This window comes from Phocaeicola abscessus CCUG 55929, assembly GCF_000312445.1.
Classification (GTDB): domain Bacteria; phylum Bacteroidota; class Bacteroidia; order Bacteroidales; family Bacteroidaceae; genus Phocaeicola; species Phocaeicola abscessus.
Genome location: NZ_HE997186.1, coordinates 207,435 through 252,144, shown reverse-complemented (window position 1 = coordinate 252,144; position 44,710 = coordinate 207,435). Strand labels below are relative to the sequence as shown.

Below are 44,710 nucleotides of genomic sequence, written 5' to 3'. Positions count from 1 at the left end.
ACTTTGTCTATGCTTGATTGTGTATTATCTTTGCCGATAGGAATCATTAATTGTAGTTGTATATGAAGAAAATTTTGTTATTGTTGTTGTTTGCTTTGCCTTTGTCGGGTTGTTCGAAGAGGGAACAAAAAATTTCTGTTCGTTGGGCGACGTTCAATATCCGCATGGATACTCCTATGGACAGTCTCAATGGTTGGCCGTATCGTCGAGACAGAGCTTGTCAGTGGATTAAAGACAATGCGATCGATGTGTTTGGAGCTCAAGAGGTCCTTAATAACCAATTTGAAGATATAAAAGACCGTTTGGAAGGCTATGCCGGTGTCGGTGTTGGTCGGGATGACGGTCAAAAGAGAGGCGAATATGCCGCTATATTTTATCGTACGGACAAATTCGATCTCTTGGATTCCGGTACTTTTTGGTTGTCGGAGTACCCCGATAGCGTAGGAAGGAAAGGTTGGGATGCCGCCTGTGTCCGTATCGCCACCTGGGCCAAGTTGCAGGATAAGGCGACCGGTAAACAGTTTATGGCGATGAATACCCATTTCGATCATGTCGGCACGGAAGCTCGTAAGCAGAGCGCTTTGCTTATTATTAGAAAAATCAAGGAGCTTGTCGGCGATTGCCCCGCTATCCTGACCGGCGATTTCAATGTGACGGATGAGAGTGAAGCCTACCGGACCATTACCACCGATGAATTTGTGTTGAGGGATGCTTATAAAATCGCCGAAACAGTCGAAGGGGTCGATTATACTTTTCACAATTATGGCAGGATCCCCGCTGGCGAGCGTCAGAAAATTGATTTTATTTTTGTGACTCCCTCTGTCTATGTGATTAAGGCTGGTGTGCCTCAAGAGGTTGAGGGCTCGTTCTTATCGGATCATAATCCTCATTATGTCGAAATCAGATTTTGACTTTTAAAGTAGTACCGAGCCTCTCCTCACGGATATTCTGAAGAGAAGTTTTTTAAAACTTTCGTCTATGAGGAGAGCTGTGCTAAAAATGGAGGGAGATTTCCTGGTCGATAGGTATAAAAGCGGCCGCATTTCGTTCGCCTTGCGAAATAAATGCTTATATTTGCTCGGTACAAATATCTAAAAGGTAGAAATGATTCATTACGATCTGACCAAGATAAAAGCCGTCGTATTCGATGTGGACGGGGTGTTGAGTTGCGAAATCATCAGCATGGATGCCTACGGGCAACCGGCCAGAACAATTCATATCAAAGACGGTTATGCCATTCAGTTGGCCATAAAATCGGGGTTGATTGTGGCGATTATTTCCGGAGGAAGTTCGGAGGCGGTTCGACTTCGTTATAAAGGTTTGGGAGTAGAAGATATCTTCATGGGAGCGACTTATAAAACCAAAGAATACGTATTGTTGAAAGAGAAATACGCCTTGAAAGACGAAGAGATCCTCTATATGGGAGACGATATTCCGGATTATGAAGTGATGGAGCGTTGCGGTTTGCCGTGCTGTCCGGCCGACGCCGCTCCCGAAATTAAAGAAATAGCGCGGTACATCTCACACAAAACGGGGGGGCACGGTTGCGGTCGAGATGTCATTGAACAGGTGCTCAAAGCGCAGGGTAAATGGATGTCGCATGCGAAAGCGTTTGGTTGGTAATAAAAAGCGATGTGGAATCAATGCAAATATAAGATTATCCTCGCTTCGAACTCTCCACGACGCAAGGAACTGTTGGCAGGATTGGGCATCCGCTTTGAAGTGAAGATATTGCCCGATATTGAAGAAAGTTATCCGGAGGCCTTACCTCCGTCGAAGGTCGCCGAATACATCTCTCGGAAAAAGGCAGCTGAATATATGGACGAGATGCGCCGTGGCGAATTGCTGATCACCGCCGATACGATAGTAGTCCTCGAGGGTGAAATCATGGGGAAACCTGGCGATATCGACGAGGCTCGGCAGATGCTCCGGAAGCTTTCGGGGAAGACTCATCAAGTGTATACCGGCGTTACGTTGACCATGGTCGCATCTGGGAACCGGCATGAGGGAGCAACGGGGCGACCGACAGCCTCTTGTCGGTTCCGTAGTTTCACGGCCCGTACAGATGTCAAAATGGCAGACCTTTCGACTGAGGAGATCGATTATTATGTAACGACCTTCCGACCTTACGATAAGGCTGGAGCTTATGGCATTCAGGAGTGGATCGGATCGATCGGAGTGGAGCGGATTCGCGGAAGTTATTTCAATGTGATGGGGCTTCCGGTTCAACGACTTTACAGGGAATTGAAGAAAATAATTAAAACACGTGAGTTATGAATGTGAAAGTAGCGTTTTACGATGCGAAGCCTTATGATCAGGAATCGTTTGACGAGGCTAATCGGCATTTCGGTTTTGATATTCGTTATTACAAGGGGCATCTGCACCTGAATAATATCGAGTTGACAAAGGGTGCGGATGTCGTTTGTATCTTTGTGAACGATGAGGCGAATGCCGAAGTGATTGACGCTCTGGTTGCCAACGGAGTGAAATTATTGGCTCTTCGTTGTGCCGGTTACAATAATGTCGACCTCAAAGCGGCGGATGGAAAGCTCCGGGTGGTGAGGGTTCCCGCCTATTCGCCGTATGCCGTCGCCGAATATACGATGGCTTTGATGCTGTCGCTCAATCGGCATGTGCCGCGTGCGACGTGGCGTACCAAAGACGGAAACTTCGCTTTGCACGGATTGATGGGATTCGATATGTACGGGAAAACGGTCGGCATTATCGGTACCGGCCGTATCGCTAAGATATTGATTCGCATCGTTCGCGGCTTCGGCATGAACGTGATTGCTTACGATGCTTACCCGGATCTGGAGTTTGCGGAAGCACATCAGATAAAATATGTCTCTTTAGACGAGCTTTATCGGGATTCGGACATCATCTCCTTGCATTGTCCGCTGACCGATCAGACCCGCCATATCATCGACGAAGAAGCGATCGGCAAGATGAAGGACGGAGTGATGATTATCAACACCGGTCGCGGAAAACTGATTCAGACGGAGGCTCTGATAGAGGGCTTGAAATCGAAGAAAGTAAGCAGTGCGGGACTGGATGTTTACGAGGAAGAGGCTAAGTACTTTTATGAAGATCGGTCGGATTATGTGATGGACGACGATACGCTGGCCCGTCTGCTTTCGTTCCACAATGTGATCCTGACTTCCCATCAGGCGTTCTTCACGAAAGAGGCGTTGACCAACATCGCAACTACAACTTTACAGAACATTTGCGATTATAAGAACGGACACGCATTGACGAACGAAGTGAAGTTTCAATCCCCGCGATAATAAGGCAGTAAAGTATGGCGAGCGACGAAACCGCTATGTTGCACAATCATCTTTTAATAAAATGAGGAGACGGAATGTTTAAATGTGTTAATTATAATTATCCGATGCAGTATTTCGGTTAACTTCACATTTATTCAACGTAATGCATAGAAATATTTACAAAAAGAAATCAATTAAATATCAATAATCATGAGAAAGATGAATTTTTTAATGTTTACTGCGGTGTTGGCTGCTGCATTCGTATTTACTTCCTGTCTGAAAAGCGATAACAGTCCATCAGAATACGTAAGTCTGGTAACGGTCGAGCATGGGATGATGGGCGTAATGTTTATTCCTGACGAAAGTCCGAAGCAGGTTCTGATACCTACTAACGCAACATCCACATTCGATGCCGCTAAGCGAGCGTTGATCTATTATACGATTCCTGAGGGACAGGATGTAAAAGCTACTCAGATAAAGATCGCGTTGACTGCTAACAGCGGAGTGCTTAAAATGTCGGAAATATCGAACAGAAAGGATACGATTGCCGATTATACGAATGCTTTCAGCGGGTTTGTGAATTACAATGTGGGATTTTTCCAGTTCCCGGCGGTAAATGTCGTTCGGGATTATTATTTAAATGTGGGCTACGGTTATACGGCCGATAAGGTCGGGAAAGTGGCGATGATTCCCGACCGTATCAGTAACGATACTATTTACCTCGACCTTTTGCTTAAGAAAGAAGGAACGTCGCGTTCTTCGGGTCCCATACTGAACTGCTATGATTTACGGTCTATGGCGACGAATGGGTTATTGGATCTAAGCCAACTTCAACCGAGTCATGATTCTATTTGCGTCACCGTTTCGATGAAAGTTTCCGAATACGGAGATTCGAACGTCAAACTCCAGTCTAAGACTGCTAAATTCCATTCGCTTTTCAGGTAAGTTGCATGGATTTGAAGGAAAAAGAGGAGGGTGTATCAAATTCCGCATCCTTCTCTCTGTTTTTTCAGTCTTTATAGGCTGCGTCTTCTCGCAGTTATTTGAATGCGTTCTCACTGATCCCTTTGCCGCCGAGGACAAGTCGGTTCATGTATTCGGGAACGGCTTTTCCACAAGCTTTGTCCACATATAATTTTGCGAGATATTGTGAAAGCATGAACCCATGTCCTTGCAACCCCACGAAGAGACCGTGTTCCGGATCGATAATGTAATGCGGTTCCAGATAAGTACCGGCCCAACATGCCTGCAACGGGACGGCAGATAAAGAAGGAATCCAATTGCAGAATACTTCGCTGACTATATGTAGGAATTCGCGCGTATTGAATTTCATCTGGTCATAGTTTTCTATGCTCGCTTTCGCATCGACAGCAGGAGAAGCGCAAGCGATGATTTGTCCCGTGTGGGCTAATTGTTGACCGTAAACGGCGGTAAAGTCGTTACGATGCTGGCGATCGATGAGCATGTCGAGGACATCGCCGTCTTTACCTAACATCGGAAGTCGGGAAGTGATGAAAGCCTGGTGCTTAACCGGATAAACCCCTGTATCGTATCCTAACATCTGACAGAATTTCTCGGCATTGTATCCCAAAGCATTGACGAAGTGATCGCAGATATATTCCACATACCGATGATCGTGCGTGTAAACCAATGCACGGTATTTCCCACCGTCTCGATGTACTTCGATCAGAGACGTATCTTCCAACAGCGTACCGCCTCGGGTCGTACCTTTGTTGCGCAAGAAATCGATCGTGCGTCCGGGAGAAGCCTGCCAACAATGCTGGCTGATTTGTGCTGCGAAATACGTATTCTGATTCGGGTTCAGATATGGAGAAATCTCTTTGACAAAATCCTTTTTATCGATCAAATAAGCGTTAGACCATGCGCAGCTATTTTCCAACGACCGATAGGTGGCGTCGTCATGGGCGAAAGAGATATAGCGTATTTCACGATAATTGATATCGTATTCCCGTTGACTCTTTTCGAAGATTCGTTGATTGTGCTTGGCGATATCGGCTAATTCGGGAACGGAGAAGGCTGGTCGTCCGCCGGCGATGCAACGCCATGAAGAACCGCGATCGGCATTGATGAGTACCGTTTGCTTATTCGCTTCGCAGAAATAGCGGAACAGCGAACTGCCTCCGATGCCTCCGCCGGCAATGAGTATTTCGACGTAGCGGATTTCTTTATTGTTCACGATGTAGCGATCAGCCAATTCGCGATTGGGATAAACTTCGCCTAAGGTATAACGGTTGGATAAGGGAGCTCTCGGAGTGGCGTCGCCCACTAATTCGATACCGTATTCGCGCAGCTTTCCTCGCAGACGAGGGATGCAACGTTTTCCCCGACAGGGGCCCATTCCCAATCGGGTAATGTGTTTGATCTCATCGATGGATATGTATTTACGTTCGCCGATCGCTTCTAACAGCGTTTCGAGCGATACATCTTCGCAATGGCATACGTACGTTTTTGAACGACATGCTATCACCGGTTTGAAGACAACAGGATCCGGATAATGCGCCTTAGCAATGAAGCCCGTTACTTTTAATAATGTGTCGGTATCGATGTTCGTCGCTTTCACGCGAGCCACATTTGTCTTTGTCGGTTTCTTCAAGATTTTTTCGATCGTGCCTTCGCCGATGCGCTGTCCCAGATTGTCGACCAAATAGACTTCGGTGTTCGGATTGATTTCGTATTCGACGGGTAAATAGAGTACGTTTTTTTGTGTGTCGTAGCCGAAAATAGCTAACCCGGGGCATTGAGAGATGCACTGCATGCAACCGATACATTTGTCGTAGTCGATAGAGGGAGTAACGGAGGTGGAATTCTTGGTGATCGCTCCGTGCGGACAAGCGAAGGAACAGGGATTACAAGCAAATCCGTAGAGGCAGTCTAAACGGACGAAAGGTTGCTTGTCTTGGCGTTCGGGCGTGGGGCGATCGGCCTCTTCTTTTAGACGTACGGGACGTTGCTGCGAATCGATATATTGTTTTGAGATTTGCAGGTAGGTTGAGTAGTCGTAGCGTTTGTCGAGTTCCTGTGCGATTTCGTAAGCCGCCTGTTTGCCGCGAAGCACTGCACTGGTGCCTTCACCGATGCGAACGGCGTCGCCGGCTCCCAGACAACGCTTGCCGAAGGCTAATTCCCCCTTGCTTAACAATTGGTTGTCGGGAATAAGTCCCGTACAGATATTGATGACGTCGATGTCGTCGATGACCTTTTCCGTGCCGGGTATCGGCTTGAAATGCTTGCATTCGGCCACGACTGCGCCGATGATGCCTGTTTCGTCGGCATTGGGAATGGCTTTCAGCAAGATATGCGACGTGTAGATCGGAATGCCTAAACGACGGATGCGATTGGCCTGTACCGGGAAACCTCCTTCGCGATCCATCCCTTCTATGATTGCTTTGACACGAGCTCCGGCCTGTATCAGCTGATAGGAAGTCAGGTAACCGATATTTCCGGCGCCGACGGTAAGGACATTTTTTCCTAATAATGTGAACTCTGCATTCATCATTTTCTGGACCACAGCGGCGGTATATACGCCGGGAATATCGTCGTTCTCGAAAGTCGGCAGGAAAGGAACGGCGCCGGTTGCTACGACTAAAGCTTGGGCGTCGACATAGCATGTTTCGTCCGAGAGCGTATCCTTTATCATCAAGCGTCGGTCTTGCAGAATATCGCATACGGTGGAATGCAGTAAAATACCTTCCAGACCATCTCCTGCCAAGTTTTCTGCAATATCGAATCCCCGCATGTCGCCGAAACGTTTTTCTTGTTCGAAAAAGAAGAAAGCATGCGTTTGCATGACAAATTGTCCGCCGATTTTCTCGTTGCTGTCAACGACGATGGAGCTGATACCCAATTCTTTCAATGTCTCGCGACAGGCTAATCCGGCCGGACCGGCGCCGATGATGGCCACATCGGTCATGTAAACCTTGGGGGCTTCTTGCGGTTTCTGGGGAGTCTTCGTGGCGTCGTACGCTTTCGGATCGATTTCTTCCACCATTTTTACGCCGTCCACCTTTGTGATGCAAATCCGTTTTACTTCCCCATCCACCAGCATTTGGCAAGCGCCGCATTTGCCGATACCGCAATTCATGGTGCGATGGCGGCCTTGAACGCTATGGCTATGGACGGGAAACCCTGCCTGATGCAAAGCGGCGGCAATGGTTTGTCCTTCGATGCCTTTTACCTGCATGCCTTTATATAGGAAGGCGCATTCCGCTTTATCTGGGACCTGAAGGATGGGATGTTTCGTAATTCTGTTTATCATATAGTACGTTTATAAAGTTAATGTTGACGGTCGGTGTGATATACAGTTCAAGCACCGTATGTCTGATGTCTCTACGAAACCGATGCTACAAAAATAAAAACTTTTTTATCAACGTATTTAAATGTGACATAAATTTTCGCTCGAGTCGTATTTTTGAGTAAGTTTGCAACCGTAAGAGAAAAGCTATAAATAGAATACGAAATTGAATTATAAGGACTTATTTAAAAGGATAGGGCTATTGATTTCGGATCCGGAAAAAGCGTGGATCGAGATTTATAAAGAGCATGCTTATCGAGATGTTTCGGTGAGTTTTGTCTATCCGCTTATCGGGTTGTGCGGACTTTCCGTCTTTATCGGTACTTTTTTCGGCAATACGTCCGGGCCGCTGGTTTTCCAGATCGCCTTGATGAAATGCGGCGGCGTATTCATTTCTTTGTTCGCCGGTTTCTTTTTAGCGGCTTACATCGTTCAGCTCCTCAATAAAAAGATCCTGTGCAGGGAAGAAAGTCCGGCATTGTCGCAATGTTATGTGGGGTATTCGATGGTAGTCGTATTTATTTTGCTTTTTGTCAGCGGGTTGTTAAATATTTCCATCCTGTATTGGATCTTGATGTTTTATACGGTTTATGTAGCGTATGTTGGAGCGCGCGTGTTGCTCAGGGTGGAGGATTCGAAAATTACGGTATATTCCTTAGCCGTTTCGTTTACGATTATCTGCTGTCCCATTGTCATTTCTTTCCTGTTCGATAAGTTGTCGGTCATTTTAAATTGATGAAATCGCAAGATATTAATATAAAGAACAAGAAAGCGTCGTTCGATTACGAGTTTATCGATATCTATACGGCGGGAATCGTGCTTACCGGTACTGAAATCAAATCGATTCGGCTCGGCAAGGCGAGTCTGGTGGATACGTATTGTTATTTCGTCAACGGAGAGTTATGGGTGAAGAATATGCATATCGCCGAATATTTCTACGGCTCGTACAATAATCATGCTGCTCGTCGAGACAGGAAGTTATTATTGACGAAGAAAGAACTCCGCAAATTGAAAGAAGCGGATCAGCATCCGGGATACACCATTGTTCCCGTACGAATGTTTATCAATGAGAAAGGGTTGGCTAAAATGATCATTGCCTTGGCGAAGGGAAAGAAAGAATACGATAAGCGGCAAGCCCTCAGAGAACAGGACGATAAACGGGAGATAGCGAGGATGTTCAAGCATTGACGATGGCTACGCTGCAAGATTCGGTTGAAAGGCAAGTGCTTATTCTCGACGGAGCCATGGGGACGATGATTCAACAATACGAGCTGTCGGAACAGGATTTTCGCGGGGAACGCTTTCGAAAGCTGCCAGGATTGATGAAAGGACACAACGATTTGTTGTGCCTGACCCGTCCTGACATCATCCGGGATATTCATCGCAAGTATTTGACGGCGGGAGCGGATATTATCGAGACGAATTCCTTCAATGCGCAACGGATTTCGATGGCGGATTACCATACGGAACATTTGGTTCGGGAAATCAATTTGGCTGCTGCGCACTTGGCGCGGGAAGCGGCCGATGCGTTCGCTACGAATGAGAAACCGCGATTTGTCGCAGGCGCTGTCGGGCCGACGAACAAGACTTGTTCGATGAGTCCCGACGTGAACAATCCGGCTTTCCGATCGCTTACCTACGACGAGGCGGTCTCCGCCTATCGAGAACAGATAGAGGCGCTCTTGGAAGGGGGCGTAGACGCGTTGCTGATCGAAACCGTTTTCGATACGCTGAATGCGAAGGCTGCTATTTTTGCAGCGGAAGATTCGATGGAAGCTGTCGGGCGCAAGGTGCCGCTGATGCTTTCTCTGACGGTCTCCGATACGGGCGGAAGAACTCTTTCCGGCCAGACGTTGGATGCGTTTCTGGCTGCCGTCATGCATGCGGATTTGTTCTCCGTAGGTTTGAATTGTTCGTTCGGCGCCAAACAGCTGAAACCTTTCCTCGCACAGCTGGCCGAAAAGGCGCCTTATTATATCAGTGTGTATCCGAATGCCGGGCTTCCGAACAGTCTTGGCCGGTACGACGAAACTCCCGAGCAGATGGCTCGGGAAATAAAAGAGTTCTTGGACGAACGGCTGGTCAATATCGTGGGCGGATGCTGCGGTACGACCGAGAAGTTTATCGCCTGCTACGTACCGCTGGTGGAACAGGCCGAGCCGCATGTTCCCGTTCCCAAACCCGACGCTCTGCGCCTGTCGGGACTTGAATTGCTGGAGCAGAACCGGGAGATCGGGTTCATCAATGTCGGCGAGCGTTGCAATGTGGCCGGCTCGCGCAGATTCCTTCGTCTGATCAGGGAGAAGAACTACGAGGAAGCTCTGAGCATTGCCCGCAAACAGGTGGATGACGGCGCTTTGGTCATCGACATTAACATGGACGAGGGCTTGCTCGATGCTCCCGAAGAGATGGCCCATTTCCTCCATCTGATCATGTCGGAACCCGAGATCGCCAAAGTTCCGATCATGCTCGACTCCTCGAAATGGGAGGTCATCGAGGCGGGCTTGAAGTGCTTGCAGGGAAAATCTATCGTCAATTCCATCTCTTTGAAAGAAGGCGAAAAATTGTTCGTCGAGCATGCCCGGATGATCAAACGTTTGGGGGCGGCCGTCGTCGTGATGGCCTTCGACGAACGGGGGCAGGCTGCCCGGTACGAGCGGAAAATAGAAGTTTGTGCACGAGCCTATCGGATCTTGACGGAGCAGGTGCGTTTCGACCCTCACGATATTATTTTCGATCCCAACATCCTTTCGGTCGCAACGGGCATGGAAGAGCACGATGCTTATGCGGTCGACTTCATACGGGCTACCGAATGGATCCGGAAAAACCTGCCGGGAGCTCATGTGAGTGGGGGCGTCAGCAATCTCTCGTTTGCGTTTCGCGGGAACAATTACATCCGCGAGGCCATGCACGCCGTGTTCCTGTACCATGCCGTACGGAAAGGGATGGATATGGCCATTCTAAATCCCGCCGCATCGGTGATGTACGAGGAGCTACCGGCGGAGGTGCTCGAGCGGATAGAAGATGTCATCTTGAATCGCCGGCCCGATGCGGCCGAACGGCTGATCGAACTGGCAGAACGGCTCAAGGGTGAGTCGACCGATGTGCGTTCGGAACAGCCTTCGAAAGAGGCATGGCGGGCAGAGGAAGTGGATAAACGTCTGCAGTATGCATTGATAAAAGGCATCGGCGATTATTTGGAAGAGGATCTGGCTGAAGCCGTGAAGCGATATGCGAAGGCCGTCGACATCATCGAAGGGCCGTTGATGGACGGCATGAATACGGTGGGAATTCTTTTCGGAGATGGGAAGATGTTCCTGCCTCAGGTAGTCAAGACGGCGAGGACCATGAAGAAGGCTGTGGCCGTGCTGCAACCGCTCATCGAATCGGACAGACGAGGAGGGGCGAAGCGTAACGGGAAAGTCTTGTTGGCCACCGTTAAGGGTGATGTGCACGACATCGGGAAGAACATCGTGGCGGTGGTAATGGCCTGCAACAATTACGAAATCGTCGACCTCGGCGTGATGGTTCCGGCCGAAACCATCGTGCAGCGGGCGAAGGAACTGAAGGTCGATCTCATCGGCCTGAGCGGACTGATCACCCCTTCGTTGGAAGAAATGGCTCACGTGGCGGCCGAACTCCAGAAGGCCGGTCTCGACATACCGATCATGATCGGCGGTGCCACCACCTCCAAACTCCACACGGCCTTGAAAATCGCACCGCTTTACGGCGGGGCGGTGGTATACGTGAAGGACGCTTCGCAAAATGCCTTGATCGCACAGCAGTTGTTGAATCCGAAACAGAAACCCGACTTTGTCGCAAAATTGAATGCCGAATATGCCGAGCTTCGCCGAACGAACGAACGGAAGCCTGTTCGAATCGTCTCTCTCGACGAAGCCAGAAAAAAGAAATTAGATCTGTGGAAATAGTTTTCCGTACGGAGCATCGTTTTTTACATTGTCGCAACCTGCGGCGCAAGCAAAAACTTCGAGTTTAGCGTTGTTGATCCGCTCGGCGGGAGCTAAAATCCGTTTTAGGCGTTGTTGATTCGCTCGGCGGAAGCTAAAATCTGTTTTAGGCGTTGCCGATCCGCTCAGCAGGGGCTAAAATCCGTTTTAGGCGTTGCCGATCCACTCAGCAGGAGCTAAAATCCATTTTAGGCGCTGTCGATCCGCTCGGCGGGAGCTAAAATCCGTTTTAGGCGTTGCCGATCCGCTCGGCGGGAGCTAAAATCCGTTTTAGGCGTTGCCGATCCGCTCGGCGGGAACTAAAATCCGTTTTAGGCGTTGCCGATCCGCTCGGCGGGAACTAAACTTCGGTTTTAGTGTCGCAGTCCGGCGGAATGGTTTCATCTTTCGTTCCCTCTTGCCGAGGTCAGAACAGTTCGCCCTGCCTGTAATTTGTTTCGGTCGCCGCGGCGGTCGTTTCCAATTCCTCTTGCCGCCGTTCTTTTTCCCGGCGGACGGTATCGCGGAACTTCTCGTCCTTCCTGTAGAGCAAGCCTTTTTGGTAATTCATCGGTTTGAGCATCTTCTCGATCTCGTTGGCCGCTTGAAGAATGAAGTCCAGACTGACGGGCGGAATCCGTGTGTGATGTCGGAGGTAGGTCTCCAACGATTCGGCTACAGGGTTTTCGACGCCTTGCCGTTCGCACACCAACCACGTGACGGTGCGAGCTTCGAAAGTGATCGCATCGAGGTCGAGCGTGCTGTTTCGGGGAGTCCACCATCCGTAGCCCGGTATGTGGTGGCAGAACAGGTGCGAGAGTTCCTGACAGATGGCGGCGAAGAGGCGGCATTCTCCTTGCCGATTGTTGACGCTTAAGAGGAAATAGCTGTCCCAGCGCAGGCTTGATTTCTTCCCTAAGGTCGTACAGATATTCTTTTTCTGTTTGGTCAGTTCGATTTGCGCACCGAGTTCGTCGCCCCCTAAAAGGTTCGATTCGAAAGCCACGCCATGGAGGGCGAGGTTCGTAATCAGTCTGTGCAGTTTATGGGCGCATGCGGGTTGTTGCTCCTCGTCCGTCTTTCTGATCAACCGCTTCAAAGCGTCCGGATCGTCGGGGAAAATCTTTTCTACAGGTTCCGTATCGTCGATATCGAACACGAAATCGACCGGCCCGAACGGGACGAGAATGATCAGGGGGTGAGCATGAGGCTTGATAACCCGGTTGTATTTCCGTTTCCACTCCTCGGCGCTCAGCACGTAAGTGGCCTGGGGACGCTGCATTTGCACCAGCATCGCATTGTAAGGAGAGAGGTGCCGCTGCTCGGCGCAGAATTGCAGCAACGACATGAATTCCTGACTTTTGCTGTACGAAGTGACCGTCTGAAAAAGCAAATCGACTTGCTTCTTTGCCTCGAGTTCTCTGGATTTCTGTTTGGGTACTTGTTGCGTCATGATATCTATTTGAAACTGTTTTCGTTCTTTTGGGGGTGTTGCAAATTTGGCAAATTCCGTTTAATATTTCCAAGGGGGAGCGTCTTTTTTCTTAAAATAGGCAATGCAGGGCATTTTTACATGCCTTTTATCCCCTCGAGGATGTAATCTCGTTTCATATCTTCTTTTTTCAGGATCCGACGGTCGTATTTCAGCAGGTCGATGTCTAATTTCACGATCCCCGTTCGTTTGTCTTCCCTGCTTCGCCCTTCCTCCCTTTCGATTTTCTTGCATCGCCGATGAATGTATTCCGGAGGAAGGTCGGTAGAAAATACGGCGAGTTGATTGTAGAAAGGCGAGCGATACGTCGAACCGACGGCATCGGTGATCATCAGCATACCGAAGTGTATGCCGGGGAAAGCATCCGTCAACGCCTCGCGTGCATGTCGGAGGTGCAAGTCGCCGTCTGAGTTCGATCCCATGCAAAGCAAACAACGATGTGTATCCATGGCTCCGTTTCTTGAAGATGATGTCACAAATATACGATAAATCGGTCGATTCTTTTACAGGATCGAAATGTTTTTATAATTTTGTTCTTTCGAAAAAGAACAGTATATGAAATTTATCGGAATTATACCGGCCAGGTATGCTTCTACCCGTTTCCCTGCCAAGCCTTTGGCACTTTTGGGCGGAAAAACCGTGATACAGCGGGTTTACGAACAGGTGATCGGCGCGCTCGACGAGGCTTGGGTAGCTACTGACGACGAACGGATCGAAGCCCAGGTGAAAGCCTTCGGGGGAAAAGCGGTGATGACCTCGGTGCATCATAAGAGCGGGACCGACCGCTGTTACGAAGCCTTTGCGAAAGTAGGCTCGGGATACGATATCATCGTGAATGTGCAGGGAGACGAACCTTTTATTCAACGTTCCCAGCTTGAAACGATAAAAACTTGTTTCGAGGAACCTTCCACCCAGATCGCTACCTTGGTGAAACCTTTTACTTCCTCCATGGGAATGGAGGCGTTGGAGAATATAAATTCACCGAAAGTGGTCGTCGACAAGGACAACTATGCCTTGTACTTCAGTCGTTCCGTCATTCCTTTTCAACGAAATCGGGAGAAGAAGGACTGGATCGGCAGTCATTGCTACTATAAACATATCGGACTCTATGCCTATCGGGCGGACGTATTGCGGGCGATTACGTCTTTACCGCAATCATCCCTGGAACTGGCGGAATCGTTGGAACAGCTACGCTGGTTGGAGAATGGCTTCCGGATAAAAGTCGGCGTGACCGACGTAGAGACGATCGGTATCGATACGCCGGCGGATTTGCAACGAGCCGAAGAGTTTCTCAAAAACCGATAATCATGGTCTTGGATCGTATCACTCCGCCGAAAGTTCGGCCTATAGCTACATTCGACATCCCTTTTCCCGAAGAACGGGTGCTGAGGAACGGGATGCCGCTTCGGATAATCGAGGCCGGAACGGAAGAGGTCGTGCGCCTCGATGTGGTGGTCCGAGGAGGGCGCATGTCGGTATTGCAACCTTTTGTGGCCTTGCTTGCGAATCGCATGCTGCGCGAAGGCTCCCTGCATTACGCTCCGTCTGCCATCGCAGAGAAGTTAGACTATTACGGCGCCTCCGTAGAACTGTCCGTATCGTTGAAGCACGAATACGTTACCCTCTATGCGCTGAATAAGTATTTTCCACAGAGCTTGGCGATCGTCGCCGATTTTCTCCGACATCCCACCTTTCCGGAAAGGGAGCTGCGGACGGTGATCGAAACCAATAAGCAATACTTCAGAATCATGGAGGAAAAGGTGAGCACGATTAGTCAGAAAAACATAAATCGCATGCTTTTCGGCGACAGACATCCGCTGGGATACAATGCCGAATTGGAGGATTTTGATCGTATTGATGTCGATCTGTTGAAAGATTACTACCAGAAGCATTATCATTCCGACAACTGTACCTTGTATGTTTCGGGCCGTGTTACGCCCCAGATCGTGTCTTGCATAGAGGAATATGTAGGGAACGAATCTTGGGGAGAGCGTTCCCTGAAATTCGTCGCACCCGCATATCCGATAGAAACAGCGAGGGGGAAACATTGCTTCATTGAACGGAAAGAGGCGGTACAGAGTGCTTTGAAGATGGGTTTTCTGACCATCCCTTGCCGTCATTCGGATTACGCTAAGTTTCGAGTGCTCGTCGTTTTACTCGGAGGTTATTTCGGCAGTCGCTTGATGAAAAACATTCGGGAGAAGAAAGGATATACCTACGGCATCGAGGCCATCCTTTCTCCCGTTTCCGATGAATCTGTCTTTCTCATCTCGACGGAAGCCGCTAACGAACATGTTCCTGCCATCCTTCGCGAAGTCGGGAGAGAAATCGATCGGCTTTGCGAAATGAACGTCGGACAGAAAGAATTGGAGATCGTGAAAAACTATATGTTAGGCGATTTTTCTCGGTCGTTCGAAGGGCCGTTTTCGTCGACGGATGCATGGATCTATGTCGAAACGAACGGATTGGATGCCGATTATTATCGGCGGATGATAGAAGAAATCCATTCTGTCGATAGATACGACATCTTGCGTTTAGCGCAGACTTATTTGTGTAAAGAAAACTTAATTGAAGTCGTCGCAGGTGAAAAATTGTAATAAGAGATTGCTATTTATAGGGCTTATAGCTATATTTGACAAACGAAAAAGCAACTGCTTTGTGACATCATAGCTTCGTAGATATATATATAATGAAACACGTATTCTTCTATATCATAATATTGCTGGTGGGACTGACGGTTGAAGCGAATGCCCAGATAAAAATAGGAAATTATAAATTCCCCGACGGCAGTGAATATACCGGTGAACTGAAGGGCAAAAAGCCGAACGGTAAAGGTAAAACCGTTTTCAAAAGCGGGGATGTATACGAAGGAGAGTATGTAAAAGGAAGACGGGAAGGAGAAGGAACATATCTCTTCTGCGATGGAGAGAAATATGTCGGACAATGGTTTCAGGATCAACAACATGGTAAGGGAACATTTTATTTCAAAAATAATAATCGGTATGAAGGTATGTGGGAAGCTGACTATCAACAGGGAGAAGGCATCATGTACTATTATAACGGGGATGTGTATGAAGGCGAATGGGTAAAAGATCAGCGGAGCGGTACGGGTACCTACCGGTGGAAAGCCGGTGCGAAGTATGTGGGTGCCTGGTTGAACGATAAGAAGAACGGAAAAGGAACGATGAACTGGCCGGATAAGTCGTCGTATGAGGGTGATTGGGTCAACGATATACGCTGCGGAAAAGGCACGTTCTATTATGTAAATGGAGATAAATATGTGGGCGACTGGAACAATGACGTTCAAGAAGGACAAGGCATCTATTATTTCAGCACGGGCGACCGCTATGAAGGAAATTATATCAATGGAGAACGTACCGGAAAAGGAATTTATTATTACAAGAACGGGGACAAGTATGTCGGCGAGTTTAAAAATGGCGAACAAAATGGACAGGGAACCTTTACCTGGACCAGCGGTGCGTTTTACGAGGGTCAATGGACACAAAACCAACGCAATGGAAAGGGCCGTTACGTATGGGCCAACGGTGATGAATACGAAGGCGAATGGAAAGATAATATGGCCGAAGGGAATGGTGTGCTTCGCGAAAAGAAGAACGGGAATACCTATACGGGGCATTTTCATAAAGGAAAACAAGACGGCGAAGGAGTATCTGTCGACAAAGACGGGAATCGCTACAAAGGAACGTTCAAACAAGGGCGAAAAGACGGAGCATTCGTCGAAACCGATAAGAACGGGGAGATCATTCGGAAAGGCGTTTATCGTTTCGGCGTATTGCAGGCTTCGCAAAAATGAGGGAGCTCGTCTTTTTCCCTTGGGATGAGGTGTTTTAGAATTATTTGTTGTACCTTTGTTCAAATTGCGTGAAAAGTAATAGGATGAATACCTCTTTTATTTACGATTTTCTGAAGAAGCTGGCGGCAAACAATAATAGGGAATGGTTTAACTCGCATCGGGCTGATTACGATAGGGCTGAAGCCGAATTTGAAGAATTGTTAACCGCCGTCATCGCTCGCATTTCAGTATTCGATCCGACTGTAGTTCATGTACAGGCGAAGAGTTGTATCTATCGCATCTATCGGGATTTACGTTTTACACAAGACAAAACTCCTTATAAAATACATTTTGGCGGGTTTATCAATGCGCGGGGGAAGAAAGCCCTGCATTGCGGATATTACATTCATTTGCAACCGGAAGAAAGCGGGCTTGCCGGCGGTGTCTGGTGCCCGGAACCGAAGTTGTTGAAAGCGATTCGAGAATCGGTCTACGACAATATCGACGAGTTCCGCGCCATTGTAGAAGATCCGGCATTCAAACGCTATTTCCCTGTTATTGGAGGAAGCAGATTAACTTCCGCTCCGAAGGGATTCCCCCAAGATTTTCCCTTTATGAATTATTTAAAGCCGAAAGATTATGCGTTTTATGGTGCGCTTCCCGACAAATTCTTTACAAGTTGCGACTTTGTGGAAAAATCGGCTGCTATTTTCAAACAAATGAAACGGCTGAATGATTTCTTCGATTATACCTTGGATGATTTCGAGGATTGATAAAAGTTGGAATTTAAAATAATTGGATATGGAAAAAACGTCCTCTCGATTGAATATGATTGCGAACGACCCTTGGCTTGAACCGTATACGGTGGCAATAGAAGGACGCCATCGGCATGCATTGGATAAAGAGAGGGAATTGACGGAGGGGAAACGCTCGTTGGCCGATTTTGCTACGGGGTATCTCTATTTCGGATTGCAAAAACTGAAGAAAGGATGGGCCTTTCGCGAGTGGGCGCCCAGTGCTGTTTCCATCTTCATGATCGGCGATTTTAACGGTTGGCGAGAAGAAGAGAAGTTCCGCCTGGATAAGATCGAAAGAGATCAGGGGATATGGGAACTGTATTTGGAGGAATCTGACATAAAGCATGGAGATCTGTATAAACTGAAAGTCTATTGGAAGGATGGAGAAGGAGAACGTATTCCCGCATGGGCCAAGAGAGTCGTCCAAGATGAAAATACGAAGATATTCAGTGCACAGGTATGGAATCCGTCGCAAGGATATCGATTCCATCGGAATGTTTTTCGTACTGCGGTGGATCCTTTGATGATTTATGAAGCGCATATTGGCATGGCGACTCGGGAAGAGAAAGTAGGTACCTATAACGAGTTTCGAGAACAAGTGCTTCCCCGCATCAAGAAAGGCGGATATAATTGCATCCAACTGATGGGAATCCAAGAGCATCCCTATTACGGAAGTTTCGGGTATCACGTATCTAATTTCTTCGCACCCTCTTCTCGTTTCGGAACACCGGACGAATTGAAAAGGCTGATCGATACGGCTCATTTGATGGGAATAGGCGTAATCATGGACATCGTTCATTCGCATGCCGTAAAGAATGAGTTGGAAGGTCTCGGAAATTTTGCCGGAGATCCGAACCAATACTTTTATCAAGGTGATCGGCACGAACATCCCGCATGGGATTCGCTCTGCTTCGATTACGGAAAAAACGAAGTGCTCCATTTCCTCTTGTCCAACTGTAAGTATTGGATGGATGAATACCATTTCGACGGTTTTCGCTTTGACGGCGTAACGTCGATGTTATACTATAACCACGGCTTGGGAGAGGCTTATACCAATTATGGCGATTATTACAATGGAGCGCAGGATGACAATGCCATCTGTTATCTTACCTTAGCCAATAAAATGATTCATCAGGTCAATTCGAAGGCGATAACCGTCGCTGAAGAAGTCTCGGGGATGCCAGGCTTGGCTGCGCCGTTCGAAAATGGTGGTTACGGATTCGATTACCGGATGGCCATGAACATTCCCGACTATTGGATTAAGCTGATTAAAGAAAAGGTAGATGAAGACTGGAAACCGAGCAGTATGTTCTGGGAAGTTACGAATCGCAGGAAAGATGAAAGAACCGTTTCGTATGCGGAAAGTCACGATCAGGCTTTGGTCGGCGATAAGACGATTATTTTCCGTTTAATCGATGCGGATATGTATTGGCATTTCCGGATAGGCGATGAGAATTACAATGTTCACCGGGGAATGGCTTTGCACAAGATGATCAGATTGTTGACGGCTTCTACGATGAATGGCGGATACCTTAACTTTATGGGTAATGAATTCGGTCATCCGGAATGGATCGATTTTCCCAGAGAAGGGAATGGATGGTCGTATAAATATGCTCGTCGACAATGGGATCTGGTGGATAATCCGAACTTGGATTATCATTACTTGGGCGATTTTGACAGTGCGATGATTCATCTACTCACGTCAGTCGACAATTTCGAGCGTTCGGAGATCATCGAGATTTGGCACGACGATAGCGATCAGATCCTGGCTTTCCGAAGGAAGAGAATGATCTTCGTCTTCAACTTTCACCCGGTAAGATCGTTCACCGACTATGGCTTTTTAGTCCCGGAAGGCGATTACGACGTCGTGTTGAATACGGATTCCAGAGCATTCGGAGGCTTTGGCTTTGCCGACGATACGGTGAGACATTTCACCGTTCCGGATCCTCTCTACAAGCATCAGAGGAAAGGTTGGCTGAAATTATATGTTCCTGCGCGTTCCGCAGTGGTTTTAAAAAAGAATCGTAAATAAAAAATGGAAATACGGCATAGAAATATCGGAGTATACAACAGGGTCACTCGTGTCATTTCGACGGGATGCGGAATGTTATTTGCCTTGTATAGCTTTCTATATCTCTATTTCTTGCAGGGAAATGTGACAGAAGCCCTGCATTTCTCACTCTCACACGGGCGGACAGCTTACTCTATCTTTTGGAGTGCGCTTGTCATCACCTTTTTTTTGATGCTTCTGCGTTGGGGGATCAATGCGGTGCTGAAACTTTCCGGGCCGTGGATAGCTTTGTCGTATTATCCGCCGGCCTTGTTGTTAGGCGTACTGACTGATGTGGATCGATCGGTTTTTCAGGGAGGAGGTTTTGCTCCGTACTGGTCATGGCTCTTGCCGTTATTGTCGGTCGTCTATGTAGGCCTTGCGCTGATTCTTCGACGGGTGGAAAGAAATAAGGAATGGAATAATGTACTCGATATGTATAGCTTGAATGCTGGCATATTCGCCGTGGGCTGTTTGGTCCCCGTACTCATTGGAAATACGGATATGTATTTTCACCATGAATTGGCGGTAGAACATGCTATCCGTCATGGCGAGTATGCCAAAGCATTGAATGTAGGGAAAAAATCGCTGAAGGCGACGAAAACGTTGACCGTTTTGCGGGCATATGCGATGGCTTCGTTCGACTCGTTGGGGGAGAAGTTATTCGAGTATCCCCAAACGTATAAGTCGGCAGGATTGTTGTTTGACGCAAACACGCCCCCTGAAGAACTCTTGCGCTTCAATGCCGACACCTTGTATTGCCGCATCGGAGCAAAACATGATGCCGGCGAAAAAAACATGGATTACCTGAGTCGAATCAGTAAGATAGACAGCATTCCCCAAACCGGAAAACAGTATTACCTCTGTGCATTGTTATTGGAAAAACGATTGATAGATTTCTGCCAGGCGATCCAAACGGTCTATCCCGAAGGAAGAGCGCTTCCGAAGCACTATCGGGAAGCCTTGCTGCTCTGTGAAAGAGAGCTGCCCGGCTATCGGAGTCACATTGACGACTTAACCTTGAGGCAGAAGTTGGACGAATTCTTTGAGAAGCGACGGTCGGAATATCCCTCCGAGCTCGCCGAACAGAACTTGATGCGAAGGGATTACGGCCGGACTTACTGGTGGTATTATTATTATCAGTAATATTTTTGATGACTTGTTTGGTTGTATCAGGCGCTTTTTAGTAATTTCGCAGCTTGTTAATAGAATCGTTAAACAAAAGGTAAAATGGCAGTAGAATTAAAAGGACTTACCAAAAGGAGTGAGAATTATTCGCAATGGTATAATGAATTGGTCGTAAAAGCCGATTTGGCGGAACAGTCAGCCGTGCGTGGATGTATGGTTATCAAACCTTACGGTTACGCGATATGGGAAAAGATGCAGCGACAGCTGGACGAGATGTTCAAGGCCACCGGCCATGTCAATGCCTACTTCCCCTTGCTGATTCCAAAGTCCTACTTCTCACGGGAGGCCGAACACGTGGAAGGCTTCGCCAAAGAGTGCGCTGTCGTTACCCATTATCGACTGAAGAATGCTGACGACGGATCCGGCGTGATGGTCGATCCGGAGGCGAAACTCGAGGAAGAGTACATTATCCGGCCGACATCCGAAACGATCATCTGGGGCACCTATAAGAACTGGATCAAATCGTACCGCGATCTGCCCATCCTGATCAACCAATGGGCGAATGTGATGCGCTGGGAAATGCGTACCCGTTTGTTCCTCCGTACTTCCGAATTCTTATGGCAGGAAGGACATACCGCCCATGCCACGCAGGAGGAAGCCGAAGCGGAAGCGAAGAAAATCCTGCGCGTTTACGCCGAATTCGCCGAAGATTACATGGCAGTCCCCGTAATACGCGGCGTGAAATCGACCAACGAACGTTTCGCAGGAGCGTTGGATACCTATACCATCGAAGGATTGATGCAGGACGGCAAAGCGTTGCAATGCGGGACATCCCACTTTCTGGGACAAAACTTCGCCAAATCGTTCGACGTGCAATTCCTCGACCGAGACAACCGGCTCGATTATGTATGGGCTACCTCGTGGGGAGTTTCTACCCGCTTGATGGGAGCCCTTATCATGACGCATTCCGACGACAACGGGCTGGTGCTCCCTCCCCGGCTGGCTCCCATCCAGGTGGTCGTCGTGCCCGTCTACAAGAATGCGGAAATGTTGAAAGCTATCGATACGCGGGTAGAAGGAATGGTCGACCACCTTCGCCGCATGGGCGTTTCGGTGAAATACGACAATAACGACAATCGTCGTCCGGGTTTCAAGTTCGCAGATTATGAGCTGAAAGGAGTCCCTGTTCGTCTGGTCGTCGGAGGACGAGACCTCGAGCAGGGGACTGTCGAAGTGATGCGTCGCGATACGCTGGAGAAAGAAACCCTTTCCCTGGAAGGTATCGAAACACGAGTAAAAGATTTGCTCGATGACATTCAGAAACAAATTTACCGAAAAGCTTTGAACTACCGAAACGAGCACACGGTGAAGGTAGATACTTACGAGGAGTTCAAAGAACAAATAGATAAAGGCGGTTTCATTCTCGCCCCTTGGGATGGGAGTACGGAAACAGAGCTCCGTATCAAAGAAGAGACGAAGGCGACCATCCGCTGCATCCCCTCGGAAGCCGACGCCGAGAGTTTGACTCCGGGAACGGATATGATTACCGGCCGCCCGTCGGCACGGCGCGTCCTCTTTGCTCGGGCCTATTGAAATACGATAAGAGTTGAGTGTGCGGTAAGTTAACCCCCCGTATTTTAATCTCTTTCGATTTATTTGGGAAAACCTGCCGATCGGTCTTCGAAAAGAACCAATCCGTAATTTGGGAAAATATGATGCCATATTCGGAAATAATCGCGCTGCCTTCTCTCTTTGACGGTCCTTTATTTCGACTTATATTCGCTGGGCGACATGCCCGTTTGGTGCTTGAAATATTTGCCGAAGAAGGAGGCGTTGCTGAAGTTCAGGGAGTAGGCCACCTCTTGGACGGAGAGGGTGGAATAGCGGAGTAACGTCTTGGCTTCGAGGATGACATAATCGTCGATCCATTGCCCGGCCGTTTTTCCGCTAAATCGTTTGATAACTGACGAGAAATGCTTCGCACTCAGGTAGAGTTTGGCGGCGTAGAAGTCGACTCGCCGTTCCCGGCAATGATGCTCTTTGACCAGTTTGATGAACTCGTTGAACAGTACTTCTTCCCGTTTGAGGGGTCTAGGGTCTTCCGTTTGCATTTCGGGCATCTTACGATACAGCATGTTTCCCAACTTATAGAGATAGGCCGCCAAGAGATTGCGAAGTACTTCTTTTTGATATTTTCCCTCGACTTTTACTTCCCGGTGTACGTATCGGAAGCAAGTGTCCAGTTCCTTCATCTCGTCATCCGAAAGGGAAAAGACTGGGTTTTCTTTTACCGACATGAAGAAGGGCAACAACGTGTTTAACGAGATGTACATCTCTTTTAAAAAATTGGCCGAGATCATGATGGCTTGAATGGCATGGTCGCCTTGGGGAGTAGAGGCTTGAATCAAGTCGTTGGGTGCACAGATGAACATGTCGTTCGCTTTCACCTCGTACTTCCTCAGGTTTATTTGAATCCATCCTTCGCCTTCTTTGCATAAACAAATAATGATACCATCTATGCGGATAGGGTAGTGCAGGATGAAATCGTCGTAGTTTACGATATAGTCTCTATTGTCGTTGATCAGGAAATCGTTATCGAACCCTTCTAACAACGGGTATTTTTTGCGGAGATCCGCGATGTTGATCGCATTGATAGGTTGTTCCATACGGATATTTTAATGTCCAAAGGTAGCTATATTTTCGATGAGAAGAAGATGATGAACATTAATTCTTTATAAATATCTTCGATTGGCAAGCGGTTTGTATGGAAAATCTTGTATATTTACATGTATTTAAAAGAGAGCATTATGACAGTTTATTGGATTTTATTTATTGGCATCGCTTTATTGAGCTATTTGGCTCAAGCCAATGTGAAAAGGAAATTTGAGAAATACGCAAAGCTGCCGTTGCAAAGCGGCTTAACAGGCAAGGAAGTGGCCGAACGGATGCTGCACGACAACGGTATCTACGATGTAGAGGTGACGAGCACTTCCGGTATGCTGACCGACTTTTATAATCCGGCGACCAAGACGGTCAATCTCAGCGAATCGGTTTATGCAAGCGATAGCGTTGCGGCGGCGGCTGTCGCTGCACACGAGTGCGGCCACGCTTTGCAACATGCACAGGCTTACGCTCCGTTGAGGATGCGCAGCGCACTGGTGCCTGTGGTTCAGTTCTCGTCGAGTATTATGACTTGGATCCTGCTGGCCGGTCTTTTGCTTCTGAAAACTTTTCCGCAGCTCTTGCTCATAGGGATTTGTCTGTTCGCTATGACCACCCTGTTCAGCCTTATTACACTGCCCGTTGAGATCAATGCTTCCCAACGCGCGTTGATATGGTTGAACCGTTCCGGCATTACGAACGTTTCCAACCATGGTGCGGCGGCCGACGCGCTTAAATCCGCCGCTTACACCTATGTGGTCGCCGCCTTGAGCTCATTGGCTACATTGGTGTATTATATATTGGTTTATTCGAGCCGCAGAAACTGATATTCTGTATGAAGAAAACGGCATCTACGCTTTTCCTGATGGCGGGGACTACGACCCTCGTTCCTCTGGGAGGAAAGTCTCAGCCCGCCGACCAAGTGGAGACGAACGATAAAAAGCCGATGAATATCGTATACATCATGTGCGACGATCATGCTTATCAAACTATCGGTGCGTACGACCGTCGGTTCGTCGAGACCCCTCACATTGATTGGATTGCCGATAATGGTGCACGTTTCACCAATAGTTTCGTGGCTAATTCGTTAAGCGGACCGAGTCGGGCTTGCATGTTGACCGGCAAGCACAGCCATGCGAACGGTTTCAAAGACAATTCGGATGTGTTTGACGGAAGTCAACAGACCTTTCCGAAGTTATTGCAACAATCCGGCTACCAGACGGCGATGATAGGGAAATGGCATCTGGTGTCTGATCCGACCGGCTTTGATTATTGGGATATATTGGTCGGACAAGGTAACTATTATAATCCGGATTTCATAAAAAAACGGGGAGAGAATCAAACGGGAAGGATATGCTATCAATTTGATCACGGAAGTAGCCATTCAGTGGTTGGATAGCATCCGCGACAAGACTAAACCCTTCTGTTTGTTCGGCCATCATAAGGCGCCGCATCGAACGTGGATGCCCGATACGTGCGACCTCTCCCTCTACGAGGATGTGACTTATCCGATGCCGACGAATTTCTATGACGATTATGAAGGCAGAGAAGCGGTGCAGGTTCAGAAGATGAGCATCGGTAAGGATATGGATATCGTATACGATTTGAAAATGGCCGATAAGGAAAACGAAATACATTCGAATGCCCGGTTGGAAAAATGGGGACGTCAATTGTACGCCCAGATGACTCCTGAACAGAGAGCTACGTGGGATGCCTATTACGATCCAATTATAGCGAAAATCAAAAAGGATCGACCGACAGGCAAGATGCTGGATGCATGGAAATATCAGCGATATATGCACGACTACTGTCGAGTGATTACTTCGATTGACCGTAACGTAGGGCGGGTGATCAGCTATCTGAAAACACAGGGTCTGCTGAACATACGATGATTGTTTATACTTCGGATCAAGGCTTTTATATGGGCGAGTACGGATGGTTTGATAAGCGTTTTATGTACGAAGAGTCTTTCCGTACCCCTTTGTTGATTTATTTACCCGGAGGAAAGCGCGGTAATGTGACGGAAATGGTACAGAATATTGATTACGCCCCGACCATGCTTGAATGGGCGGGAGTGAATGTTCCGGCCGACCTGCAAGGTATTTCGCTTCTCCCTTTGCTGAAAGGGGAGAAGACGCTTCAGTGGCGACATTCCCTCTATTACCACTATTATGAATATCCCGACGGACATGTCGTGAATAAACATTACGGTGTGAGGACGGAGAAGTATGCATTGGTGTATTTCTATGGAGATGTGAATGCTTGGGAACTCTACGATATAGAAAAAGACCCGATGAATATGCATAATCTATATGGCCTTCCGGAGTATGAAACTGTTGTGAAAGAACTGAAAACCGAATTACAACGCTTGCAAATCCGATACAACGATCCGATCCGGTTCGAAGAGGGAGTGTCGCAGTAAATGTTTCGGCACAATGAGGTGAGCAATTCTTGAAAGCAATCGGCCGCCCGTTTAAGGCGGAGAAGGTATATATCGATGGCCCCCAAAGCCCCCGACTGTATATAATTTGCGCTAATTTTAAAAAAAACGAAGTAAATTTTGTAGTTAATCGTCATCATTTCGTATCTTAGTGGGGTAAAAAAGCGAAGAGGATTACTTGATGTATCAAATCAACATATTAATTTTTTAAAGTTTACCACTATGTCAAAAATTTCGAGAAGGGACTTCCTCCAGCGAAGTGCGATGGCTGCGGCAGCATTTACGATTGCTCCCAACATCATCTTAGGTAAGAGTCACGGGCATGTTTCGCCCAGCGACAAGTTGAACATCGCCGCCGTAGGTATCGGCGGGATGGGGCATGCGAATATCAATGCGGTAAAGGCTACGGAAAACCTCGTCGCTCTATGTGATGTGGACTGGAAATACGCAGCGAAGGTATTCGAAGAATTCCCCAAGGCAAAGAAGTATTGGGATTGGCGTAAGATGTTTGACGAAATGCGCGATCAGATCGACGCTGTTATCGTGGCTACGGCCGACCATACCCACTGTATCATCGCTGCGCAGGCTATGACTTTGGGCAAACACGTGTACGTGCAGAAGCCGTTGACTCACTCCGTATACGAATCCCGCTTGCTCACCAAGCTGGCCGAGAAATATCAGGTGGCCACCCAGATGGGGAACCAGGGCTCTTCGGCGGCCGGCGTGCGTCAAACCTGCGACTGGATATGGAATGGCGAGATCGGTGAAGTAACCCGTGTCGACTGCGGGACGAATCGTCCGATCTGGCCGCAAGGACTTCCTACCCCGTCGGGACAATGGGTTCCCGACACGTTGAATTGGGACTTGTTTACCGGGCCGGCAAAAATGATTCCTTACAACGAGATTTATCATCCCTGGAATTGGCGAGGATGGTGGGCTTACGGAACGGGAGCTTTGGGCGATATGGCTTGCCACGTGATGCATCCGATCTTCAAAGCTTTGCAATTAGGTTATCCGACAAAGGTACAGGGTAGCTCGACCCTGTTGTTGACCGATTGCGCTCCGACGGCTCAAAGCATTCAGTTGACTTTCCCCGCTCGTCAGTCGAAGAACAAGAAGTGCAAGGTGAAACTTCCCGAAGTAGAAGTGCGTTGGACCGACGGCGGCATTACGCCGGATCTACCGAAGGGCTTCCCCAAGGACAAACAATTGGATATCGACGGCCCGGTGATTTTCTACGGAACCAAAGATACCTTGATTTGCGGATGCTACGGCCGCGACCCGTGGCTACTTTCGGGCCGAATGCCGAACGTGCCTAAAACTCAGCGTGAGATCACGTTCAGCCATGAAATGGATTGGGTACGCGCTTGCAAGGAAAGTCCGGAAAATCGGGTGAAACCCGCGTCCGACTTCTCGGAGGCAGGTCCGTTCAACGAAATGGTGGTAATGGGAGTTTTGGCTGTCAGGTTGCAAGGCTTGCACCGTATCTTGGATTGGGACGGTCCGAACATGAAGTTTACCAATATCTCGGATACGGATGAGATCGAAATCACGAAGAAAGATAACTTCACCGTGAAGGATGGGCACCCGACATTCGGTAGGGATACCGAGAAACTCAATGCGAAATCTTTCGCCGAAGAGTTGATCAAACATACCTATCGCGACGGTTGGGCATTACCTGCCATGCCGTGATCGGGAATTGACAAATAAATAAAGTGGCTGCGCCAAAACTTTCGTTTCGGCACAGCCACTTTTATTTTTGATCCTTGCGGAACCCATCCAGACCTTTTTATTTCCTTTTCTTTTTCTTTCTGCTTCGCTTGAGCCTTTTCAGGTTTTCCTGCTGTTTGTTCCTCTTCGGAGGAGCAGGAGTTTTTTTCTCGTCGGGGATGCGGTCGTCATAGTAATGGTATGTCTGATTATAGTCTTCCGGTTGATTTTCTGCTTCCCCGTCTCGCGCGACCGTTTCCGATTCTTGCGTCTGTCGTTCTTTAGCCTGCTGTCTAGCTCTCCAAGCTTCGTCTTCTTTGCGTTCTTCCTCTTCTTCCAATGCTTCCTGCGCTTTCTGAGCAGCCTTCGTACGCTGTACGATGAGGATGCTTGCTTCATAGAGAATCCACATCGGTAGCGCCACTACGGTAAGGGTGAAGATGTCGGCCGTAGGCGTGATGACCGCCGAGACGACCAGCAGGATGACTACTGCATGCTTACGGTATTTCTGCATGAATTCGGCGGTTAGGAAGCCGAATTTGGCAAACAGCCAGCAGAGGATGGGGATCTCGAATACGATACCCATCATCACGCAGAGCATCATCAAGGTATCCATGTACGATTCCAAAGAAATCATATTCACCACCTCTTCGCTCACCTGATAAGTGCCCAAGAAGCGGAACGTGAGTGGGAATATGAGGAAATAGCTGAGCAATACTCCGAATGCGAACATGATTCCCCCGCCACCCAATACTTTGACGGCATATTTGCGCTCGTTGGTATACAAAGCGGGCGAAACGAACCGGAAGAGTTGATAGAGCGTATAGGGGGCAGCAACTAAAAAGCCAGCGTAAATGGCGGCTTTCATGTGTATGACGAACTGCTTGGCCAATCCGGTATTGATCAGCTGTACGGCAAAGTGTCCGTCGTTCCCGTCGGAGGAGAAAATACGGCTTATAGATCGGAAGAATTTGTAAATAATGAAATCATCATTCTTAGGAGCTAAAATGATGTTGAACAAGGTCTCTTTGAAAGCGAATGCTATTGCTGCGAATAGAAGAGTAATAAGGGCAATCTTGAAAAGAATGCCCCTTAATACGTCTAAATGTTCCCAAAATGACATCGCGTCAGGATTCTGTCGAGCGGTCATGCGGGAAGGTTATTTCTGTTCTTTTCTATCTTCTTCGTTGGCTGCATCGGTGATCTCTTTCTCGATGCCGCTTACACCGTCTTTGAAACTTCTAACGCCCTTGCCGATACCTTTCATCAGCTCCGGAATCTTCTTTCCGCCAAAGAGGAGCAGGATGACGAAAGCGATCAGAATGATTTCCTGCATGCCTAAATTGCCTAAAAATAATAATTGATTCATCATCTTTTATGTTTTAAATTACCGTTCAAAATTATATAAAAACTTTAGACCGACCAAAAATCTGCGATGAATTCACGGTCTGTCGCTTACTTTATTTTGTTATCCATCGCTCATCATAAGCTATTGTTTTATGTGGATCGTAATACAGGCCTTCTTTCGTCGGTACATGCAAGATATAGGTTCGATGAGTTTTGTTCAATAATTTATCTTCCCTTAACCAGGGATTCATTTGTTTCAGAATGCTATAATTTATATTCTTGGTTTTAGCCCACGAAACTAAGTTCGGGATCTCGTGGGTTATGGCATATTCTTTACAAGGGATGACAGGATAGAGGTCGGCCGCCTTGAGGCGGAAGCCGAAGGTACCGGGGCGGTGGAACATGATTTTCGCTGCCAAGATACGGTATACGTATCGGGCGGTTTCCTCGATCAGGTGCAGGTCTAACGAGTTTGTCACCGCTTGTTTTTCCAACTGTTGCGAGATACGCGCTTGCCCTGCATTGTACGAAGCGGTCACGGCGACCCAGTCGCCGTATTTGTCGTAAGCCTCTTTCAAATATCTGCAAGCTGCCCGGGTCGCTTTCTCTACATGGTATCGCTCGTCTATGTTGTCATTCACTTCCAAGCCGTATGCTCTGCCCGTCGCAGGCATGAATTGCCATAGACCGGCCGCTCCGGCTTTCGATCTGGCCGTAGGGTTCACGTTGCTTTCGATGGTCATCAGGTACTTGAAGTCATCGGGTATACCGTTACTTTTCAGAATGGGTTCTATCGCGGGAAAGTATCTGTTGGCGCGTTTGATCATTTGCAACGAAGTACTGTGCATGTACATGAATGCGAGCAATTCTCTGTCCATTCGTTCTCGCCGGTCGAATCGGGTCAGATCTATCGTCTTTCCGCAGAATTCGACGGAGACCGGTATGTCCAAAACGCTGTATTCGACAGGCTTGTCTGCCGGATCCTGCTCGATGCGCGCCGTATCGTTTGTGGTTGCCTTCGGAGCCGTGCGACTGCTGCCATTCGCTAACGCCGGCGAGAGGAGAAGCGGCATCAGTACGATCGTCATCCAAGTTTTATTCAGCCTTGTCATTTGGGCAAGTGAAATGCGATGCTCATTGCTTTCAACTGGGAGTCGTTCATACCTTCCGGTTCGAACCCCATGCTTCTGGCGGCTATATAGATCTTCGCACTCTTGGAGAGTACGTCGATCTGATCGAAGGCATCCATGACATCCAACCCTTTGGCAAAAACGCCGTGTTTTTCCCAAAGAACCACGTCGTAATCTTCCAACTCCGCCAACGTACCGTTCGCCAACGCTTCGGATCCGGGAAGCTCGTAAGGGACGACGCCTAAGCCCAAGGGGCAGAATGCTTTCGTCTCGGGAATCATGCTCCACAATATCTGCGTCAGCACGTCTTTCTTCAGGAATTCCTTGGAATGGCTCATCGCCACCAATTCGATGGGATGGGTATGGACGGTGGCTTTGTAAGGTGACCCCGTTTCGATCAGACGACTGTGTATGGACAGGTGGGAGGGAAGCTCGCTCGTGGGATCGACGGGCTGGTCGGCTATGATCACGTAATGGGCACAGTCGTCCAGGATGCGGATGACAGCTCCGTTTTCCATCGGTCGCCGGGCGAGGTCACGCATCCGCTTTCCTGTGCCTTTGCAATAGAAATAGCAACCTTTCAACGACGGCAACCTGATACCGATGGGCTTGACTTTGCTGATGGCGGGCAACGCTCTGACACCATCGTCGGCATATTCGGTGATATTGACGGTGATATTGCCGCCGTTGCGTTCCGCCCAGCCGTTCTGCCAGAGGTAGCCCGCCACTTCGCTTATTTTTTCGATCTCGTTGGCGAGGATCGGTCTGTTGATTAAAATAGAATTCATGATGTTCAAAATATGTAGCTTATTTTAATAATTGCGGCAGGAAGGAGGATATAATCAATACGACCAATCCGGCAACCAGCCATGAGATGGTCTTCCTCTTGCATCCTTTCCATTCTTTCAGAAGAATCCCCCAGACATTGCTGAACGTGACGTTAAGTGCCATCAGGATACACCACGAGAAGGTAAGCAGGACGGCCGATGAAGCCAGAAAACCTTTCCCCAAGCTTAAACCGAAGAATTGACTGTACCAGAGGATGCCCGCCAGGGCACAGAAGAGAAGGTTGTTCAGGTATAGCGAAGTATTGCCGTAATCGCTCCAGGTCTGATGCTTCGAGTTCTGATAAAAACAATAAACGGCATTGGTGATAAATCCTCCCAAAGTAACCATAAAGGTGGCGGGCAGCGTTTGGAAGATCTCCTTGCTTTCTGCGAAATGCAAAGGTTCTCCGAATCCGAGTCCGATGCTGAAACAGGCGCTCATGAATCCGGCGAGCAAAGCGACGAAGATGCCTTTCGGGAAGTTGAAGTCCTTGACGGCTTTCTTCTTCTCTTCGTCGCTCAATTCGGCCGATTTCAAACGCCCCGCATACCCAATGATGCCGATACCGATCAAGGTTACAGCCACCCCTACGATGACGGGGGTGGTCAGATCGTCCGTGTTACCGGTAAAAACGGGGGTGAGGATGGTGCCTAAACCAGCGCAGGTGCCCAAGGCGATGGATTGTCCTAAGGCTACTCCCAAGTATCGCATGGATAAGCCGAAAGTCAATCCGCCGATACCCCATAAAATGCCGAAGAAGATCGCCCATAAGGTCGAGGAGGGATTAGCCCCATATACGTCGAATAAGGAATAGCCGGAAGGAACCGCCAATAAGGCGCCTAAGAAAGGAAATATCAGCCACGCGAAGATCCCTTGCACCATCCAATAACTTTCCCAGCTCCAATCTTTTATTTTATTGATGGGAACATAACTGCTCGACTGACAAAAGGCGCCGATAGCGATGATAATTAATCCGATGACGATTTCCATGACTCATTATCTCCTCTTCGATGTAACCGTAGCTTCGTACGCTTCGACGGAAGGGATGAACGCCTCCCCCACGGGCACGTCATGCTTTTGGTTGAAGTAGTCGTAAACGGCGCCGAACGGAAGTGTCTTAGCCTCTTCGAGCAGTGCCAGACGTTCGAACCATTTGCCTTCGTCCTCGTATTTGCGTAACGTGGCCAACGGTTCCAGAAGAGCGGAGAGCAGGCACTTCTGCGTGGCACGGGTACCGATGATATAAGCGCCGATGCGGTTGATGGAGGCATCGAAGTAGTCGAGGCCGATATGGGCGCGGTTTAAGGCTTCGGAACGTACCAATTCTTTGAACAGATCGAGCGTCTGATCGTTCATGATGGTGACGTGATCGGAATCCCAGCGGACAGGACGGCTGACGTGCAGCATGAGCTCCGGAACGAATAAGAGCAACGAAGCCACCATGTCGCTCACGTTCTCCGTCTGTTCGTAGTGGCCGGTGTCTAACGTATACATCACGTTGTGCTTCGAGCAGTAACCTACATAGAAGTCGTGCGAGCCCACCGTATAACTTTCCATGCCGATGCCAAAGAGTTTGGCTTCCAGGCAAGGTCTCATGTGTGGTAGCTTTTCGGCGAGTATTTCGTCGAGCGAATCTTTCAGGATTTCCCGATACCGCATGCGTTCGACGGTTAGATCTTTTAAGCCGTCGTGAATCCAGATGTTCATGATGCAGGGATCACCTTGTGCCTCACCCATCGCTTCGGCAATGCGCCGGCAACGTTTGGTGTGTTCGATCCAGAAATCGCGGATGCCCTTGTCTGGATTGGCTAACGTCAGGTAACCGCTCTTGGGGTGAGAGAAGCTCGTCGAATTGAAATCCAACTTCAGGCCGTTGGTTTTCGCCCAGTCGATCCAGCCTTGGAAATGTTTGGTTTCCACTTCGTCGCGGTCGACGGATCGACCGTCAAACTCGCCATAGATCTCGTGCAGGTTCAAGCGGAACGTACCGGCGAGTAGGGAGGTCACCTGGTTGATATCTTCACGCAGTTCGTCGATGTTCCGTGCCCTGCCGGGATAATTCCCCGTGGTTTGAATACCTCCGGATACTGCCTCGTTGCGTTCGAAGCCCACTACGTCATCGGCCTGCCAGCAATGCAGGGAGATCGGCGTCTTCTCTAATATTTCGATCGCTTTGTCGGTATCTACGCCGACGGCGGCATAACGTTCTTTCGCAATCTCGTAAGCTTTTGTAATCAGATTTTCTTTCATGGTTTTATCATTAATGGTGAATTATACTTTATAAATCGTCGCGGTAAACGGTTAGATACTTCCTGTATCCTGCTTCCCACAGGTCGTTATCCTGCGGTTCGAATGATCTGGTTTCGGCCGATGCGCGAATCAGCGCCCGCATGTCCTCGATCGTGGCGACGATACCGTCGGCTTTGGCTTGCATCATGAGATTTCCGATGGCCGTCCCCTCTGTTGGTCCAGCTGTTACGGGGATCCCGAGCGCATTACTTGCGAACTGGTCGAGGAGTTCGTTTTTCGATCCTCCGCCGATGATATGCAACCGTTCAATGGGGAATGGAGCCATTTGCTGCAAATCTTTGAATACTTGCTTATAACGCAACGCCAGACTATCGAAGATGCAGCGCGTCAGCCGGGCATCCGTATCGGGCACGGGTTGTTCCGTTTGCTCGCAGTACTGTCGGATGGCATTCGGCATCGATTTCGGGTTGGCGAAGCACGGTGCGTCCGGATTAATCAGACTACGAAAGGCCGGTGATGCGGAGGCGAGCCGGTTCAATTCGTCGTAACCGTATTCTCGCAGGACGGGACGTTCTGCCCGGCAGCGTTCCAGCAGCCACATGCCGCAGATGTTTTTCAGGAAACGGACGGTGCCTTCTACGCCGCCTTCGTTGGTAAAGTTCTTTTCCAAGCTCTCCTCGTTGATAATCGGCTCTTTGATTTCGATACCCATTAAGCTCCACGTTCCGGAGCTCAGGTATGCGAAGCGTTCGCCCACGGCAGGTACCGAGGCGACGGCAGAGGCGGTATCGTGCCCGGCAACGGAAACGATCGGTATGGCACCCAGTCCGGTCTGCTTCTGTACTTCGTCCGTTAAGACGCCCAATCGAGTGCCCGGCAGTACGATCGGTGCGAACTGCGCACTTTTCACGCCCGCCGCATCGAGCAATTTGTCCTCGAAGTTTTTGGTGCGAGGATTCAGCATCTGCGAGGTGGAGGCTATCGTGTATTCGGTCGTCATCTTTCCGGTTAGCATATAGCCTAATGCATCGGGCATAAACAGGATTTTGTCTGCCGCCGCCAAGGCGGAACAGCCGCGCCGATACAAGGCGTGCAGTTGGTATAGCGAGTTGAAGTTCATGATCTGAATGCCGGTGAGGCCGTACACTTCCCGACGCGATATTTCTTTGAAGTAAGCTTCGGGTGCCCCGACCGTCTGCGTATCTCTATACGAGTAAGGGGTACGCAACAATTCGCCGTCTTTGCCGATAAAGACGAAGTCGACCCCCCACGTATCGATCCCGATGGATCGGATGGGGATTTGTCGGTCGGCCGCTTCTTTCAATCCTTTGACGATTTCTCCGTAGAGGGCGTAAATATCCCAGTAATAATGCCCGTTGACCTGAATGATGGTATTGGGGAAACGGGTGAGTTGTTGCAGTTCGAGTTGCTGATCGGATAAGCAGCCGACAATTGTCCTACCGCTGGTTGCCCCTAAGTCAACCGCAAAGAAACAGGCGTTTTTCATGGTTTCGTTTCTATTTTTTATTGTCTCCACAAATTTAATGCATTATTCGGCGTGACGAACATTAATTTCCCTTAAATTTTCTGTGTCGCTGCACCTTATGCGGGAATTTTGCCGTACCGGATGAGGACGTACGCATAACTGATACCGCCTCCATCCTTTATCCGGGAAAACTTCGGGCGGCGGTTTTGCCAAGCCATTTAGCAGCACCGAAACCGGAGTTTTACTTTCAGCATGTCGACGCCGACGGTCGAAAGACAAATATCAGGGCACAGTCTTGTTTTTTCTTTCTTTTTATCTAATTTTGTAAGACTCGTAAAATAAGCATGTACCATGATCTACGATTTTGACAGAATAATCGATCGCGAAGGAACTGCCGCTATCAAGCTGGCCGGTTTGCAGAAACACTGGGGCAGAACAGACCTGATTCCGCTTTGGGTGGCAGATATGGATTTCGCAAGTCCTCCTTTTATCTTGGACGCGATCCGTCGGCGCTGCGACAGAGAGATTCTGGGCTATACCTCCGAGCACGATGGATATTATCGGTCTATTATCGATTGGGTGAAATCGCGTTACGGAATGTCTGTCGATCGAGGAGCGATTACGTTTGTCGGGGGGATCGTTCCGGGAATTGCTTTTGCGATAAATTGCTTTACAGCACGCGGTGACAAGATTTTGATTCAGCCGCCGGTATATCATCCTTTCCGTCAAGTCTCCCTGGCCAACGGGCGTCAGGTGGTAACCAATCCGTTGATTTTGGAAGACGGAGTGTATCGTATGGATATCGACGATTTCTGCCGGAAGGTGAAGGGGTGCAAACTCTTTATCCTTTGCAATCCTCATAATCCGGGAGGGGTGGTTTGGAAGGAAGAAGAGCTGTGCGCGGTGGCGGAGATTTGCTACGAGGAAGGCGTGTTGGTTTTGTCCGACGAAATCCATGCCGACTTGACGTTGCCGCCTTATCGACATCGTCCTTTCTGCATGGTCGGCGAGCGGGCGAAGATGAATTCCGTTACTTTCATGGCTCCGAGCAAGGCGTTCAATATTCCGGGTATCTCGGCTTCGCAGGCGATCATATACGACAAGGCGTTGCACCGTCGTTTCGAGACTTTCTTGGAAGCGGGCGAATCGAATATGGGGCATGTCTTCGCTTTTCTTTCGGTGGAGGCCGCCTACACGCATGGGACCGAATGGCTCGACCAGTGCCTTGCTTATATTCAGGGAAACATCGATTATACGGCTGATTTCTTGCAGGAGCATACCCCGAAGATCCGTGTGCTGCGACCGCACGCTTCATACCTGGTTTGGTTGGATTGTCGGGCGCTGTGCCTTTCACAGGAAGCATTGAACGATTTCTTTGTCGACAAGGCGCATCTGGCTTTGAACGATGGGGCTCTCTTCGGCGAAGAAGGGAAAGGGTTTATGCGCTTAAATGTCGGCAGTCCGCGTTCTGTCCTCGAGCGGGCGCTGAAACAGTTGGTCGAAGCTTATGTAGTGATGGGCTTTTAGGCACTTCTTCCGAGACTTTCGAGCCGATGGCTTCTCTGTCAGAAAGGGATATGTCGCTTCATGTTCTCGTAGTCGGGGCTGGAGGCAAGGGTTTCTTCCGGCGGATAGAATGTTTCCGCTTTCTCGAGGTCGGTTTCCGCTCCTTTTTCGTCGCCGGCTTCCAATCGGGCCCGACTTCTCTCTCGATACGCCTCTGCGAATTCGGGCAGCACGTCGATCGCATCGGAATACACTGCGATTGCTTTCTCCCACGCTTCATTCGTTTGGAAGAGTTTTCCCAGCAACAAGTAGGCGCTGCGGTTGAACGGGTTCGATTCGATCACGGTCCGGATGCTTCTTTCCGCTTCGGCAACCTGTCCTTCGGACAGTTCGAGCCGCGCTTTCAGCAGGGCGGCATCTTCGTTCTCCGGATCGAGCGATAATAGCTTTTCGACGTCGTCCTTCGCACTGTTGGGATCGTCCGTATCCGCCAGCAGCTTCGCTCTGAGCAGGTATGCATCCGCGTAATCGGTTTTCAACTCAATCGCTTTATCCAATTGTGCAATGGCTTCGGGAAGGTTTTGCAGTCCGGCGTTTGCCCTTGCGGCAAGATAATAGATCCTTGGATCGTCCGTTTCGACTTCTAAAGCCTTTCGACAGACCTCGTGCATGCATTCGTAATCTTCTTGTACGAAGCAGATATGAGCGAGAGAGATGCGCGGTCGGGCGTTTTCCGGTTCGAACCGGATCCATCGGTCGAGCGCCATCTGCGCCTCTTCCCATTTCCCGAGCTGTACGTAGGCATTAGCCAAGTGATCGTACACTTCGGCGTCTTCCCGGATATCCGCTGCCCGTTTAAAGCATTCGACGGCATAGTCGGCCCGTTGCATGTGAAAGGCACGGATACCGTCGTATTTCAAGATTTCGAAGTTCTTTTTTTCGTTCTTTTCTCTCTCGTCTTCCTCCGATCTTTCACGAGGGTTGAATAAGGATTTAAATAGATTCATACGCTGTGTGACTGTTCGTCTGCAAAGTTAGCATAAATTCGTAAAAACCTACGAGGAAAGCGTCCCGTCTTTCAGCTTGATTCGCTCTTCGGCCAGCAGGTATTGCAATACTTGTTCAGCCCGTTCCCCTTCTTCCTCGAAGTGTTTCATCATTTCTACATGGCTGATAGGTGATTCTTTCAAGAGGAGACGCATTCGATGCGCTATTCGTTCGAAAGTGTCCTTGTGCATGTCTTGGGGAGGTTGTTGGAGACAGACGTCGCATTGTCCGCAGTTGTGTTCATTTTTCTCTCCGAAGTAGCGGAGGAGCATCCGACTTCGGCATTTATCATCCGAGTTTGCGTAGTCGATCATCGCATGGATGCGGTCGGCATAACTCTTTTTCCGATCCTCGTAGATTTCGGGAGGAATCCGAAGGCTGTCTTTCTCCATTCTTTCCCTAGTGTACAGGATGAAAGGAGTCCGTTTGCGAGGAATGTAGCTGATGATCTGTCTTTTCGAAAGGTTCAGCAAGAGTTGATAGATTCGTTCGCGGCTTAAGCCGGTCCGTACTGCCAGCGATTCTTCATTGATGTAGGCGTAATCGGAGAACAGTCCCGTATAGGAGCGAAGGATGAGGTTGATCAGGCGGTCGGTATCCGCATCGTTGCTGTTCAAGAGGTAGAGCTCGTCTCTCCTGACGATAAACAACAACTGCGAGGCATTGTCTTGTTCTTCGGTATATTCCAAATATCCCGCTTTCGTGAGAATCTTCAGCGCGCTGTCGGCTTGGACGGGAAAGTGTTTGAATTTCAGGCAGAAATCGTCCAAGTCGAATGCGAACGTGCATCCTTCTCCGTCGCCCATCGCCATCTCGAAATAGTAGTTGATATGCTCGTATACTTCGCGGATGTACGCTTTATCGGGGAAGGCATCGGATATTCGTTTGTTCAGTGCGGTGTTATCACCTTTAGCATAGAGCAGGATGGCATACGCCTTGTGCCCGTCGCGTCCCGCCCGCCCCGCCTCTTGGAAGTAAGCTTCCGGAGAATCGGGTATGTCGGCATGAACGACCGATCGGACATCCGGTTTATCGATGCCCATGCCGAATGCATTCGTAGCGACCATCACCCTAATTTCGTCGTTCACCCAGGCTTTCTGTCGCAAGTCTTTTACGTCGTCGTTCAGACCGGCATGATAAAACGTGGCGGTGACGCCTTCCCGGTTCAGTCGGTCGGCGATCTCTTTGGTTCGTTTCCGGCTTCGCGTATAAACGATGGCCGAGCCCGCAATGGTCTCGAGGATATGCATGAGCGTTTCTATCTTGTTTTCTGTTTTTCGGACGATGTAAGCCAAATTCTCCCGTTCGAAACTCATCCGGATAACGCGACTCCCCTCCCGGAACAGCAGCTTGTCCTGAATATCTTTTGCAACAGGAGGTGTCGCCGTCGCCGTCAGAGCCAGCACGGGTATGTCGGGAAGCAACTTGCGGATATCGGCGATCTTCAAGTAGGCGGGACGGAAATCATATCCCCATTGCGAGATGCAGTGCGACTCGTCGACCGTGATCATGCTTACCCGCATGCTGCGGACTTTCGTGATGAACAACTCCGTGGCCAATCGTTCCGGAGATATGTAGAGAAATTTATAGTCTCCGTAGATGCAATTGTCCAGAGCGATTACTATCTCCCCGCGAGTCATTCCCGAATATACGGCTATGGCCTTGATTCCGCGTTTGCGAAGGTGTCGTACCTGATCTTTCATCAGGGCGATAAGCGGCGTGACGACGATGCAAATGCCTTGTTTGGCTAAGGCGGGCACTTGAAATGCGATCGACTTGCCTCCGCCCGTAGGCATCAGTCCCAAGGTATCATGTCCGGAGCCGATGCTATCGATGATTTCTTCCTGAATGCCTCGAAAGCTGTCGTAGCCCCAGTATTCTTTCAGAATCGTTTGATAAGTCATACTGTTTCAGCTTGCCTGATATCTTCGATTTGCAGTTGGATTTCTCCGTGTTTATGCGTATTTTCCTCGATGGTAAAGCAGATGTCGAAGGCACGTTTCGTTTTGATATAACGAGCCTGCGAGCTTTGTCCGAAAGCGATGCCGTTCATTACGTTATTCGATTTGTTGTCCACCAGTTCTAACTTGATATGTTCCTGATTCCTTCCCACCACTTTGCTCGTGCCGTAATCGTAAACATGATGCGTACAGAATACGGGTTTGTGGTTGTCCGGCCCGAAAGGATTGAACTTCTTCAAGTCTGCATGGAATTTGGGCGTAATATCTTTGAAATCGATGAGGGCGTCGATGTTTAATACCGGAGAGGTCTGTTCTTGTGCAATATGTTCGGCCACATAAGCTTCAAAGCGACGGGCGAATTCGGCGACATTTTCTATTTTCATCGATAATCCTGCCGCATACGTATGTCCTCCGAAATTTTCCAGCAGGTCTCGGCAGCTTTCGATGGCTTTGTATACATCGAATCCGATCACCGAGCGGGCAGACCCGGTAGCGAGTTCTTCCGTGCGGGTGAGAACGACAGCCGGCCGGTAGTAGGTTTCCATCAGTCGGGATGCGACGATGCCTATGACGCCTTTGTGCCACTTCTCATTATAGATGACGATGGATCGGCGTTGGTTTAAGCTTTCTTTGTCGACGACTAACTTGGTCGCTTCTTCCGTCATAGATTTGTCCAAATCTTTTCGCGTCTCGTTGTATGCGTTGATTTGGTTGGCCTTCTCGAGGGCAAGGGCAAAATCTTTTTCGATGAGCAGTTCTACTGCTTCCTTTCCGTTTTGTATGCGACCGGAGGCATTGATACGAGGGCCTATTTTGAAAACGATATCGTTCATCGTGATTTCTTTGCTTTGCAGGCCACAAATATCTACGATCGCTTTCAAGCCGACACTCGGATTCGAATTCAATTGTTTCAATCCGTGATAGGCCAATACCCGATTTTCTCCCATGATGGGAACGATATCCGATGCGATGGCTACGGCCACCAAATCGAGCAGAGGAGCCAGACACTGAAATTCGATGCCGTTATTCGAAGCGAATGCTTGCATGAATTTGAATCCTACTCCGCAACCCGACAGATGTTCGTAGGGGTAGGTAGCGTCTTTCCGCTTCGCGTTCAGGATAGCTACGGCAGGCGGAAGTACTTCGTCGGGGACGTGGTGATCGCAGATGATAAAGTCTATGCCTTTTTCTTTGGCATAACCGATCGCTTCTACGGCTTTGATTCCGCAATCCAAGACAATGATGAGTTTTACTCCCGTTTCGTACGCATAATCTATTCCTCGTTTCGAAACGCCATAGCCTTCTTCGTACCGATCGGGGATGTAGTAATCGATGTTGGAATAGAATTGGAGAATAAATTTATAAACCAATGCGACCGAAGTGACCCCGTCTACGTCGTAGTCTCCGTATACCAATATGCGTTCTTTCTTTCCCATCGCTTGGTTAAGCCGTTCTACGGCTGCACTCATGTCTTTCATCAGGAAAGGATCGTGCAACTCGTTTAACTGGGGGCGGAAGAATCGCTTGGCCTCTGCGGCAGAGGTGATGCCCCTTTTCAACAGGAGTTTGCCGAGAATAGGACTGATTCCCGCTTCTCTCGCAAGTGCTTTAGCTGCTTCTATCTGTTCTTGGATGGGAGGTTGATAGTTCCATTTGAAATTCATTATATATATTGTTTTTTCTTTTTCTGTTTTCCGGAATAAAAAGGAATGCCCGAGAAGACTCTTCCTTTTTATTGGAGCGTAAAGTTAGAAAAAAAACAGGTATAAATTGCCAATTCTATATAAAAAATACAGAATTGGCAATAATATAATGAAATCCGCGAGCCGAAGGCAGGTAGGATATCTGCTTAAATAGAGGAAAAATTACATTTGAACGCCTAATTTCTTTGCAATTTCTTTGGGAAGCGCTTTCTTGTGAACGAGGATATTCATGGTTTTATAGCGGACGAACGCTTTGGATGCGTACCATATGCCGTTGTATTTGCCTGATTCACCCCACGAGTTCTTGACCATATAATATTCCGTTCCGTTTTGATCTTTGGCGATGCCGTAGATTTGCATGCCGTGATCGTCGGTGGTTTCCCAGTTGTCGTATGCTTGTTGACGTTCGGCCTGAGTAACCCATTTCTCCGGTCCGGGTTTTTCCGTGATATTTCTTTCCTGCTGAGGCAGCTTCAGCCAGTGAGCCATGTCCGATCCGCTCAGTTCGACGATCTTCTTCGTGTCGGGGACCACGGCAATGCCGTTTCGCGTAAAGCCTTGTTCGCTTACGTCGGCTCCCCAGGCGATCGTATATCCGTTGTCGATCGCATAGTCGAACACTTCGAGCAATTCGTCGATGGGCAAGTTGTAAGATTTTGCCCAGCGCCAGTTGTCTTGCACCTCGATGACGAACGGCTGATAGAAAGGATGATGGGTGTATGAGGTCAGCGAAATATAATCGTTGGCGTTCAGTCCCAGGGATTGGTAGAAGGAGCGTGGCGTATAGGTTTTCCCTTCGTAGACGAAAGTTTCCGGAGCTTTTCCCAAGTAGGTCTCATGAACGGCTTCGATCGCTTTCTTCCACAAGGCGTTTCCGTCGGGATCGGTTTGTAATTTGCGGAGTTTGCCTTTGGTGATCGCAGCTACCATGGCGTCGGTCAAGGCCGAGAGTTCGGTATGGTCGCTGAGTGTATCGCCGTACATGACGCCGGGGGGCATTACTTCTTCGGGAACCAATCCGAAGCGGTCCATTCCGTAGATCACGTCGTAGAACGAGCCTCCTTGCGAGAAAGATACGTCGCCGTGCATGCGGACGGCGGCTTCTGCGCGGTCCATATACGTCTTTTCGGCGAGATACATTTCGGAGAAATCGTAGGTTCCCTTCCCCATGCGGAGCAATTCCGATTCCAGAAAGCCCATGGAGGAGTAGCACCAACAGGTGCCGGCCCGGTTTTGATTTTTTACGGAGGTAATAGGATTGGCTTTTACGGTGGTGAAGACGAAGCCTTCTTTCTCCGCTTCCTCTTTCTTTTCCTGAGCGAAGGAACTGATGCTTATCAGTCCGATCGCGACGAGCAGTGCTAATTTTTTCATTTTTAATTATGATGGATGATTAATTGTTTCTCATGAACGCTTCTATTTCTTTTACCGTGACGGGGATACGTTCTTTCCCCAAGAAACGGGAACCGTCTTTCGTGATGAGAATATCGTCTTCTATGCGGATCCCGCCGAAATCTTTGAATTTTTCTATTTCGTCGTAGTTCAGGAAGGAAGCGTGCAGGCGGGCGGCTTTCCATTTGTCGATCAGTGCCGGAATGAAGTAGCATCCGGGTTCGTCGGTGATGACGAAACCTTCCTGCAACCTGCGTCCCATACGCAATGCGCTGAGTCCGAACTGGTCCGACGGGCGGACTTCGTCGTCGAAACCGACGTATGTCTGTCCGAGATTTTCCATGTCGTGTACGTCCAATCCCATCATGTGGCCTAATCCGTGAGGAAGGAACAAGGCATGAGCTCCTGCGGCGACGGCTTCGTCCGTATCGCCTTTCATCAGGCCGAGGTCTTTCAGTCCTCGCGCCAATACCTTGCATACGGCCAAATGCACGGATTGGTAAGTGACGCCGGGCTTGGCCAATTCCAGCGCGTGGTCGTGCCCGGCCAGCACCAGGTTGTATATGTCTTTTTGTCTATCGGTGAATTTTCCGCTCACCGGAACGGTGCGCGTATGATCCGAGCAATAGCTGCTGGTCAGTTCGGCGCCGGCGTCCGTCAGCATGAGATGGCCCTTTTCTAAAAGATGGTCGTGCCCGTGATTGTGCAGGGTTTCGCCGTGTTGGGTGAGGATGGTGGGGAAGGAAACCATGCTTCCGTATTGCGAGGCGATGCCGTCCAGCGCTCCGGCGATCAGCTGTTCTTTGACACCCGGCCGGCACATCTTCATGGCCGTAGTGTGCATCAGGTAGCCCACGTGTGCGGCTTTATCCAGTTCTTCGATTTCACAGGGTTCTTTGGAAGCGCGCAGCGCGACGACCGCTTTGATCAGTTCGACGGATGTGTAGTTCTGAACGGCGGCGGCGCGAATGCCCGTCAGTGCTTCCAGCCAGAGGTAATGGTCGAACCGATAAGGAGGAAGGAAGTGGATCTTTCGCCCTTTGGCCACGGCCTCGCCGATCATTTTGTTGAGTTGTTTCAGCGGATAGCTGCGGGGAACGCCTACTTGGGCTCCTAATTCTGCTATGCTCGGTTGCGGTCCCATCCAGATGATGTCGTCCATCGTGACGTCATTCCCGAAGAAGTAATCTCTATGCGCGTCGAGATCGAGTATGCCTGCCAGGCCCGGCAGCGAATGCCCGAAGAAATAGAGAAAGGTACTGTCCTGACGATAACGATACGTATTGTCGGGGTAGTTGGCCGGCGCTTCTTGGTTGCCTAAAAGTAAAACGATGCCGTGCGGAATCTTCTTGTGCAGCGCAGCCCGACGGTTTTTGTAAACAGACAGATCAAACATATCCTGTGATTTTATTGATTTTTAAATACGATCTTCGTCGCAAACATAATAAAATTAATCTTTTTTTCAGCATGTTCGGCTATAATTTTTCAACGGGAAAACGTATTTTTGCGTTAAATAATAGTACTATGCTGACAATCGACGATAAAACGGGCTTGGTGCTCGAAGGAGGAGGGATGCGGGGCGTGTTTACGTGCGGCGTACTCGATTATCTGTTGGATATGCGTCTTTATTTCCCTTATGTGGTAGGGGTCTCGGCGGGAGCTTGCAACGGCCTCTCGTACTTGTCGCATCAAAGAGGAAGGGCGAAGTACAGCAATATCGATTTGTTGGACAAGTATCATTATTTGGGTATCAAACATCTCTGGACGAACCGCAGTATCCTGGATATGGATTTGCTGTATGAACATTTCCCGAATGAAATCCTGCCGTACGATTACGACGCTTACGAGGCGAATCCTGCCCGGTTCGAGATGGTGACGACCGATTGTCTGACGGGACGGGCCCTGTACCTGGAGGAGAAACGTGACCGCCAGCGTGTGGTCGCTATCGCAAGAGCTTCGGCGAGTCTCCCGTACGTCTGCCCGACGGCTTGTGTCGACGGTCGTCCCATGCTCGATGGCGGCATTGTCGATTCCATTCCTCTTCGGCGAGCTATCGGTCAGGGATATGCGAAGAATGTCGTCGTGCTTACCCGGAACAAGGGCTATCGGAATCGGGAAAAAGATCGTAGGATACGCTTCGTGTATCGAAACTATCCCCGATTGCGCGTCGCATTGAGCCATCGTATCGAGGTTTACAACGAACAGTTGGAGATGGTCGAGAAGATGGAAGAGGAAGGCTCGATCATTGCTATCCGGCCGGTGAAAACACTGAAAGTCGACCGCATGGAAACGGATACGACGAAACTGACGGCCTTGTACGAAGAAGGCTATGCGCAGGCTAAGGCCGTCTTGGAGAAACTCTAAGCAGGTAGCGATGGAAACTTCGTAGGCGCGAAGCGAAAATTCCATCCGCACGAAATCGAAATTTCATAGGCATAAAAATTTGTTAACGTAGGCACGTTAACAA

General features: G+C 49.0%; 34 protein-coding genes and 2 pseudogenes. 20 read left to right on the top strand and 16 right to left on the bottom strand.

Going from position 1 to position 44,710, the window contains the following annotated elements; translation table 11 throughout:
- The first annotated feature begins 62 nt into the window (after window positions 1-62).
- The 5 genes from BN102_RS10255 to BN102_RS10235 all read left to right on the top strand — a co-directional run bounded on the left by BN102_RS10255 (window position 63) and on the right by BN102_RS10235 (window position 4,208).
- The gene (locus tag BN102_RS10255; protein WP_019209062.1) at window positions 63-911 is read left to right on the top strand and encodes an endonuclease/exonuclease/phosphatase family protein; all 849 of its coding nucleotides are present in this window, start codon (window positions 63-65) and stop codon (window positions 909-911) included.
- Window positions 912-1,104: 193 nt separating this feature from the next.
- On the top strand, window positions 1,105-1,623 hold the full coding sequence (locus BN102_RS10250; protein ID WP_019209060.1) for a KdsC family phosphatase: 519 nt from the start codon (window positions 1,105-1,107) through the stop codon (window positions 1,621-1,623).
- 9 nt (window positions 1,624-1,632) lie between these two features.
- Window positions 1,633-2,277: a Maf-like protein gene (locus BN102_RS10245; RefSeq protein WP_019209059.1), complete on the top strand. Its 645-nt coding sequence runs from the start codon at window positions 1,633-1,635 to the stop codon at window positions 2,275-2,277.
- A complete protein-coding gene (locus BN102_RS10240; protein WP_019209058.1) occupies window positions 2,274-3,284 on the top strand; it encodes a 2-hydroxyacid dehydrogenase in 1,011 nt (336 codons plus the stop codon). Before BN102_RS10245 ends, BN102_RS10240 begins: the two co-directional genes overlap by 4 nt.
- 189 nt (window positions 3,285-3,473) lie before the next feature.
- Complete coding sequence (locus BN102_RS10235) at window positions 3,474-4,208, top strand: hypothetical protein (protein WP_019209057.1); 735 nt, start codon at window positions 3,474-3,476, stop codon at window positions 4,206-4,208.
- A 94-nt stretch (window positions 4,209-4,302) separates the two neighbouring features.
- Here the strand turns inward: BN102_RS10235 and BN102_RS10230 are convergent, their stop codons facing one another.
- On the bottom strand, window positions 4,303-7,536 hold the full coding sequence (locus BN102_RS10230) for an FAD-dependent oxidoreductase (protein ID WP_035455642.1): 3,234 nt from the start codon (window positions 7,534-7,536) through the stop codon (window positions 4,303-4,305).
- A 205-nt stretch (window positions 7,537-7,741) separates the two neighbouring features.
- On the opposite strand from BN102_RS10230, the gene BN102_RS10225 reads away from it, so the two are divergent.
- Genes BN102_RS10225 through metH form a run of 3 tightly spaced genes read left to right on the top strand, consistent with a single transcriptional unit; the run spans window position 7,742 to window position 11,504 of the window.
- Window positions 7,742-8,311: a YIP1 family protein gene (locus BN102_RS10225; protein ID WP_021311163.1), complete on the top strand. Its 570-nt coding sequence runs from the start codon at window positions 7,742-7,744 to the stop codon at window positions 8,309-8,311.
- Window positions 8,311-8,763, top strand: a complete 453-nt coding sequence (gene smpB, locus BN102_RS10220) for an SsrA-binding protein SmpB (RefSeq protein ID WP_019209054.1) — start codon at window positions 8,311-8,313, stop codon at window positions 8,761-8,763. The genes BN102_RS10225 and smpB overlap by 1 nt, the downstream gene beginning before the upstream one ends.
- Window positions 8,764-8,765: 2 nt before the next feature.
- Window positions 8,766-11,504 carry a methionine synthase gene (metH, locus tag BN102_RS10215; protein WP_019209053.1) on the top strand — a complete coding sequence of 913 codons (2,739 nt, stop codon included), beginning with the start codon at window positions 8,766-8,768 and terminating at the stop codon, window positions 11,502-11,504.
- Between the two features lie 445 nt (window positions 11,505-11,949).
- On the opposite strand, the gene BN102_RS10210 is transcribed toward metH, so the two are convergent.
- Window positions 11,950-12,975: a hypothetical protein gene (locus BN102_RS10210; protein WP_019209052.1), complete on the bottom strand. Its 1,026-nt coding sequence runs from the start codon at window positions 12,973-12,975 to the stop codon at window positions 11,950-11,952.
- Window positions 12,976-13,091: 116 nt separating this feature from the next.
- A complete protein-coding gene (locus BN102_RS10205; protein WP_021311110.1) occupies window positions 13,092-13,463 on the bottom strand; it encodes a 2-amino-4-hydroxy-6-hydroxymethyldihydropteridine diphosphokinase in 372 nt (123 codons plus the stop codon).
- Between the two features lie 106 nt (window positions 13,464-13,569).
- Here BN102_RS10205 and kdsB point away from each other — a divergent pair, with 106 nt between their 5' ends.
- From kdsB to proS, 7 genes are all read left to right on the top strand, one after another.
- Window positions 13,570-14,319, top strand: coding sequence for a 3-deoxy-manno-octulosonate cytidylyltransferase (kdsB, locus tag BN102_RS10200; RefSeq protein WP_019209050.1), 750 nt, complete (start codon window positions 13,570-13,572; stop codon window positions 14,317-14,319).
- Between the two features lie 2 nt (window positions 14,320-14,321).
- A complete protein-coding gene (locus BN102_RS10195) occupies window positions 14,322-15,611 on the top strand; it encodes a M16 family metallopeptidase (protein ID WP_019209049.1) in 1,290 nt (429 codons plus the stop codon).
- A 92-nt stretch (window positions 15,612-15,703) separates the two neighbouring features.
- Complete coding sequence (locus tag BN102_RS10190) at window positions 15,704-16,828, top strand: hypothetical protein (protein ID WP_019209048.1); 1,125 nt, start codon at window positions 15,704-15,706, stop codon at window positions 16,826-16,828.
- An 83-nt stretch (window positions 16,829-16,911) separates the two neighbouring features.
- Window positions 16,912-17,580 carry a DUF2461 domain-containing protein gene (locus BN102_RS10185; RefSeq protein ID WP_019209047.1) on the top strand — a complete coding sequence of 223 codons (669 nt, stop codon included), beginning with the start codon at window positions 16,912-16,914 and terminating at the stop codon, window positions 17,578-17,580.
- 28 nt (window positions 17,581-17,608) lie between these two features.
- The gene (locus tag BN102_RS10180; protein ID WP_019209046.1) at window positions 17,609-19,636 is read left to right on the top strand and encodes an alpha amylase C-terminal domain-containing protein; all 2,028 of its coding nucleotides are present in this window, start codon (window positions 17,609-17,611) and stop codon (window positions 19,634-19,636) included.
- Window positions 19,637-19,639: 3 nt separating this feature from the next.
- Window positions 19,640-20,800: a DUF6057 family protein gene (locus tag BN102_RS10175; protein WP_036787970.1), complete on the top strand. Its 1,161-nt coding sequence runs from the start codon at window positions 19,640-19,642 to the stop codon at window positions 20,798-20,800.
- An 84-nt stretch (window positions 20,801-20,884) separates the two neighbouring features.
- Window positions 20,885-22,375 carry a proline--tRNA ligase gene (gene proS / locus BN102_RS10170; RefSeq protein WP_019209044.1) on the top strand — a complete coding sequence of 497 codons (1,491 nt, stop codon included), beginning with the start codon at window positions 20,885-20,887 and terminating at the stop codon, window positions 22,373-22,375.
- Window positions 22,376-22,545: 170 nt separating this feature from the next.
- Here proS and BN102_RS10165 read toward each other — a convergent pair whose 3' ends face one another.
- On the bottom strand, window positions 22,546-23,448 hold the full coding sequence (locus tag BN102_RS10165) for an AraC family transcriptional regulator (RefSeq protein WP_019209043.1): 903 nt from the start codon (window positions 23,446-23,448) through the stop codon (window positions 22,546-22,548).
- Window positions 23,449-23,589: 141 nt separating this feature from the next.
- On the opposite strand from BN102_RS10165, the gene BN102_RS10160 reads away from it, so the two are divergent.
- The 3 genes and pseudogenes from BN102_RS10160 to BN102_RS10150 all read left to right on the top strand — a co-directional run bounded on the left by BN102_RS10160 (window position 23,590) and on the right by BN102_RS10150 (window position 27,575).
- Entirely contained in the window at window positions 23,590-24,270 is a 681-nt protein-coding gene (locus tag BN102_RS10160) for a zinc metallopeptidase (protein ID WP_021311158.1), read from the top strand.
- 8 nt (window positions 24,271-24,278) lie between these two features.
- Window positions 24,279-25,865 (top strand): annotated as a pseudogene (locus tag BN102_RS11260) (sulfatase family protein).
- 240 nt (window positions 25,866-26,105) lie between these two features.
- Entirely contained in the window at window positions 26,106-27,575 is a 1,470-nt protein-coding gene (locus BN102_RS10150) for a glycoside 3-dehydrogenase (protein ID WP_021311135.1), read from the top strand.
- 337 nt (window positions 27,576-27,912) lie between these two features.
- Here BN102_RS10150 and tatC read toward each other — a convergent pair.
- From tatC to BN102_RS10115, 7 genes and pseudogenes are all read right to left on the bottom strand, one after another.
- Window positions 27,913-28,743: pseudogene (gene tatC, locus BN102_RS10145) on the bottom strand (twin-arginine translocase subunit TatC); the annotation flags it as partial.
- A gap of 9 nt (window positions 28,744-28,752) precedes the next feature.
- Complete coding sequence (locus tag BN102_RS10140; RefSeq protein WP_035455638.1) at window positions 28,753-28,962, bottom strand: Sec-independent protein translocase subunit TatA/TatB; 210 nt, start codon at window positions 28,960-28,962, stop codon at window positions 28,753-28,755.
- Window positions 28,963-29,053: 91 nt separating this feature from the next.
- Window positions 29,054-30,052 (bottom strand): lytic transglycosylase domain-containing protein, encoded by a 999-nt coding sequence (locus tag BN102_RS10135; protein WP_019209037.1) that lies wholly within the window; start codon window positions 30,050-30,052, stop codon window positions 29,054-29,056.
- A complete protein-coding gene (gene rhaD, locus BN102_RS10130) occupies window positions 30,049-30,858 on the bottom strand; it encodes a rhamnulose-1-phosphate aldolase (protein ID WP_019209036.1) in 810 nt (269 codons plus the stop codon). Before rhaD ends, BN102_RS10135 begins: the two co-directional genes overlap by 4 nt.
- Window positions 30,859-30,877: 19 nt before the next feature.
- On the bottom strand, window positions 30,878-31,888 hold the full coding sequence (gene rhaT / locus BN102_RS10125) for an L-rhamnose/proton symporter RhaT (RefSeq protein ID WP_019209035.1): 1,011 nt from the start codon (window positions 31,886-31,888) through the stop codon (window positions 30,878-30,880).
- A 6-nt stretch (window positions 31,889-31,894) separates the two neighbouring features.
- Entirely contained in the window at window positions 31,895-33,148 is a 1,254-nt protein-coding gene (locus BN102_RS10120; protein ID WP_019209034.1) for an L-rhamnose isomerase, read from the bottom strand.
- A 28-nt stretch (window positions 33,149-33,176) separates the two neighbouring features.
- A complete protein-coding gene (locus tag BN102_RS10115) occupies window positions 33,177-34,655 on the bottom strand; it encodes a rhamnulokinase (protein WP_019209033.1) in 1,479 nt (492 codons plus the stop codon).
- 330 nt (window positions 34,656-34,985) lie between these two features.
- Here BN102_RS10115 and BN102_RS10110 point away from each other — a divergent pair, with 330 nt between their 5' ends.
- Window positions 34,986-36,161: a MalY/PatB family protein gene (locus BN102_RS10110; protein WP_019209032.1), complete on the top strand. Its 1,176-nt coding sequence runs from the start codon at window positions 34,986-34,988 to the stop codon at window positions 36,159-36,161.
- 38 nt (window positions 36,162-36,199) lie between these two features.
- Here BN102_RS10110 and BN102_RS10105 read toward each other — a convergent pair whose 3' ends face one another.
- The 5 genes from BN102_RS10105 to BN102_RS10085 form a co-directional block, all read right to left on the bottom strand.
- The gene (locus BN102_RS10105; protein ID WP_019209031.1) at window positions 36,200-37,147 is read right to left on the bottom strand and encodes a tetratricopeptide repeat protein; all 948 of its coding nucleotides are present in this window, start codon (window positions 37,145-37,147) and stop codon (window positions 36,200-36,202) included.
- Window positions 37,148-37,195: 48 nt separating this feature from the next.
- Window positions 37,196-39,091, bottom strand: a complete 1,896-nt coding sequence (locus BN102_RS10100; protein WP_019209030.1) for a RecQ family ATP-dependent DNA helicase — start codon at window positions 39,089-39,091, stop codon at window positions 37,196-37,198.
- Window positions 39,088-40,812 carry a single-stranded-DNA-specific exonuclease RecJ gene (recJ, locus tag BN102_RS10095; RefSeq protein ID WP_019209029.1) on the bottom strand — a complete coding sequence of 575 codons (1,725 nt, stop codon included), beginning with the start codon at window positions 40,810-40,812 and terminating at the stop codon, window positions 39,088-39,090. The genes BN102_RS10100 and recJ overlap by 4 nt, the downstream gene beginning before the upstream one ends.
- Window positions 40,813-41,013: 201 nt before the next feature.
- The gene (locus tag BN102_RS10090) at window positions 41,014-42,225 is read right to left on the bottom strand and encodes a C1 family peptidase (protein WP_019209028.1); all 1,212 of its coding nucleotides are present in this window, start codon (window positions 42,223-42,225) and stop codon (window positions 41,014-41,016) included.
- 19 nt (window positions 42,226-42,244) lie between these two features.
- Complete coding sequence (locus tag BN102_RS10085; RefSeq protein ID WP_019209027.1) at window positions 42,245-43,639, bottom strand: aminopeptidase P family protein; 1,395 nt, start codon at window positions 43,637-43,639, stop codon at window positions 42,245-42,247.
- A 131-nt stretch (window positions 43,640-43,770) separates the two neighbouring features.
- Between BN102_RS10085 and BN102_RS10080 the strand changes: the two genes are divergently transcribed.
- A complete protein-coding gene (locus BN102_RS10080; protein ID WP_036788017.1) occupies window positions 43,771-44,607 on the top strand; it encodes a patatin-like phospholipase family protein in 837 nt (278 codons plus the stop codon).
- Window positions 44,608-44,710 lie beyond the last annotated feature (103 nt).

What these genes read in the sequence shown, in the direction of transcription:
- BN102_RS10255 (WP_019209062.1), top strand. Translation starts at nt 63, where the DNA reads ATGAAGAAAATTTTGTTATTGTTGTTGTTTGCTTTGCCTTTGTCGGGT.
- BN102_RS10250 (WP_019209060.1), top strand. Translation starts at nt 1,105, where the DNA reads ATGATTCATTACGATCTGACCAAGATAAAAGCCGTCGTATTCGATGTG.
- BN102_RS10245 (WP_019209059.1), top strand. Translation starts at nt 1,633, where the DNA reads ATGTGGAATCAATGCAAATATAAGATTATCCTCGCTTCGAACTCTCCA.
- BN102_RS10240 (WP_019209058.1), top strand. Translation starts at nt 2,274, where the DNA reads ATGAATGTGAAAGTAGCGTTTTACGATGCGAAGCCTTATGATCAGGAA.
- BN102_RS10235 (WP_019209057.1), top strand. Translation starts at nt 3,474, where the DNA reads ATGAGAAAGATGAATTTTTTAATGTTTACTGCGGTGTTGGCTGCTGCA.
- smpB (WP_019209054.1), top strand. Translation starts at nt 8,311, where the DNA reads ATGAAATCGCAAGATATTAATATAAAGAACAAGAAAGCGTCGTTCGAT.
- metH (WP_019209053.1), top strand. Translation starts at nt 8,766, where the DNA reads ATGGCTACGCTGCAAGATTCGGTTGAAAGGCAAGTGCTTATTCTCGAC.
- BN102_RS10210 (WP_019209052.1), bottom strand. Translation starts at nt 12,975, where the DNA reads ATGACGCAACAAGTACCCAAACAGAAATCCAGAGAACTCGAGGCAAAG.
- BN102_RS10205 (WP_021311110.1), bottom strand. Translation starts at nt 13,463, where the DNA reads ATGGATACACATCGTTGTTTGCTTTGCATGGGATCGAACTCAGACGGC.
- kdsB (WP_019209050.1), top strand. Translation starts at nt 13,570, where the DNA reads ATGAAATTTATCGGAATTATACCGGCCAGGTATGCTTCTACCCGTTTC.
- BN102_RS10195 (WP_019209049.1), top strand. Translation starts at nt 14,322, where the DNA reads ATGGTCTTGGATCGTATCACTCCGCCGAAAGTTCGGCCTATAGCTACA.
- BN102_RS10190 (WP_019209048.1), top strand. Translation starts at nt 15,704, where the DNA reads ATGAAACACGTATTCTTCTATATCATAATATTGCTGGTGGGACTGACG.
- BN102_RS10185 (WP_019209047.1), top strand. Translation starts at nt 16,912, where the DNA reads ATGAATACCTCTTTTATTTACGATTTTCTGAAGAAGCTGGCGGCAAAC.
- BN102_RS10180 (WP_019209046.1), top strand. Translation starts at nt 17,609, where the DNA reads ATGGAAAAAACGTCCTCTCGATTGAATATGATTGCGAACGACCCTTGG.
- BN102_RS10175 (WP_036787970.1), top strand. Translation starts at nt 19,640, where the DNA reads ATGGAAATACGGCATAGAAATATCGGAGTATACAACAGGGTCACTCGT.
- proS (WP_019209044.1), top strand. Translation starts at nt 20,885, where the DNA reads ATGGCAGTAGAATTAAAAGGACTTACCAAAAGGAGTGAGAATTATTCG.
- BN102_RS10165 (WP_019209043.1), bottom strand. Translation starts at nt 23,448, where the DNA reads ATGGAACAACCTATCAATGCGATCAACATCGCGGATCTCCGCAAAAAA.
- BN102_RS10160 (WP_021311158.1), top strand. Translation starts at nt 23,590, where the DNA reads ATGACAGTTTATTGGATTTTATTTATTGGCATCGCTTTATTGAGCTAT.
- BN102_RS10150 (WP_021311135.1), top strand. Translation starts at nt 26,106, where the DNA reads ATGTCAAAAATTTCGAGAAGGGACTTCCTCCAGCGAAGTGCGATGGCT.
- BN102_RS10140 (WP_035455638.1), bottom strand. Translation starts at nt 28,962, where the DNA reads ATGAATCAATTATTATTTTTAGGCAATTTAGGCATGCAGGAAATCATT.
- BN102_RS10135 (WP_019209037.1), bottom strand. Translation starts at nt 30,052, where the DNA reads ATGACAAGGCTGAATAAAACTTGGATGACGATCGTACTGATGCCGCTT.
- rhaD (WP_019209036.1), bottom strand. Translation starts at nt 30,858, where the DNA reads ATGAATTCTATTTTAATCAACAGACCGATCCTCGCCAACGAGATCGAA.
- rhaT (WP_019209035.1), bottom strand. Translation starts at nt 31,888, where the DNA reads ATGGAAATCGTCATCGGATTAATTATCATCGCTATCGGCGCCTTTTGT.
- BN102_RS10120 (WP_019209034.1), bottom strand. Translation starts at nt 33,148, where the DNA reads ATGAAAGAAAATCTGATTACAAAAGCTTACGAGATTGCGAAAGAACGT.
- BN102_RS10115 (WP_019209033.1), bottom strand. Translation starts at nt 34,655, where the DNA reads ATGAAAAACGCCTGTTTCTTTGCGGTTGACTTAGGGGCAACCAGCGGT.
- BN102_RS10110 (WP_019209032.1), top strand. Translation starts at nt 34,986, where the DNA reads ATGATCTACGATTTTGACAGAATAATCGATCGCGAAGGAACTGCCGCT.
- BN102_RS10105 (WP_019209031.1), bottom strand. Translation starts at nt 37,147, where the DNA reads ATGAATCTATTTAAATCCTTATTCAACCCTCGTGAAAGATCGGAGGAA.
- BN102_RS10100 (WP_019209030.1), bottom strand. Translation starts at nt 39,091, where the DNA reads ATGACTTATCAAACGATTCTGAAAGAATACTGGGGCTACGACAGCTTT.
- recJ (WP_019209029.1), bottom strand. Translation starts at nt 40,812, where the DNA reads ATGAATTTCAAATGGAACTATCAACCTCCCATCCAAGAACAGATAGAA.
- BN102_RS10090 (WP_019209028.1), bottom strand. Translation starts at nt 42,225, where the DNA reads ATGAAAAAATTAGCACTGCTCGTCGCGATCGGACTGATAAGCATCAGT.
- BN102_RS10085 (WP_019209027.1), bottom strand. Translation starts at nt 43,639, where the DNA reads ATGTTTGATCTGTCTGTTTACAAAAACCGTCGGGCTGCGCTGCACAAG.